The organism is Thermotoga sp. 2812B, assembly GCF_000789335.1.
Taxonomy (GTDB): Bacteria; Thermotogota; Thermotogae; order Thermotogales; family Thermotogaceae; genus Thermotoga; species Thermotoga maritima.
The window spans coordinates 1260679-1318094 of the sequence record NZ_CP003408.1 but is presented as its reverse complement, the minus strand read 5'-3'; the positions used below and the strand labels follow the sequence as shown (position 1 = coordinate 1318094).

Annotated in this window: 60 protein-coding genes and 5 tRNA genes (2 of these 65 only partly in view); 34 read left to right on the top strand and 31 right to left on the bottom strand. The window is 45.6% G+C overall.

Features of this window, described 5'->3' with window-relative positions; translation table 11 throughout:
* The 9 genes in view from gltA to tsaE are tightly spaced (at most 17 nt apart) and all read right to left on the bottom strand, a layout consistent with a single transcriptional unit that may run on beyond the window.
* Positions 1–1325: the 5' portion of an NADPH-dependent glutamate synthase gene (gene gltA / locus T2812B_RS06690; protein WP_008194940.1), read on the bottom strand. It extends 82 nt beyond the left edge of the window; 1325 of the gene's 1407 nt are visible here — the first part of the coding sequence; the start codon lies at positions 1323–1325; its stop codon lies beyond the left edge, outside the window.
* Positions 1322–2155 (bottom strand): sulfide/dihydroorotate dehydrogenase-like FAD/NAD-binding protein, encoded by an 834-nt coding sequence (locus T2812B_RS06685; protein ID WP_008194938.1) that lies wholly within the window; start codon positions 2153–2155, stop codon positions 1322–1324. The genes gltA and T2812B_RS06685 overlap by 4 nt, the downstream gene beginning before the upstream one ends.
* Positions 2139–2759 (bottom strand): ABC transporter ATP-binding protein, encoded by a 621-nt coding sequence (locus tag T2812B_RS06680; protein ID WP_008194936.1) that lies wholly within the window; start codon positions 2757–2759, stop codon positions 2139–2141. Before T2812B_RS06680 ends, T2812B_RS06685 begins: the two co-directional genes overlap by 17 nt.
* A 17-nt stretch (positions 2760–2776) precedes the next feature.
* Positions 2777–3397, bottom strand: coding sequence for a HEAT repeat domain-containing protein (locus T2812B_RS06675; RefSeq protein WP_008194934.1), 621 nt, complete (start codon positions 3395–3397; stop codon positions 2777–2779).
* Positions 3390–5948, bottom strand: coding sequence for an AAA family ATPase (locus T2812B_RS06670; protein WP_008194932.1), 2559 nt, complete (start codon positions 5946–5948; stop codon positions 3390–3392). Before T2812B_RS06670 ends, T2812B_RS06675 begins: the two co-directional genes overlap by 8 nt.
* A complete protein-coding gene (locus T2812B_RS06665; RefSeq protein ID WP_081501983.1) occupies positions 5938–7095 on the bottom strand; it encodes an exonuclease SbcCD subunit D in 1158 nt (385 codons plus the stop codon). Before T2812B_RS06665 ends, T2812B_RS06670 begins: the two co-directional genes overlap by 11 nt.
* Positions 7088–7474 carry a hypothetical protein gene (locus T2812B_RS06660; protein ID WP_008194927.1) on the bottom strand — a complete coding sequence of 129 codons (387 nt, stop codon included), beginning with the start codon at positions 7472–7474 and terminating at the stop codon, positions 7088–7090. Before T2812B_RS06660 ends, T2812B_RS06665 begins: the two co-directional genes overlap by 8 nt.
* Positions 7471–9834 (bottom strand): endopeptidase La, encoded by a 2364-nt coding sequence (lon, locus tag T2812B_RS06655; RefSeq protein WP_008194925.1) that lies wholly within the window; start codon positions 9832–9834, stop codon positions 7471–7473. Before lon ends, T2812B_RS06660 begins: the two co-directional genes overlap by 4 nt.
* Positions 9788–10273: a tRNA (adenosine(37)-N6)-threonylcarbamoyltransferase complex ATPase subunit type 1 TsaE gene (tsaE, locus tag T2812B_RS06650; protein WP_008194924.1), complete on the bottom strand. Its 486-nt coding sequence runs from the start codon at positions 10271–10273 to the stop codon at positions 9788–9790. Before tsaE ends, lon begins: the two co-directional genes overlap by 47 nt.
* 62 nt (positions 10274–10335) lie before the next feature.
* Here tsaE and T2812B_RS06645 point away from each other — a divergent pair, with 62 nt between their 5' ends.
* Genes T2812B_RS06645 through T2812B_RS06615 form a run of 7 tightly spaced genes read left to right on the top strand, consistent with a single transcriptional unit; the run spans position 10336 to position 15358 of the window.
* Entirely contained in the window at positions 10336–11121 is a 786-nt protein-coding gene (locus T2812B_RS06645) for a DUF72 domain-containing protein (protein ID WP_008194921.1), read from the top strand.
* On the top strand, positions 11118–11420 hold the full coding sequence (locus T2812B_RS06640) for a hypothetical protein (RefSeq protein ID WP_008194919.1): 303 nt from the start codon (positions 11118–11120) through the stop codon (positions 11418–11420). The genes T2812B_RS06645 and T2812B_RS06640 overlap by 4 nt, the downstream gene beginning before the upstream one ends.
* A gap of 11 nt (positions 11421–11431) precedes the next feature.
* A complete protein-coding gene (gene glmU, locus T2812B_RS06635) occupies positions 11432–12769 on the top strand; it encodes a bifunctional UDP-N-acetylglucosamine diphosphorylase/glucosamine-1-phosphate N-acetyltransferase GlmU (protein WP_008194917.1) in 1338 nt (445 codons plus the stop codon).
* Position 12770: 1 nt separating this feature from the next.
* A complete protein-coding gene (locus T2812B_RS06630) occupies positions 12771–13718 on the top strand; it encodes a ribose-phosphate pyrophosphokinase (RefSeq protein WP_008194916.1) in 948 nt (315 codons plus the stop codon).
* Positions 13719–13748: 30 nt separating this feature from the next.
* Positions 13749–14396, top strand: coding sequence for a 50S ribosomal protein L25 (locus T2812B_RS06625; protein ID WP_008194913.1), 648 nt, complete (start codon positions 13749–13751; stop codon positions 14394–14396).
* A gap of 3 nt (positions 14397–14399) precedes the next feature.
* A complete protein-coding gene (pth, locus tag T2812B_RS06620; RefSeq protein WP_008194911.1) occupies positions 14400–14960 on the top strand; it encodes an aminoacyl-tRNA hydrolase in 561 nt (186 codons plus the stop codon).
* Entirely contained in the window at positions 14957–15358 is a 402-nt protein-coding gene (locus T2812B_RS06615) for a UvrB/UvrC motif-containing protein (protein WP_008194909.1), read from the top strand. Before pth ends, T2812B_RS06615 begins: the two co-directional genes overlap by 4 nt.
* 22 nt (positions 15359–15380) lie before the next feature.
* Here the strand turns inward: T2812B_RS06615 and T2812B_RS06610 are convergent, their stop codons facing one another.
* Complete coding sequence (locus tag T2812B_RS06610; protein ID WP_008194907.1) at positions 15381–17738, bottom strand: glycoside hydrolase family 2 protein; 2358 nt, start codon at positions 17736–17738, stop codon at positions 15381–15383.
* Positions 17739–17835: 97 nt separating this feature from the next.
* On the opposite strand from T2812B_RS06610, the gene lepA reads away from it, so the two are divergent.
* From lepA to pyrH, 21 genes are all read left to right on the top strand, one after another.
* Entirely contained in the window at positions 17836–19653 is a 1818-nt protein-coding gene (gene lepA / locus T2812B_RS06605) for a translation elongation factor 4 (RefSeq protein ID WP_008194905.1), read from the top strand.
* On the top strand, positions 19650–20114 hold the full coding sequence (locus T2812B_RS06600; RefSeq protein WP_008194903.1) for a DUF3242 domain-containing protein: 465 nt from the start codon (positions 19650–19652) through the stop codon (positions 20112–20114). Before lepA ends, T2812B_RS06600 begins: the two co-directional genes overlap by 4 nt.
* Positions 20111–20779: a glycerophosphodiester phosphodiesterase family protein gene (locus T2812B_RS06595; protein ID WP_008194900.1), complete on the top strand. Its 669-nt coding sequence runs from the start codon at positions 20111–20113 to the stop codon at positions 20777–20779. The genes T2812B_RS06600 and T2812B_RS06595 overlap by 4 nt, the downstream gene beginning before the upstream one ends.
* A 6-nt stretch (positions 20780–20785) precedes the next feature.
* Positions 20786–21151, top strand: a complete 366-nt coding sequence (locus T2812B_RS06590) for a carboxymuconolactone decarboxylase family protein (protein WP_008194899.1) — start codon at positions 20786–20788, stop codon at positions 21149–21151.
* The gene (polA, locus tag T2812B_RS06585; protein ID WP_008194896.1) at positions 21129–23810 is read left to right on the top strand and encodes a DNA polymerase I; all 2682 of its coding nucleotides are present in this window, start codon (positions 21129–21131) and stop codon (positions 23808–23810) included. Before T2812B_RS06590 ends, polA begins: the two co-directional genes overlap by 23 nt.
* Before the next feature lie 13 nt (positions 23811–23823).
* On the top strand, positions 23824–24291 hold the full coding sequence (locus T2812B_RS06580) for a chemotaxis protein CheX (protein ID WP_004082082.1): 468 nt from the start codon (positions 23824–23826) through the stop codon (positions 24289–24291).
* A complete protein-coding gene (locus T2812B_RS06575; protein WP_008194894.1) occupies positions 24291–24578 on the top strand; it encodes an AtpZ/AtpI family protein in 288 nt (95 codons plus the stop codon). The genes T2812B_RS06580 and T2812B_RS06575 overlap by 1 nt, the downstream gene beginning before the upstream one ends.
* Complete coding sequence (locus T2812B_RS06570) at positions 24514–24864, top strand: ATP synthase subunit I (RefSeq protein ID WP_038051016.1); 351 nt, start codon at positions 24514–24516, stop codon at positions 24862–24864. Before T2812B_RS06575 ends, T2812B_RS06570 begins: the two co-directional genes overlap by 65 nt.
* Positions 24861–25703 (top strand): F0F1 ATP synthase subunit A, encoded by an 843-nt coding sequence (gene atpB / locus T2812B_RS06565; RefSeq protein WP_008194890.1) that lies wholly within the window; start codon positions 24861–24863, stop codon positions 25701–25703. Before T2812B_RS06570 ends, atpB begins: the two co-directional genes overlap by 4 nt.
* Before the next feature lie 13 nt (positions 25704–25716).
* Positions 25717–25974, top strand: coding sequence for a F0F1 ATP synthase subunit C (locus T2812B_RS06560; RefSeq protein WP_004082074.1), 258 nt, complete (start codon positions 25717–25719; stop codon positions 25972–25974).
* A 13-nt stretch (positions 25975–25987) separates the two neighbouring features.
* Positions 25988–26482 carry a F0F1 ATP synthase subunit B gene (atpF, locus tag T2812B_RS06555; protein ID WP_008194886.1) on the top strand — a complete coding sequence of 165 codons (495 nt, stop codon included), beginning with the start codon at positions 25988–25990 and terminating at the stop codon, positions 26480–26482.
* Positions 26479–27030, top strand: a complete 552-nt coding sequence (locus tag T2812B_RS06550) for a F0F1 ATP synthase subunit delta (RefSeq protein WP_008194884.1) — start codon at positions 26479–26481, stop codon at positions 27028–27030. Before atpF ends, T2812B_RS06550 begins: the two co-directional genes overlap by 4 nt.
* Entirely contained in the window at positions 27027–28538 is a 1512-nt protein-coding gene (gene atpA / locus T2812B_RS06545) for a F0F1 ATP synthase subunit alpha (protein ID WP_004082064.1), read from the top strand. Before T2812B_RS06550 ends, atpA begins: the two co-directional genes overlap by 4 nt.
* Positions 28539–28559: 21 nt before the next feature.
* Positions 28560–29381, top strand: a complete 822-nt coding sequence (atpG, locus tag T2812B_RS06540) for an ATP synthase F1 subunit gamma (RefSeq protein WP_008194881.1) — start codon at positions 28560–28562, stop codon at positions 29379–29381.
* 11 nt (positions 29382–29392) lie between these two features.
* Positions 29393–30799 carry a F0F1 ATP synthase subunit beta gene (gene atpD / locus T2812B_RS06535; RefSeq protein ID WP_004082059.1) on the top strand — a complete coding sequence of 469 codons (1407 nt, stop codon included), beginning with the start codon at positions 29393–29395 and terminating at the stop codon, positions 30797–30799.
* Positions 30800–30803: 4 nt separating this feature from the next.
* Positions 30804–31130: a F0F1 ATP synthase subunit epsilon gene (locus tag T2812B_RS06530; RefSeq protein WP_004082057.1), complete on the top strand. Its 327-nt coding sequence runs from the start codon at positions 30804–30806 to the stop codon at positions 31128–31130.
* Positions 31070–31945, top strand: a complete 876-nt coding sequence (locus tag T2812B_RS06525) for a DegV family protein (RefSeq protein WP_327084764.1) — start codon at positions 31070–31072, stop codon at positions 31943–31945. The genes T2812B_RS06530 and T2812B_RS06525 overlap by 61 nt, the downstream gene beginning before the upstream one ends.
* Before the next feature lie 13 nt (positions 31946–31958).
* The gene (hpf, locus tag T2812B_RS06520) at positions 31959–32495 is read left to right on the top strand and encodes a ribosome hibernation-promoting factor, HPF/YfiA family (protein ID WP_004082054.1); all 537 of its coding nucleotides are present in this window, start codon (positions 31959–31961) and stop codon (positions 32493–32495) included.
* A 54-nt stretch (positions 32496–32549) separates the two neighbouring features.
* Positions 32550–33929, top strand: a complete 1380-nt coding sequence (locus T2812B_RS06515) for a ribonuclease E/G (RefSeq protein ID WP_012311033.1) — start codon at positions 32550–32552, stop codon at positions 33927–33929.
* Between the two features lies 1 nt (position 33930).
* A complete protein-coding gene (gene tsf / locus T2812B_RS06510; protein ID WP_004082052.1) occupies positions 33931–34530 on the top strand; it encodes a translation elongation factor Ts in 600 nt (199 codons plus the stop codon).
* 61 nt (positions 34531–34591) lie between these two features.
* A complete protein-coding gene (gene pyrH / locus T2812B_RS06505; RefSeq protein WP_004082051.1) occupies positions 34592–35287 on the top strand; it encodes a UMP kinase in 696 nt (231 codons plus the stop codon).
* On the opposite strand, the gene T2812B_RS06500 is transcribed toward pyrH, so the two are convergent.
* Genes T2812B_RS06500 through T2812B_RS06470 form a run of 7 tightly spaced genes read right to left on the bottom strand, consistent with a single transcriptional unit; the run spans position 35284 to position 41531 of the window.
* Complete coding sequence (locus tag T2812B_RS06500; protein WP_004082050.1) at positions 35284–36552, bottom strand: MFS transporter; 1269 nt, start codon at positions 36550–36552, stop codon at positions 35284–35286. The two genes, pyrH and T2812B_RS06500, sit on opposite strands and share 4 nt — an antisense overlap.
* Before the next feature lie 3 nt (positions 36553–36555).
* A complete protein-coding gene (locus T2812B_RS06495) occupies positions 36556–37083 on the bottom strand; it encodes a transcription repressor NadR (protein WP_004082049.1) in 528 nt (175 codons plus the stop codon).
* 14 nt (positions 37084–37097) lie between these two features.
* Positions 37098–38753, bottom strand: a complete 1656-nt coding sequence (locus T2812B_RS06490; protein ID WP_008194869.1) for a radical SAM protein — start codon at positions 38751–38753, stop codon at positions 37098–37100.
* Positions 38750–39532: a hypothetical protein gene (locus T2812B_RS06485; protein ID WP_004082047.1), complete on the bottom strand. Its 783-nt coding sequence runs from the start codon at positions 39530–39532 to the stop codon at positions 38750–38752. The genes T2812B_RS06490 and T2812B_RS06485 overlap by 4 nt, the downstream gene beginning before the upstream one ends.
* Complete coding sequence (locus T2812B_RS06480; RefSeq protein WP_010865369.1) at positions 39522–39884, bottom strand: hypothetical protein; 363 nt, start codon at positions 39882–39884, stop codon at positions 39522–39524. Before T2812B_RS06480 ends, T2812B_RS06485 begins: the two co-directional genes overlap by 11 nt.
* A complete protein-coding gene (locus T2812B_RS06475) occupies positions 39865–40434 on the bottom strand; it encodes an RNA polymerase sigma factor (RefSeq protein WP_004082042.1) in 570 nt (189 codons plus the stop codon). Before T2812B_RS06475 ends, T2812B_RS06480 begins: the two co-directional genes overlap by 20 nt.
* A gap of 32 nt (positions 40435–40466) precedes the next feature.
* Positions 40467–41531 carry a lysine racemase gene (locus T2812B_RS06470; RefSeq protein WP_038051014.1) on the bottom strand — a complete coding sequence of 355 codons (1065 nt, stop codon included), beginning with the start codon at positions 41529–41531 and terminating at the stop codon, positions 40467–40469.
* Between the two features lie 49 nt (positions 41532–41580).
* Between T2812B_RS06470 and T2812B_RS06465 the strand changes: the two genes are divergently transcribed.
* From T2812B_RS06465 to T2812B_RS06455, 3 genes are read left to right on the top strand one after another with little or no spacing between them, the layout of a single operon-like run.
* On the top strand, positions 41581–42378 hold the full coding sequence (locus T2812B_RS06465; protein WP_008194862.1) for a purine nucleoside phosphorylase I, inosine and guanosine-specific: 798 nt from the start codon (positions 41581–41583) through the stop codon (positions 42376–42378).
* The gene (locus T2812B_RS06460; RefSeq protein WP_008194860.1) at positions 42379–43380 is read left to right on the top strand and encodes a bifunctional oligoribonuclease/PAP phosphatase NrnA; all 1002 of its coding nucleotides are present in this window, start codon (positions 42379–42381) and stop codon (positions 43378–43380) included.
* Positions 43337–46948, top strand: a complete 3612-nt coding sequence (locus T2812B_RS06455; protein ID WP_008194858.1) for a diguanylate cyclase — start codon at positions 43337–43339, stop codon at positions 46946–46948. Before T2812B_RS06460 ends, T2812B_RS06455 begins: the two co-directional genes overlap by 44 nt.
* Here T2812B_RS06455 and T2812B_RS06450 read toward each other — a convergent pair.
* The 7 genes from T2812B_RS06450 to T2812B_RS06420 all read right to left on the bottom strand — a co-directional run bounded on the left by T2812B_RS06450 (position 46914) and on the right by T2812B_RS06420 (position 49164).
* Positions 46914–47657: an Mrp/NBP35 family ATP-binding protein gene (locus tag T2812B_RS06450; protein ID WP_008194856.1), complete on the bottom strand. Its 744-nt coding sequence runs from the start codon at positions 47655–47657 to the stop codon at positions 46914–46916. The two genes, T2812B_RS06455 and T2812B_RS06450, sit on opposite strands and share 35 nt — an antisense overlap.
* A gap of 10 nt (positions 47658–47667) precedes the next feature.
* Positions 47668–48024: a 50S ribosomal protein L20 gene (gene rplT / locus T2812B_RS06445; RefSeq protein WP_004082031.1), complete on the bottom strand. Its 357-nt coding sequence runs from the start codon at positions 48022–48024 to the stop codon at positions 47668–47670.
* A gap of 13 nt (positions 48025–48037) precedes the next feature.
* Positions 48038–48235 (bottom strand): 50S ribosomal protein L35, encoded by a 198-nt coding sequence (rpmI, locus tag T2812B_RS06440; RefSeq protein WP_008194852.1) that lies wholly within the window; start codon positions 48233–48235, stop codon positions 48038–48040.
* A gap of 14 nt (positions 48236–48249) precedes the next feature.
* Positions 48250–48780 (bottom strand): translation initiation factor IF-3, encoded by a 531-nt coding sequence (infC, locus tag T2812B_RS06435; RefSeq protein WP_008194850.1) that lies wholly within the window; start codon positions 48778–48780, stop codon positions 48250–48252.
* A gap of 130 nt (positions 48781–48910) precedes the next feature.
* Positions 48911–48986, bottom strand: a tRNA-Lys gene (locus tag T2812B_RS06430).
* A 21-nt stretch (positions 48987–49007) separates the two neighbouring features.
* Positions 49008–49082: transfer RNA gene (locus T2812B_RS06425), tRNA-Arg, on the bottom strand.
* 6 nt (positions 49083–49088) lie between these two features.
* Positions 49089–49164: transfer RNA gene (locus T2812B_RS06420), tRNA-Ala, on the bottom strand.
* Positions 49165–49434: 270 nt separating this feature from the next.
* On the opposite strand from T2812B_RS06420, the gene T2812B_RS06415 reads away from it, so the two are divergent.
* Positions 49435–52377, top strand: coding sequence for a clostripain-related cysteine peptidase (locus T2812B_RS06415; RefSeq protein WP_008194848.1), 2943 nt, complete (start codon positions 49435–49437; stop codon positions 52375–52377).
* A gap of 85 nt (positions 52378–52462) precedes the next feature.
* Here the strand turns inward: T2812B_RS06415 and T2812B_RS06410 are convergent.
* The 4 genes from T2812B_RS06410 to T2812B_RS06395 all read right to left on the bottom strand — a co-directional run bounded on the left by T2812B_RS06410 (position 52463) and on the right by T2812B_RS06395 (position 53773).
* Positions 52463–52538 (bottom strand) — tRNA-Phe (locus tag T2812B_RS06410).
* A gap of 12 nt (positions 52539–52550) precedes the next feature.
* Positions 52551–52625: transfer RNA gene (locus T2812B_RS06405), tRNA-Val, on the bottom strand.
* A 33-nt stretch (positions 52626–52658) separates the two neighbouring features.
* Positions 52659–53381 carry a GGDEF domain-containing protein gene (locus tag T2812B_RS06400; RefSeq protein ID WP_038051058.1) on the bottom strand — a complete coding sequence of 241 codons (723 nt, stop codon included), beginning with the start codon at positions 53379–53381 and terminating at the stop codon, positions 52659–52661.
* Positions 53382–53386: 5 nt separating this feature from the next.
* Positions 53387–53773, bottom strand: a complete 387-nt coding sequence (locus tag T2812B_RS06395; protein WP_008194844.1) for a hypothetical protein — start codon at positions 53771–53773, stop codon at positions 53387–53389.
* A 26-nt stretch (positions 53774–53799) separates the two neighbouring features.
* Between T2812B_RS06395 and T2812B_RS06390 the strand changes: the two genes are divergently transcribed.
* Together T2812B_RS06390 and T2812B_RS06385 are read left to right on the top strand one after the other, a co-directional pair.
* Positions 53800–54420, top strand: coding sequence for a nitroreductase family protein (locus T2812B_RS06390; RefSeq protein WP_008194842.1), 621 nt, complete (start codon positions 53800–53802; stop codon positions 54418–54420).
* Complete coding sequence (locus T2812B_RS06385) at positions 54399–55652, top strand: glycerate kinase (protein WP_008194839.1); 1254 nt, start codon at positions 54399–54401, stop codon at positions 55650–55652. Before T2812B_RS06390 ends, T2812B_RS06385 begins: the two co-directional genes overlap by 22 nt.
* Here T2812B_RS06385 and T2812B_RS06380 read toward each other — a convergent pair.
* The 3 genes in view from T2812B_RS06380 to T2812B_RS06370 are tightly spaced (at most 12 nt apart) and all read right to left on the bottom strand, a layout consistent with a single transcriptional unit that may run on beyond the window.
* Entirely contained in the window at positions 55642–56250 is a 609-nt protein-coding gene (locus T2812B_RS06380; protein WP_008194838.1) for a ComF family protein, read from the bottom strand. The genes T2812B_RS06385 and T2812B_RS06380 overlap by 11 nt on opposite strands.
* Positions 56244–57326, bottom strand: coding sequence for a hypothetical protein (locus tag T2812B_RS06375; RefSeq protein WP_008194836.1), 1083 nt, complete (start codon positions 57324–57326; stop codon positions 56244–56246). Before T2812B_RS06375 ends, T2812B_RS06380 begins: the two co-directional genes overlap by 7 nt.
* Positions 57327–57338: 12 nt before the next feature.
* Positions 57339–57416, bottom strand: the final stretch of a protein-coding gene (locus T2812B_RS06370) for a ribonuclease H-like YkuK family protein (RefSeq protein ID WP_008194834.1). The gene runs 342 nt beyond the window's last position; only the last 78 of its 420 coding nucleotides appear in the window; its start codon lies beyond the right edge, outside the window; it ends in the stop codon at positions 57339–57341.

Genomic DNA, 57416 nt, shown 5'->3' with positions numbered 1-57416 from the left:
ATCACCGTCGCTGCACCCGTCACGATATCTCCACCTGCGAAGACGCCTTTCACACTCGTTGCTCCTGTGTCCTCGTCTGCTTTGATGTATCCACGTTCGTTCAGTTCCAAGCCTGGGAACTCAGAGAGAAGCACCCTGTTTGGACCCTGCCCTATAGCTTCTATCACCATGTCAACCTTGAGAACAAAATTGCTTCCCTCGATGGGAACGGGTCTTGGCCTTCCCGAACCGTCTGCTTCTTTCAGCTCCATCCTTACGCACTCCACGGCTTCCACGTTTCCGTTGGCGTCCCCGACGTATCGTATCGGGAGGGTGAGCCACAGAAACTCGATTCCTTCCTCAAGTGCGTGATGATATTCCTCTCTCCTGGCGGGCATCTCACGTTCCGTTCTCCTGTAGACAATGTACACCTTTTCGGCTCCCAATCTGAGAGCGCTTCTTGCTGCATCCATGGCCGTGTTTCCAGCTCCTATCACAGCTACCCTCTTTCCCACACGGATGGGTGTGTCGTACTCGGGGAAGAGATAGGCTTTCATGAGATTGACCCTCGTGAGAAATTCGTTGGCGGAGTACACCCCGTTCAGATTCGTTCCCGGAATTCCCATGAACTTCGGTGTCCCCGCACCGGTACCTATGAAGACGGCGTCGTACTCCGAAAGGAGCTCTTTCACTTTGACAGTCTTACCAACAACCGTGTTGAGATAGAAGTTAACCCCGAGTTTCTTTATGTAGTTGACTTCTCTTTCAACGATCCTCTTTGGAAGACGAAACTCCGGAATTCCATACACGAGAACACCACCCGGTTTGTGAAAAGCTTCAAAAACGTCAACGTGGTATCCCATCTTCGCGAGGTCTGCCGCAGCTGTCAGTCCCGCTGGACCTGAACCAACGACGGCGACTTTCTCCTTTTTCAAGCCAGCTAGAGGTTTCACATCTTCTTCGAGGTTCTCGGCCGCCCAGTCCGCGACGAATCGTTCCAGTCTTCCGATCGCAACGGATTCGCTGTCTTTCATTTTTCCCACGACACACCTCGACTCACACTGAACTTCCTGGGGACAGACTCTTCCACAGACCGCGGGAAGGTTGTTGTAGCTTTTGAGAATACTGTAAGATTCCTCGAGTTTTCCCTCTCTGAGTTTCCTTATGAAGCCGGGAATGTCGATTCCCACAGGACATCCGGAGACACACGGATGTGTGGGACACTGAAGACACCTCTGAGCCTCCGCCACAGCCTCTTCGAGCGTGTAACCGAGTGCCACTTCCTCGAAGTTCCTTCTCCTCGATTCCGGTGATTGTTCCTTCATCGGAGTTTTTCTGTTTTTCATTCTGATTCACCTGCCGTTTTCAAAAATCTTTCGTACGAGATCTTTTCCTGCTCTCTGTACTGTGCGAGTCTTTTCAGAAGTTCGTCCCAGTCCACTTCTTCTCCCCTGAACTCTGGGCCGTCCACACAGGCGAACTTGATCTGACCAGAAACCGTGACCCTGCAGGCACCGCACATCCCCGTTCCGTCCACCATTATCGGGTTTAGAGAGACCCATATCGGAACTCCGAATTCTCTCGCTTTCAACGTGCAGAATTTCATCATAATGGTGGGCCCAACAGCCCAGCAGATATCGAACTTTCTTTCCCTGAAGAGTTTATCCATCGCGTCCGTTACAACACCTTTCATTCCAGCGCTCCCGTCGTCTGTCACAAGCAGAACATCAGATATCTCTTTGAATTCATCCACCATGATCAGGTAGTCTTTTGTTCTTGCACCGAGAACGGTTGTGATGTTGTTCCCCGCTTCTTTCAGCGCTTTCGCTATGGGATAGAGCGTTGCTATTCCCACTCCTCCACCCACGAGCAGGACGTTCCCGTAGTTTTCGATCTCACTCGGATTCCCAAGAGGTCCCACCACATCGAGAATGGTGTCCCCTTCTTTTTTCAGAGAAAGCTCGTGAGTGGTTTTCCCGACGACTTTCACGACCATCCTGAACAGTCCTTCATCGGGCCTTGTGTCTGCCACCGTTAGAGGGATTCGCTCTCCCTTTTCGTGGAGCCTTATCACAACAAATTGCCCCGGTCCCGCTTCTTTTGAAACAGAGGGTGAGTGAATCCAGAAATCGAACACGTCTTCTGCGATTTTCGTCTTCTTAACGATCTCGTTCAAGATTGCTCCCCCCACTCTCACCGTTGATCACCAGAATTTCATCGCAGAGTTCTTCGATGTCCTCCCTTATGTGAGAAGATATTATCACCGTGATTCCTTCTTCTTTGAGCCGTTTGAGTTTACTCCTGACGATGCTGGCCGATTCAACATCGAGACCGCTGGTCGGCTCGTCGAGGATCAGAAGTTCAGGGTTTCCAAATAGAGCTACTGCGAGAGCCGTTCTCTGTTTCACGCCTTTTGATGCGTTTCGAACAAAGGTTTCCATGAAAGGCTCCAGCATGAGCTCAGAGACAATGAAGCTTTCCATCTTCACCCCTCTGAGTCTGGAGAAGAAGAGGAGATTCTCACGGACGGTGAGTTCTTCAAGCAGAGCAGGGAACTCGGGAACGAAGGCTATTCTCTTTCGAATGTACGACAAGTCCTTCAGCGCGTTTTTTTCGAAGAGAAAGAGTCTTCCTTCGTCCGGTTTCAGGATGGTGGCGAGTATCTTCAAAAGAGTGGTCTTCCCCGCAGAATTCTGTCCAACAATGCCAAGGGATTTACCTTTCTCGAGAGAAAAAGAAACTCCATCCAGAACCTTCTTCTTCCCGTAGGATTTTTTCAAGTTTTCCGCGACTACGACTATAATCCCAGCTCCTTTCTTTCCTCATCGGTCACATACTTAGAAAGCTCCGGTTTTCTGTACAGAATCATCTCCACTGCCCTTCTGAAAAACTCCTTCTGATCTTCCGAAAACTCTTTGTTCTTCAGAGCCTTCAGGAGGATTCTCAGGGATCTCTCCGTTGGAATGTTGGCAAGCACCATCGCCACTTGTTCGCAAAGTTCCTTTCTGTAGGCATCCTCGAACATCAGGTATTCCAACTCTGGCAGGAAGACTTCCCCTTCACCTATTTTAGCGAGCGCTTCGTATATGATGAGAAGTGCTTCTTCTGAGTCGTATTTTTCCATGAGTTCGTAGAGAACGTTTTTCATTCTTTTTTCACCTAGATCTCCGAGTATATCGATTATGTAGAGATTCGTGATGTCGTTCTTCTCGAAACCTCTTTCCCTTCTCTTTTGAATTTCGTTGAAGAGAAACTCCCTTGCCCGATCACCGAGTCTGTAGAACACTTCAGAGACGATTTCTTTCACTTCCGGGTCTTCGTCCTCCAGAAGCTCAAGCAGTTTCGGAAACGCTTCCTCTCCCTTTTCACTCACGATTCTCTCTATCAGTTCCTCTTTCTTTCTCCTTTCGTCACTCATTCACCACAACTCCTCCCATTATTCTCAGTTTCCTGTCGAAAGCCTCCGAGAACTCCTTGTCATGCGTGATGAAAACGATCACCTTGTTCAATCTTTCAAGTTCCTTCAAAACGGAAGCGATCTTCTCTTTGTTCTCCGTGTCGAGACTGGAAAATCCTTCATCGATGAAGAACGCGTCCAGTCTGCCGGAGGCTACCTCCGCAAGGGACATGGCAAGAGATATGGAAATGAGAGCTCTTTCTCCACCGGAAAGTCCCCTCGCTGGTCTTTCGATACCCCAATCTTTTATGATGAAACCACCTTTTTCGTCGTCAAAATCTATGTCGAACCTTCCGTTCGTCAGAATGTCGAGATATGCCCTCGTTCTTTTCAGGACCGCTTCGAGAACTCTCCCTGTGAAGTATCTCGAGAAGTTACTTTTATCGAACAGATACTTCCTCAGAAGATCCAGATTGTTGTATTCATCGCTCAGTTCTTCCAATTTCTTCTCCAGACTCTTCAACTCTTGCTCTCTTCTGAGTGTTTCTTCGATGAGATGATTGAGCCGTCCTTCTTTTCTCTCAAAATCCGATATTTCCTGTGAGAGAGCTTCCAGTTGATTTCGAACCCTTTCGTAATCTTCACTCACATCTCGAACATTCTCTGATTCGAGCTCTTTCAAGCTTTCCTCAAGAAGCCTGATCTCCGTCTCTACAATTCCCAATTCTTTTTCCGCGTCCTTTACTTCCTCTTTGACGAGGATTCTGAACTCTTCGAAGCCGATTCCTATCTCCCTTAAACGATCGAAGAAATCTCTTTTCAACTGGTCGATCTCTTCGCGCTGTTCCTTCAGAGTTTTCCTTTTGGCTTCGATCTCTTCTTTTATTTCTTCCATCTGGTTTTCGATCTGCGAGATCTGAACACCAGCCGCTGTGATCTTCTGGGAAATAGAATGCCTCTCTTCTTCTATTTTTCTGAGCTTTTTTCTTTTTTCATCCAGTTTTTCCTCCAGATCTTCCGAATAACCCAATCTGTGCAGTTCTTCGTCAATTTTTTCAATCTGATTTCGAATGCTCTTCAGATTTTTCTTCCCTTCTTCGATTTTCATCAGAAAATCCTCTATGAGGCTGGAAAGGCTTTTCTTTCTCTCTTTCAGAACGTTCAAGGTGTTTTCCAGTTCGCTTCTTTTTTGATCGAGCTTCTCGAATTCATCGACATTGAATTCGACGGCTTCCATTTTTCCATGGAACACTCCACCGCATACAGGGCAGGTGTCACCTTCGTTCAGACTGGAAGCTATCTGATAGGCCAGCCATTTCATGTGGTCTTTCTTCAAAACTGAGAGTTCACCGAGCAGTTTTTCCAGCTCATCCTTCGTTTCATTCTCTGTCTTTTCAATCGAAAGCAATTCTTTTTCTCTCTTTTCTTTTTCTCCAACGAGTCTTCTGATCTCTTCCTCGAGCCTCGTGAGATTTTCTTTCAATCTTATTCTTTGCTCAAGAAACGGCCGAGAGACCTTCAAGACCTTTTCAAGAAGATCCAGTTCTTCGTTAAGATTTTCTGCCATCTCCTCCAGCTTGGAAAGTCTTTCCCTGTGAACAGGGATTTCTTTTGAGATCGCTTCCTTTTTCTTTTCGAGTTCTTTGTATCTCTCTTCCCTGCTGTTCAGCTCCTGTGAGAGCCTCTCAAATTCCCTCTGTCTGAGGTAGAGTTCTCGAAAGAGCGGCTCCAGTTCTTTCGCTTTTTTCACCTTCTGTTCGTGGACCACTTCTTTTTGCAATTCGTTCTTTCTCAGAGAAAGCACCTTGAGCCTCTCTTTCTTTTTCACGAGTTCCCGATATTTTTCAAGAAGCCTCTTGAGCTGCTCTTCTTCTTTCTGGAGTTCTTCTCTTTTTTTGAGAAGTTCTTTCTTTTTCTCCGAGACGGTTTTCAGCTCGCTCTTCAGAACTTCCAGATCGTTCTCTTCCAGATACTTCCAGCTGGCGGCGTAGAGAGCTTGCAGGGAGGATATCCCGTTCTCCAACTTTTTCATCTTCTCTTTGAGGAGTTTTTCCAGCTTTTCAAGTGTTTCTTTACTTTGAAAAACATCGGAGATGATCTCGGTGATCTCCGATGGAGGAGAAGTCAAAAGCTTGTCTATTTCCCCCTGTGGGAGGAAAACCGTTCTTATGAAGGTTCTGTGTTCTATTCCCAGAATTTTTTCCACTTCCTGCTTAACACTGGTAGGTTTTGCAGCTATGGCCGCTTTTTTTCCATTTTCCAGTATCTCGGAGAGCTTCGCGTTGTGTTTTCTCTGCAGGGCATTTATCTCTCTTATGATTTCGTATCTTTTCCCTCCACGTTCGAATTGAAACACGAGGCGGGCAGTTCCATCGACGGCGTTCCTGTTCACGTAATCGTACGAGTTGGAATACCTTATCCCGTTCCCGAAAAGTGCGAAAGAAATGGCTTCGAAGAGGGACGATTTCCCGGCACCGTTCGGACCCTCTACAACCGTTATTCCGCTCTGGAATTCTATATCGACGTTTTTCAGTCCGAGAAAGTTTCTAACGGTAAGTCTTTCAGGCCTCACTCTTTTTCACCTCATCGAGAAGCTCATCCAGGATTTTCAACAGCTTTTCGTGGTTTTCTTCTCTCTTCTTCAAATACTCCTTGAAGAGTTCGAAATAATCAAGTTTGTCCAGCTCTTCTTTGAACTCTTCCGGGCTTTCTCGAAGCACCTCTTCTATCTCTCTTTTTGACTTTCTCTCTATTTTCACCAGATTATCTATCTCTCCCATCAGGTCGGGAAGAATACCGGAGTCTTCTTCATAAACCACCCTCACGTAACCAGGAAAATTCCTGCAGAAATCCCTTATGCTTTTCAAGGCAGAGGTGTCTATCTTTTTGTAGTAGAGAGTTTTCAACGGAAGAGGGACAACGTCTATTCTTTCATACCTGGGCGGTTCTCCTCTTTTCAGCTCAACAAAGACCGCTCCCTTTTCGTCCGCTTCTTCTCCGAAATCTATCCTTATGAGAGAGCCAGGATATATGGTGAGAGGTTGCTTCTGAATCTCTCGGAAACTATGAATGTGCCCGAGCGCAGCGTAATCAACCACCGACGGAATCAACGCTCTGTTTATGATGATCTCTCTTCCTTGCTCGATTCCAGCGTAACCCGCGAGCCCTTCAACAGTGAAGTGACCCATGAAGATAGCGAAATCTTCCTTCTTCAGCGCTTCTTCGTAAAGTTTATTGAGTCTGGATTCGAGGAAGAACCGGAAGTCTCCCTCGTTTTTTCTCAAAGCTTCCGACTCGTCAGGATATGGAAAGGGAAGAATTCTCACCTTCTGGCCCCGTTTGGCTTCTACATCCACAGGTTCGAAAGACATGACAAAGGTTATGTCGCTCGAGATCGATGTTACAAAGTTTCCAAAGAGTTTCAAACCCTTCCAATCGTGGTTTCCTGGAAGTACAACCACAGGCGCTGTTCTCATCATCCTCTTCAGATAATCCAGAAGATCGTGCAGAGCGACGACTGAGGGATTGTTCCTCGAGTGAAGAAGATCACCCGTTAAAAGAATCAGATCGACCTCTCTCTTTTCGGCTTCTTCGACCACTTTATCGAGCGCTTTCTTCAGTTCTTCACGTCTATCTACTGGTCGCGAGCTGGTCCACGAGGTGACACCGAGGTGCCAGTCGGATGTGTGGAGTATTTTGAGCTCCTTCAAATCAATCACCCACCAGCTTTTTCCTGCATTCTTCCAGATAAAAACTGGCTATTTTCTTTATCTCCTCGTTGTCAGAGAGATTCAAAGCTTTCTCAAAGAAAACAAGGGCTTCTCCATAGTTGGCAGTCTCGAACAGATCCTTTCCTTCAGCGATGAGAGACCGGGCCTTCTTCTCTTTCAGAAGTTCCATTCCTTCTATTTTCAATCCCTCTTTCTTCACGTAGTTTTCAAAATTCTCATAATCGGAGAAAATGTAAAGCTCGTATGCTTTCAACGTTTTTTCCATACGGGTGAGCTTCACGGCAAGATTCCTGTAGGAAAAATATGTGAGCATAAAAAGAACCGCGAAGACTGTCAGAATGATCACGTAGAATATGTCTCTCTTCACCTCACAATGGCCTCCTTGAGAACTTCCTGTATTTCACTACAGTAAACGATCTCCATTCCGTTCAGATATTCCTTCGGTATCTTTTCCACGTCTGGTCTGTTTCTCGAAGGAAGGATCACTTTCTTTATGCCGGCTCTCTTTGCCGCGAGCAATTTCTCTCTTATCCCTCCCACCGGGAGTATTTTACCTCTCAATGTGATCTCACCTGTCATGGCTACATCCCTTCTGACTTTCTTGCCGGTGACGGCAGAGTACAGGGCCACCGTGATCGTTATGCCAGCGGAGGGACCATCCTTTGGAACGGCTCCTTCTGGAACGTGGATGTGGATGTCGTTCTTCTCGAAGACCTCTCTGCATTCTTCTCCACACATCTTTCTGACCACACTGAGGGCTATTCTGGCAGATTCTTTCATCACGTCACCCATGTTTCCTGTTAAAATGAGGTTGCCTTTTCCGGGGACCAGCAGACTCTCTACGATGAGAACACTTCCACCAACTGGAGTCCAGGCAAGACCTGTGACCGCTCCCACTGTGTCTTCTTCCAAAATCTCCTCCTCCCTGAAAACAGGAGGCCCGAGCAGTTCTTCGACATCTTTAGTAGTTATTTTGAAAGACTTCTTCTCGCCCTTCACAAGACTTTTTCTTATCACCTTTTCTATGACTCTCTCGAGATTTCTCACACCCGCTTCTTTTGTGTACTCCCTGATGATCTTTTTGATCGCTCCAGGAGTAAACATCACCTTTGACAGACCATAAGCCTGTGCAATCTTCGGTATTATGTAGTCCCTGGCTATGTGGTACTTCTCTGGATCCGAGTACCCGGGTATCTCTATGATCTCCATTCTGTCCCTCAGTGCGGGAGGAATGGTGTGGAGCACGTTCGCGGTTGTGATGAACAGCACCTGAGAGAGATCGAAGGGTACTTCGAGATAGTGATCGACGAAATCCTTGTTCTGCTCGGGATCGAGAACTTCGAGCAGAGCAGACGCCGGATCGCCCTGAAAACTGATCCCCATCTTGTCCACTTCGTCGAGCAGAATAACAGGATTCTTCGTTCCCAGCCTTCTTATGATCTGTATGATCCTTCCCGGAAGCGCACCCACATAAGTACGCCTGTGTCCCTTTATTTCCGCCTCGTCTCTGAGGCCTCCAAGGGACATTCTTCCGAACTTCCTTCCCATCGCTTCCGCTATGGTTCTGCCGAGCGACGTCTTCCCCACTCCCGGAGGTCCCACAAGACAGAGAATGGGAGCCTTGAGATTCTTTGAAAACTTCCTGGCCACAAGATACTCCAGTATTCTCTCCTTGACCTCTTCGAGCCCGTAATGGTTCTTATCCAGGATCTTCCTCGCTTCTTTTATGTCGAGTCTATCCTCGGTGGCAGTGCTCCATGGAAGGTTCAGAAGCCAGTCAAGATAGGTCCTGACAACCGTCGCCTCGGCGCTGTAGGGCGACATCTTCTCGAGCCTCTGAATCTCTTTGTAGGCCTTTTCCTTCACGTAGTCCGGGTAATCACCTTTTTCTACCTTCTCGTAGAGCTCCTTGATCTCCAGCTCCTCTTCCACTCCGAGTTCTTCTTTTATAGCTCTGAGCTTTTCGCGGAGCACGTATTCTCTCTGGGTCTTCTCTATTCTGTCCTTCACCTTTTTCTCAATTTCTTCTTCTATCTCGAGAATCTCGATTTCCTTCACCAGTATTGAGAGTATCTTCTCGAGACGCTCAAGCGGATGAATCGTCTCGAGGAGTTCCTGCTTCGTCTCCAGAGGAACGGGAAGAATCGAAGCAACGAAGTCTGCGAGCTTGTCCGGATCCTGCATTTCTTTAAGGGTAACGAGCGTCTCCTGAGGAAACCTGTGGGTCAGATTGAAATATCTGACTGCCTTGTCTTTGACGCTTCTCATAAGTGCTTCGAGTTTCTTCGTTTTTCTGTATTTCACCTTCAGTATTTTTATCTTCGTGAGAAAGAAAGGATCAGTTGAGACGAATTCCTCGATTTGAGCTCTCTCCAGCCCTTCCACGAGCACCTTGAACGTGTCATCTGGAAGCTTCATTATCTGAAGCACCTTCACAACCGTTCCCACTTTGTAGAGATCTTCCGGTTCTGGTGTCTCAACGGATGGATCTTTCTGATTGACCACCAGAAGAAGTCTGTTGTACTTTTCCATGGCTTCTTCGAGCGCTATGAGAGATGCGGTTCTTCCCACGTAAAAAGGAACAACGGTGTTTGGAAAAACTCCCATCCCGTTTCTCAAAGGAATACACGGCAAGCTGTCAGGTATCTCCAGCTCTTTTTCCTGCTGACTGGCGTATTTCTCAAGTATTTTGAAGCTCTTTTCGGTATCTTTCGATTTTTTCGACAAGAAAGTTCACCTCCTCGGGTATAAGGATCTCCACGTTTCTGTGACTCTCGTCTGCTATCTCTATCTTCACCTTTATCGAGTCTTCAGGCCAGAATCCATCGAACAGATCTCCCCATTCTACCACCATGATTCCGTCTTCGTCCTCCAGTATATCTTCAACATCGAGACTGAGAAAGTCCGTGTCTTGAAGTCTGTAAAGATCGAGGTGGTATATTGTTTTCAAACCTGGATAAACATTCATGAGGGTGAAAGTTGGACTCTTCACCATTTTTTCATCGAGACCTATCGCTCCGATCATACCCTTCACAAACGTTGTTTTTCCAGCTCCGAGATTTCCGGAGAGTATCACCACCTCTCCGCCCTTGAGATTCTCAGTGAGAATTTTTGCGAGTCTTTTCAACTGTTCTTCGGTCAAATTTTCAAACCGTAAATGTCTCATTTTCTGTTCCTCCACAGTGTTGTACAATACATATTGAATCCCTCCGGAAGGAGACACAGCGAATGGTTTACGTGGGAACAAGCGGTTTTTCCTTTGAAGACTGGAAGGGAGTGGTGTACCCCGAACATTTGAAACCTTCCCAGTTCCTGAAGTACTACTGGGCGGTGCTTGGATTCAGAATCGTGGAACTCAATTTCACTTATTACACACAACCATCGTGGCGTTCCTTTGTTCAGATGTTGAGAAAGACCCCTCCCGATTTCTATTTTACCGTAAAGACCCCAGGAAGCGTCACACACGTTCTCTGGAAAGAGGGAAAAGATCCGAAAGAGGACATGGAAAATTTCACACGTCAAATAGAGCCTCTAATAGAAGAACAAAGACTAAAGATGACTTTAGCACAGTTCCCATTTTCTTTCAAATTCTCCAGAAAAAACGTGGAATATCTTGAAAAACTGAGAGAAAGCTACCCGCACGAACTCGCTGTGGAGTTCAGACACTACTCCTGGGACAGAGAAGAAACATATGAATTCTTGAGAAATCATGGTATAACCTTTGTAGTGGTGGACGAACCGAAGCTTCCCGGATTGTTCCCTTATCGACCCATAACAACAACTGATTACGCCTACTTCAGATTTCATGGAAGGAACGAAAGATGGTTCGAGGCTGAAGGGGAAGAAAGGTACGATTACCTCTACAGCGAGGAAGAACTGAAAACTCTTTTTGAAGATGTTGTAGAACTTTCACGAAGAGTGAAGGAAACTTATGTCTTCTTCAACAACTGTTACAAAGGTCAGGCGGCAATAAACGCCTTGCAGTTCAAGAAGATGCTGGAGGAGAGAGTGTGAGCGTTCTGGATGAGATTCTCAGTGTTCTCGAAGAAACCCAGGAAGATCTCTTTGATCTTGTCGGAAAACACATACACCAGCTCAGAAAGAAGTATTCAGACGCAGAAATAAACGAAGCGCTCCGGATGATACTGTTTGCCATGGAGATTTCTCAGAAACCCATAATCCACCGTGTTTTTGAAGATTATCCGAGAGAAAAAAGGATTTTCGTGGAGGAAGATCTGACCAGAGAGGAAATAGAACTCTTCCTGAAAGGGGAAATGAACGAGCTCGATCTTGAAAAGAGAAACTGGTTTTAAGAGGTGAAAGTATGAGAGCCCTCGTTCTCGCAGCGGGAAAGGGTACAAGGATGAAATCAAAGATTCCAAAAGTGTTACACCCACTCTCTGGAAGGCCCATGATAGAGTGGGTGATCGAAACAGCCGGGAAAGTGGCACAAAAGGTTGGTGTTGTCCTCGGTTTTGAAGCGGAATTGGTCAGAAAAGCTCTTCCGGAATGGGTAGATGTATTCGTTCAGGAGGAACAGCTGGGCACCGCACACGCCGTGATGTGTGCAAAAGATTTCATCGAACCGGGAGATGACGTTTTGATCCTCTACGGGGACGTTCCTCTCATAAGCGAAAACACCTTGAAAAGAATGATCGAAGAACACAGAAAAGGTGCAGATGTGACCATCTTGGTGGCTGACCTCGAAGACCCATCCGGGTACGGTAGAGTCATACAAGACGGGGACAAATACAGAATAATAGAAGACGCAGACCTGCCAGAAGAACTGAAAAGTGTAACAACAATCAACACCGGATTTTACGTGTTCTCCGGTGATTTTCTTTTAAGAGCACTCCCGGAGATAAAGAACGAGAACGCGAAAGGAGAGTACTATCTCACGGATGCGGTCAATTTCGCTGAAAAAGTGAGGGTTGTGAAAACTGATGATCTGCTCGAAATAACGGGAGTGAACACCAGAAAGACTCTTGTCTGGCTCGAGGAACAGCTCAGAATGAGAAAAATAGAAGAGCTTTTGGAAAACGGTGTTACCATCTTAGATCCAGCCACCACCTACATTCACTACTCTGTCGAAATCGGCATGGATACAGTCATTCATCCCATGACTTTCATAGAAGGCAGGACCCGCGTGGGAGAAAACTGTGAGATAGGACCCATGACGAGAATAGTCGACTGTGAGATAGGAAACAACGTGAAAATCACAAGATCCGAATGCTTCAAGAGTGTGATAGAAGACGATGTTTCCGTTGGTCCATTTGCGAGGCTGAGAGAAGGAACGATTTTGAAGAAATCTTCAAAAATTGGAAACTTCGTTGAAATCAAAAAAAGTACAATTGGAGAGGGAACCAAGGCTCAACACCTCAGTTACATAGGAGACGCGTTCGTCGGAAAAAATGTGAACGTAGGCGCAGGGACAATCACCTGTAATTACGATGGTAAGAAAAAGAATCCCACCTTCATTGAAGATGGAGCATTCATAGGAAGCAACTCATCTCTGGTGGCACCCGTTCGTATTGGAGAAGGAGCTCTGATAGGAGCGGGATCGGTAATAACAGAGGATGTTCCACCGTATTCCCTCGGTCTGGGTAGAGCGAGGCAGGTTGTGAAAGAAGGGTGGGTATTGAAAAAGCGAAAGGAGGAATGATATGTCTTTCTCAAACGAAATGAAAGTTTTTTCTGGGAACGCCAACAGACCTCTGGCTGAGAAGATAGCGAATTACCTCAACCTTCAACTCGGTGACTGTGAGGTCGGAAGATTCGCCGACGGAGAGATAAACGTCCGCATAAACGAAACAGTGAGGGGACACGATATCTTTCTCATTCAGCCCACCTCACCTCCGGTGAACGAAAACCTCATGGAACTTCTCATAATGATCGACGCGTTCAAGCGGGCATCAGCCAACACCATTGCCGTCGTGATTCCCTACTACGGATACGCGAGACAGGATAGGAAGGCAAAGGGAAGAGATCCCATCAGTGCCAAGCTGGTTGCAAACCTCATCACCGTGGCTGGAGCAACCCGCGTTCTGACGGTGGATCTCCACGCGGAACAGATACAGGGGTTCTTCGACATTCCCGTTGACAATCTCTGGAGCTACCCCGTCTTCGCGGAAGAACTTCTTAAAAGAGAAAACATCGTTCCTGAGGAAACAGTGGTTGTGTCACCAGATGTTGGTGGTGTGAGAAGGGCAAGAAGAATGGCTGAAAGGTTGAAAACTTCTCTTGCAATTCTCGATAAAAGAAGACCAAGCGACAACGTCGCGGAAGTGGTCAACATAATAGGAGAGGTTAAAGATAAAGTGGTTATTATGTTCGATGATATAATAGATACTGCTCACTCTATAGTGAAGGGTGCAGAAGCATTGAAAAACGCGGGTGCAAAGAAGATCATAGCCTGTGCAACGCACGGTGTCTTTTCCGATAGAGCTCTGGAAAGAATAGAAAACTCCTCGATAGACACTGTGTACATAACCGACACGATATATCACGAGAATCTTCCAGAAAAGGTTAAGGTGATCTCGGTAGCGAATCTCATAGGAGAAGCCATCATGCGAATAAGGAAACATCTGTCTGTGAGCACACTCTTCAGATGACAATGCGAAGACCTACGGGAGGGAGAAAAGATGGTAAGTCTGGAAGCAAGAGTGAGAGAAGTGAAGGGAAAAAGAGAAGCGAGGCGTCTTAGAAGAAGAGGAGAAGTACCAGCGGTAGTGTACGGACCAGCAACTGAACCTATACCAGTGAAAATCAAAAGATCGGTCCTCGAGAAGTTATTCCACACCATATCCGAAGCAACTCCAATTCAATTGATAATCAAAGACGATCAGGGAAACACGATGGCGGAAAAAACCGTGTTTCTCAAGATGGTTCAGAGGGACAAGGTCTCCGAAACGGTCGTTCACCTCGACTTCTATGAACCAACAAAGGGCCACAGAATGAGGATCAATGTGCCTCTCAAAGTTGTTGGAAAACCCGTCGGTGTTGAAAAGGGCGGATTCCTCGAAGTGTTCCATGAAGAGATACCTGTTGAAACCGATCCCGACAAAGTCCCACAGGAAATAGAAGTGGACGTCTCCTCTCTCGATCTCGGCGACGTGATTCATGCAAAAGATCTGAAACTCCCAGAAGGTGTCAAGTGCCTTCTCGAAGAAGAAGAGGCAGTTGTTTCCGTACTCGTTCCGAAAGAAGTGGCGATCGAAGAGGCCACGGAAGAAGAGGAAGAAGCTGCAGAACCTGAAGTTATAAAGAGAAAGGAAGAGGAAGAGGAATAACGCATGGTTGTTGTTGGTCTGGGGAATCCAGGCCCACGTTATGCCTTCACCCGGCATAACGTGGGTTTTCTGTTTCTAGACTTTTTGAAAAATAAAGACTGGAAAACTGAAAAATATTTTGCATGGAGCAGAATCAAGCTGGCCGGAAACGACGTGGCGTTGGTGAAACCATTGACCTATATGAACCTCAGCGGTTTGGCGATGCCCCACGTTTTGAAATTCTTCAATGCCAGTCTTGATGATATAATAGTGGTGTACGATGACGTGAGTTTGAAACTCGGAAAGATCCGCATCAGAAAGAAAGGTTCCGACGGTGGGCACAACGGTATGAAATCCATTATACAGGCGCTTGGAACACAGGAGATAAAACGTATAAGGGTAGGAATAGGCGATAAACCAGAAGGAATGGATCTTGTAGATTTCGTGCTGGGAGAATTCTCAGATGGGGAGTGGGTCATACTAAACAAAGTGTTTGAAATGATGAAAGAAGCCCTCGAGGTGATTCTCGTCGAAGGAATAGAAAAAGCAATGTCTATCTACAACTCTGTAGAGGTGAGAGTATGAAATGTTTGAAGTGCGGTCAGGAAACTTCAAAGTCATATAAAGTAGACTTTGACGGTGCGGAAAAAGAGATCTCATACTGTCAGAAGTGCCTGGTGGATGTTTTAAAAGAGAGTGTTCCCTTCAAAAACACTCCATTTCCTTCAGAGGATTCGATAAGAAGAAGCAAGAATCTTTCCTTGGACGGAGTGATGGTGGTTTTTGTGGAGACACCTTTGAAAATCCTTGAGAAAATGTTCGGAAAAATCTGGTCAGATCAGGAGAAAGAAAACTTTGAAAATGAAAGAAAAATCACTTTCCTCGAAAGAAAATTAAATGAGGCGATAAAGAACGAAGACTACAGGAAAGCCAATCGTTTGAAACAACTCATACTTCAAATCAAAAACAAAACAGTAAAATGAAAGCCCCCGAAGGGGCTTTTCGTCATCTCAGGTAATCGAACAGAGATTTCACTCCTCTCACTCCATCTGGTTTCTTTAGCGTGATGCTCCTTCCCGGTTCAAGGAACAGAAAATCGTCTTCAGGTACTTCATCAGAGAGAATCTTGACACCAAAAGCTGGCTTCTGCGCTGTCAGCTCTATGAGCTCTCCCATGTCCTCAAGTGAAATCTCCGGATCTGGGAGTTCCAGATCGCGCCACTTTCTGAAAACCCTGTAGTTCCTGTATTTAACCCCATCCGCTTCTGCCTCAACGAAGAAGAAAAGATCATCGGGTAGCTCTACTCTATCAACAGAACTCACGCCGTCTGCTGGGAGTACCGTTCTGTAAGTCTTTTCGAATACTTTTTCTCCCGTCTTCTCATAGGCCGCAAGCCTGAGAGAGACTTCTTTTGTCTCCCTCAGATCGCTCACCACCAGCAGTTCTATTTTGTTGTCTCTCCTTTTCAAAACGGGTAGAACTTCAGCGAAGAATCTCCTCGCATAGTAGTAGAGAGCTTTTGGCTTTTTGAAGTAATCAACTGCGGACCAGCTGAAGACCGGCCAGCTGTCGTTGAACTGCCAGAAGAGAGCGCCGGCCGTTTTGTACTTCCTGCTTCGCCAGTGTTCAACACCGAACTTGATCGCCTCCGCCTGGTTGAGCTGGGACAGATACACAAAACTGTCGAAATCTTTACACTTCCCAAAATTCCCGAATATGAACCTGATCAATCTTTCCTGTCCTTCCACCTGTTTGTTGTGCTTCAGCATGACGGGATGGAATATCTCTCTTTCCTCGGGTTTTGAAAAGAACTCTATCGTCTCTGGATGGGGAGCACCCTGAAATCCAAACTCACTGATGAACCTTCCGGTGTCTTTTTCGTAGTTTTCATAGTTCATCCAGCCACTCCACACGTACCAGACGTGCCTGTCTCCTTCCTTTTCGCTGTTCGCCTTTTCACCGCCGTATGGACTGGACGGCCAATAGGGAGTGGATGGGTCTTCTTCGGCACAGATCTCTGGAAAATCGAAGAGGTAGAGCCTGTTTCCGAGGTTGATACCATCCACTTTTCTGGCCATATTTCCCCATTCATCGAATCCCCAGTTGTTTTCGTTGTTTCCGCACCAGAGAACAATGGAAGGATGGTATCTGAGTTTTCTCACAATTTTTCTTGCCTCTTCGTTCGCGAGTTTTCTGAACCACGGAAGATGATCCGGATATTCAAGACACGCGTACATGAAATCCTGCCACACCATGATACCGAGTTCATCACAGAGTCTGTAGAAGATCTCTCTCTCGTAGATTCCTCCTCCCCATACCCTGAGCATGTTCATATTGGCACTCCTTGCCATTTTGACGAGCTTTTCGTAATCTTCGTCTTTCAACCACGTGAGGATGTTTTCTGAGGGAATCCAGTTGGCACCCTTCGCGAAGACTTTCTCACCGTTGATTTCGAATATGAAAGTTTTTCCTTCTTCATCGGGTTCCTGAACGATTCTGACTCTTCTCAAACCGATTTTCTTTTCTTCTCTGTAGATCTCTCCGTTTGAATCTTTCAATACGAAAACGAAATCGTACAGGTACGGTTCCCCCACGTTCCACGGATACCATAGTTTCACATCTTCCAGGTGGAACACTCCATCGAAGAGCTTTTCTCCGTTCTTTTCAAGAACAGGAAACTCCCCTATCTTTTCACCGTTCACATAAACTTCCACACTGAGATTTCCTTCCCCGTATACAAAGCCGTTCACCCTCACAAGAGCATCTTTCCCGTCAAGCTCCAGCAGACAAGCCGTTGAATCCTGAAGACGTGCCCTGTACACCTCGAGGTATACGGGTTTCCAGATACCGCTTGTAACGATTCTGGCACCCCAGTCCCATCCGTACGAATACTGGGCCTTTCTTATGTATCCTCTGATGGGATCTTCAGGACCGCCGAGGACCCCGTAGTTCTGCTCGAGAGTTTTCGGAACTCTGATGGGGGATTTTATGTACACCTTCAGGTGATTCTTTTCTTTCAACACGTTCGTGACATCGAAGCGATACTCGATGAACATGTCTTCGGTGCTTCCAAGATAAACACCGTTCAGATAAACATCCGACAGCGTGTCGACACCTTCAAAAACGAGATCGACACGTTCCCCCTCTTTCAAATCTTCTTTGAACGCGAACTCCCTCTCGTAGATCCACTCTCTGTCTTCTATTTCCTTGAAGAGATCTTCGTTCATCCCAACGTACGGGTGTGGAAGGAGACCTTCTCTGACCAGATCTGCCTGGACAACTCCTGGCACAGTCCCTTCAAACGAAAATTTCCCTTCGTTATCCCTAACACTCCAGAAACCGTTCAGGTCGATTCTTTTCACGTTATCACCTCCTCATGAATGTATATCACACTCTCTATGAAAAAACGAAATGGTAAAATTCAAAAGAGAGGTTAATTTTTCCGGAGGTGATCGAGGAGTGTACAGACCCGACCTGATCAGGAATATATGCATAATAGCGCATATCGATCATGGAAAGACAACCCTGGTGGACAGGATTCTTGAAATCACAAATACGGTGGACAGAAGAAAAATGAGAGAGCAGTACCTGGACATGATGGATATAGAGAGAGAAAGAGGAATTACCATAAAGGCCCAGCCGGTGAAAGTCATGTACACGGCAGAAGATGGAAACACCTATGAAATAAACATAATAGACACACCGGGACACGTGGATTTCTCTTACGAAGTGGGAAGGAGTATGGCGGCCTGTGAAGGTGCCATACTGCTCGTTGATGCAACGCAGGGAGTGGAAGCCCAGACGGTTGCCCACACCTACCTTGCCATAGAACATGATCTGGAGATAATTCCGGTGATCAACAAGATCGATCTTCCGAATGCAAACATAGAGGAAACTGCCCTTGAAATAAAGGACCTTCTCGGTGTAAGCGAAAACGAAATCTTGCTCGTCAGCGCCAAGGAAGGAACGGGTGTGAAAGAACTCCTCGAAGCCATCGTCAAAAGAGTTCCTCCTCCGAAGGGAGACATCAACGGCAAACTCAAGGCACTTATATTCGACGCAAAATACGACAACTACAAAGGTGTGATCGTACACGTTCGTCTCTTCGATGGTCAGGTGAAACCAGGTGATAAAATAATGACTTTCTCCAACAAAAAAGTCTACGAAGTCCAGGAAGTAGGAGTGTTTCTGCCGGAGATGGAACCGGTGGATTCACTCAGTGCGGGCGAAGTGGGATACATCATCGCAGGGATAAAAGAGGTGTCGGACGCGCGGGTGGGAGATACGATCACATCGGCGAACGATCCGGTAGATGAAGCTCTTCCGGGATACAGAGAGATAAAACCGATGGTCTTCGCCGGGATGTTTCCAGGGCTTCCCGAATACTACGAAGAACTCAGAAAAGCTCTCGAAAAGCTGAAACTCAACGATTCCGCACTGTATTTCGAACCCACGATGTCCCCAGCTATGGGTTTTGGCTTTCGATGTGGTTTTCTGGGACCTCTCCACATGGAAGTGGTGAGGGAAAGAATAGAGAGAGAGTTCGATCTCGCTGTCATTCTCACCGCACCGAACGTTAGATACAGGGTGAAGCTCAGAAACGGTGAGAAAATAGAGATCACGGATCCTTCCAAATTTCCCGATGAAGGCGAGATACTGGAAGCGTACGAACCGTACGTTGATCTTTCGATCATAACACCGAGCGAATACATCGGAGCGATAATAAATCTCGTTCAAAATGAAAAGAGAGGGGAACTCAGAATAACCGAGAATGCAGGAAAAAACCGCGTCATTCTAAAATTCGACGCTCCACTTGCCGAGATAATATACGATTTCTTCGATAAGATGAAAGCGGTGAGCAGAGGCTATGCCTCCATGGATTACGAGTTCAAAGAGTACAGAAAGAGCGATCTGGTGAAGGTTACCATACTCGTAAACAAAGAACCCGTCGACGCACTGTCGTTCATAGCACATCGCTCGAAAGCGTACCAGATAGCTCGAAAGATGGTGGATAAACTGAAAGATTTGATTCCACGACACCAGTTCCAGATTCCCATCCAAGCTAAGGCTGACGGCAGAATAATAGCAAGAGCGGACATAAAAGCCCTCAGAAAAGACGTTCTGGCAAAGTGTTACGGTGGAGATGTGACGAGGAAAATGAAACTTCTCGAAAAACAAAAGGAGGGTAAAAAGAAACTCAGGGAAATCGGACAGGTCACCATACCGCAGGAAGCGTTTCTTGCTCTTCTCAAAATAGGAGGGGAGGATGAAAAGTGAGGCGTTCTTTGTTTCTCGTTGTTGTACTCCTGATGCTTTCTTCATGCACGTTGATAAAAATAGTGGTACCACCGGAGGCCTATTCTCTGGATACAGCCATCTTCGTTCTGGAGACCAGAGATTACAGATTGTCGGATGTGAAGGAGATAGACAGTTATGGAGACGTGGAAATGAAGGGCAAAGTTGCGGTTTTTGAAACGGAGTATGGCCCTGTTTTCCTCTACGTCTACAAAGGCAAAGAAGCGAAGAAGATCTGGAAGAAATTGAACGGCAGAGCCGGGTTTGTGTCCATAAGAAGTGTTCTGGACCTGCCCAACATGGGAAAATTCTCCACAGTATCGAACGGAAAGAAGATCATCGCCTGGTGGAGAAAAAACTGGCTTTTCATCGTCGAAGGGAAAAACGGTGTAGAAGAATTTGTGAAGCACGTTTATAGAGTCTATGAGGAGATGAAACAGTGATCGTTCTGGGGCACAGGGGGTACTCTGCGAAATACCTTGAAAACACCCTCGAAGCGTTTATGAAAGCGGTGGAGGCAGGGGCAGATGGTGTGGAGCTGGACGTGAGACTGTCAAAAGATGGAGAAGTTGTTGTCTCACACGACGAAGATTTGAAAAGACTGTTTGGACTGGACGTGAAGATAAGAGATGCCACTGTGTCTGAGCTGAAAGAATTAACAGATGGAAAGATAACCACTTTGAAAGAAGTGTTCGAAAGCATTTCTGATGATAAAATAATTAACATCGAGATAAAAGAAAGGGAAGCGGCAGACGTCGTTCTGGAAATTTCGAAAAAAAGAAAGAATCTGATATTCTCTTCTTTCGATCTGGACCTGCTCGATGAGAAATTCAAGGGGACAAAATACGGCTATCTGATAGATGAAGAGAACTACGGAAGTATAGAAAACTTTGTCGAGAGAGTAGAAAAAGAACGTCCTTATTCGCTCCACGTACCGTACCAGGCGTTCGAATTAGAATACGCAGTAGAGGTTTTGAGAAGTTTCAGAAAAAAAGGAATCGTGATCTTTGTCTGGACGCTGAACGATCCGGAAATTTATCGAAAGATACGCAGAGAAATAGACGGGGTTATCACGGACGAAGTGGAACTCTTCGTGAAGTTGAGGTGAAAAGCCGTGGAGTACAAAAAGTTTGTGGAAACAAGAAGAGAGCTGAACGAGAAGGTGTTATCCCGTGGAACTCTGAACACGAAGAGATTCTTCAATCTCGACTCCGCCGTTTACAGGCCCGGGAAACTCGATGTAAAGACCAAAGAACTGATGGGGCTCGTAGCATCCACGGTTCTCAGGTGCGATGATTGTATAAGGTACCACCTTGTGAGATGTGTTCAGGAAGGAGCGAGCGACGAAGAGATCTTCGAAGCCCTTGACATCGCCCTCGTGGTTGGTGGCTCTATCGTGATACCGCACTTGAGAAGAGCTGTGGGATTCCTTGAAGAGCTGAGGGAGATGGAGAAAAATGGCGAGACTATTTCTCTTTGATGGAACTGCTCTGGCCTACAGAGCGTACTATGCGCTCGATAGATCGCTTTCTACTTCCACCGGCATTCCCACAAACGCCACATACGGTGTGGCGAGGATGCTGGTGAGATTCATCAAAGACCATATCATTGTCGGAAAAGACTACGTTGCTGTGGCTTTCGACAAAAAAGCTGCCACCTTCAGACACAAGCTCCTCGAGACTTACAAGGCTCAAAGACCAAAGACTCCGGATCTCCTGATTCAGCAGCTTCCGTACATAAAGAAGCTGGTCGAAGCCCTTGGAATGAAAGTGCTGGAGGTAGAAGGATACGAAGCGGACGATATAATTGCCACTCTGGCTGTGAAGGGGCTTCCGCTTTTTGATGAAATATTCATAGTGACCGGAGATAAAGACATGCTTCAGCTTGTGAACGAAAAGATCAAGGTGTGGCGAATCGTAAAAGGGATATCCGATCTGGAACTTTACGATGCGCAGAAGGTGAAGGAAAAATACGGTGTTGAACCCCAGCAGATCCCGGATCTTCTGGCTCTAACCGGAGATGAAATAGACAACATCCCCGGTGTAACTGGGATAGGTGAAAAGACTGCTGTTCAGCTTCTAGAGAAGTACAAAGACCTCGAAGACATACTGAATCATGTTCGCGAACTTCCTCAAAAGGTGAGAAAAGCCCTGCTTCGAGACAGAGAAAACGCCATTCTCAGCAAAAAGCTGGCGATTCTGGAAACAAACGTTCCCATTGAAATAAACTGGGAAGAACTCCGCTACCAGGGTTACGACAGAGAAAAACTCTTACCACTTTTGAAAGAACTGGAATTCGCATCCATCATGAAGGAACTTCAACTGTACGAGGAATCCGAACCCGTTGGATACAGAATAGTGAAAGACCTGGTGGAATTTGAAAAACTCATAGAGAAACTGAGAGAATCCCCTTCGTTCGCCATAGATCTTGAGACGTCTTCCCTCGATCCTTTCGACTGCGACATTGTCGGTATCTCTGTGTCTTTCAAACCAAAGGAAGCGTACTACATACCACTCCATCATAGAAACGCCCAGAACCTGGATGAAAAAGAAGTTCTGAAAAAGCTAAAAGAAATCCTGGAGGACCCCGGAGCAAAGATCGTTGGTCAGAATTTGAAATTCGATTACAAGGTGTTGATGGTAAAGGGTGTTGAACCTGTCCCTCCTCACTTCGACACGATGATAGCGGCTTACCTTCTTGAGCCGAACGAAAAGAAGTTCAATCTGGACGATCTCGCATTGAAATTTCTTGGATACAAAATGACCTCTTACCAGGAACTCATGTCCTTCTCTTCTCCGCTGTTTGGTTTCAGTTTTGCCGATGTTCCTGTAGAAAAAGCAGCGAACTATTCCTGTGAAGATGCAGACATCACCTACAGACTCTACAAGATCCTGAGCTTAAAACTCCACGAGGCAGATCTGGAGAACGTGTTCTACAAGATAGAAATGCCTCTTGTGAGCGTGCTTGCACGGATGGAACTGAACGGTGTGTACGTGGACACAGAGTTCCTGAAGAAACTCTCAGAAGAGTACGGAAAAAAACTCGAAGAACTGGCAGAGGAAATATACAGGATAGCTGGAGAGCCGTTCAACATAAACTCACCGAAGCAGGTTTCAAGGATCCTTTTTGAAAAACTCGGCATAAAACCACGTGGTAAAACGACGAAAACGGGAGACTACTCAACACGCATAGAAGTCCTCGAGGAACTTGCCGGTGAACACGAAATCATTCCTCTGATTCTCGAATACAGAAAGATACAGAAATTGAAATCAACCTACATAGACGCCCTCCCCAAGATGGTCAACCCAAAGACCGGAAGAATTCATGCTTCTTTCAATCAAACGGGGACTGCCACTGGAAGACTCAGCAGCAGCGATCCAAATCTTCAGAACCTCCCGACGAAAAGCGAAGAGGGAAAAGAAATCAGGAAAGCGATAGTTCCTCAGGATCCAAACTGGTGGATCGTCAGCGCCGACTACTCCCAGATAGAACTGAGGATTCTTACCCATCTCAGTGGTGATGAGAATCTTTTGAGGGCATTCGAAGAGGGCATCGACGTCCACACTCTAACAGCTTCCAGAATATTCAACGTGAAACCCGAAGAAGTAACCGAAGAAATGCGCCGCGCTGGTAAAATGGTTAATTTTTCCATCATATACGGTGTAACACCTTACGGTCTGTCTGTGAGGCTTGGAGTACCTGTGAAAGAAGCAGAAAAGATGATCGTCAACTACTTCGTCCTCTACCCAAAGGTGCGCGATTACATTCAGAGGGTCGTATCGGAAGCGAAAGAAAAAGGCTATGTTAGAACGCTGTTTGGAAGAAAAAGAGACATACCACAGCTCATGGCCCGGGACAGGAACACACAGGCTGAAGGAGAACGAATTGCCATAAACACTCCCATACAGGGTACAGCAGCGGATATAATAAAGCTGGCTATGATAGAAATAGACAGGGAACTGAAAGAAAGAAAAATGAGATCGAAGATGATCATACAGGTCCACGACGAACTGGTTTTTGAAGTGCCCAATGAGGAAAAGGACGCGCTCGTCGAGCTGGTGAAAGACAGAATGACGAATGTGGTAAAGCTTTCAGTGCCGCTCGAAGTGGATGTAACCATCGGCAAAACATGGTCGTGAGGAGGTGTTATCTGTGGATGCAAGAATCGTGAACGCCCTCATTGGATCGGTTTATGAAACCATCAGAGATGTTCTGGGGATAGAGCCGAAAACAGGAAAACCCAGCACCGTATCACACATAGAGATTCCCCACTCGCTGGTAACCGTCATTGGAATAACAGGTGGAATAGAAGGCAGTCTGATCTATTCTTTTTCGTCGGAGACGGCACTGAAAGTTGTTTCCGCTATGATGGGTGGAATGGAATACAATCAACTCGATGAACTCGCTCTGAGCGCGATAGGAGAACTTGGAAACATGACAGCCGGGAAGCTGGCGATGAAACTCGAACACTTGGGAAAACATGTGGATATCACCCCGCCAACTGTGGTGAGTGGAAGAGATCTCAAAATAAAGAGTTTTGGTGTTATTTTGAAACTTCCGATCTCTGTCTTTTCGGAAGAGGATTTCGATCTTCATCTTTCAGTGAAGAGCGGAGGGTGATGCCTATTTCCAGAAATCTTTTCAGGGACTTTGGAAAATACAACATAGTCGTTATGTTCATAACGACTCTGGCTTCGAACATCGTTGTCGGTGCTTTGATCGGGTATTATCTGGACAAATGGACCTTCAAAAATGGGATTTTACTGTTTATTTTCATAATTTTAGGAATTGTTTCAGGTTTCTATAACGGTTTCAAAATTCTTTTGAAAGAAACTGAGAGGTATGATAAAAGTGAAAAGGTTAACAAAAAAGATGGCAGTGACGATAATAATAATGGGAATGGTTGAAGCATTTGTTTTTGGCTTGATAAGCGGTTTCGAAAAGAGCTGGGGCCCACTCCTTGGAAGTGCAGGAGCTGTACTGAATCTCTTTTCTTTGAAAAACGACATAGAGAAGATGGCTTCCAGGAGAACCACGAAGGGATGGGTCTTTGGATACTTGGGAAGATACACCTTCAGCGCGGCGCTTCTTCTTCTGGGTGGTCTTGTGTCTTTTGAAACTCTTCTGGGAGTTTTCTTCGGTTTGATGAATTTGAAGATAGTCTCTTTCATAGCCTGGAGGTGGACGGATTGAAGATCACGTTCTCAAAAAAAGAGAAAATATTTCTCGTTGTCTTCATTTCCCTCTACGTTCTCGTTGCCATCTTGAACATCCAACAGCTGAAACGGACACCCATGGAAGAGATCTTCGGTGGTCTCGGTAAAAGATGGATTGTGGATATAAACGGATTCAGGATCAATCCCATGACCATCATCGTTGGAACGGCTATAGCGATCTTTCTAATAGTGCTCGCGTACAGACTGAGAAAGTTCGAAATGATTCCAAACAGAAAGCAGGCTTTCATGGAGTCGATCCTCGAGATGTTTTACGAGATCGTTGACGAATCGATCCCAGATAAGCGATTTGTGAAACCCACTTTTGTAGTTGCAACCACACTTTTCCTCTTTATCACCATCTCGAACATAATAGGTGGAGCGGTGCCGGGCGTGAGTGTGGTCGCCGATGAAACCGGTGCTGTTCAAAAGGTAGTACTCTTCAACGACACCTGGCCGGCACCAACAGGAGACCTGAACACCAATCTCACCTACGCCGTTATGGTTCTCATCATCAGCCATGCTTTCGCCATAAAGTCCAAGGGATTCAAAGAGTGGCTGAAGTCCTGGTTCTATCCAAATCCGGTTATGTTCCCTATAAACCTCATCGGCGAGCTGGCAAAACCCATCTCCCATTCTCTGAGGTTGTTTGGTAATATAGGAGGTGGAGCAATACTCGTTTACATCCTCTCTTACATGACAAAGTACTTCTTCGCTCCCATCATTTTCTGGGGATTCTTCGGCATCTTCGTTGGTTTGGTTCAGGCGTTCGTGTTCAGTATGCTCGCGGTCGCATACATCAGTTCACAACTTTCGTAAGGAGGGGTCAAAGATGGAAAATCTTGGAGATCTCGCTCAGGGACTGGCGCTTCTTGGAAAATATCTCGGAGCAGGACTCTGCATGGGAATAGGAGCCATCGGTCCTGGAATAGGAGAAGGTAACATAGGAGCTCACGCAATGGACGCCATGGCGAGACAACCTGAAATGGTCGGTACCATCACCACGAGGATGCTTCTTGCCGACGCCGTTGCCGAAACAACGGGTATATACTCTCTTCTCATAGCCTTCATGATCCTCCTCGTGGTGTGAGGAGGGGAGAACTTTGGGCTTTCTGGAGATAAACTGGACCTCAGCGGCAATGCTGATGCTCTTCGTTCTCATGGTGTATTTTCTAAACAAATTCCTCTACACACCGTTCATTGAAATGACAGAGAAGAGAAGAAAAAAGGTGGAAGAGGACCTGAAAAGCGCTGAGCAGTTGAAAGAAGAAGCCGAAAAGATGAGATCTGAAGCCGAGAGATTTCTCTCCGAAGCAAGGCAGAGAGCAGACGAAATCGTAGAAAGTGCCAGAAAAGAAGCCGAAGCGATCGTTGAAGAAGCTCGTGAAAAGGCAAAGAAAGAAGCGCAGAACATCGTAGAGTCCGCAAAAACACAGATAGAAGTTGAATACAAAAAGGCTCTGGAACAGGTTCAGGAAAGAGCAGCGGAACTCTCCGTGATACTCGCTACCAAGCTTCTCCAAAAGGTGTTTCAGGATGAAAGAGCAAAAAGAGAGTATCTCGTCAAAATCCTCAAAGAGGAGATAGAAAAGTCATGAGGTTCTCTGCGGTGGCGGGAAGGTACGCCAGAGCACTTTTAAACGTTGCAATAGAAAAAGAAAAAGAAGAGGAATACCTGAGATTCCTGGATCTTGTGTGCCAGATTTACGAATCAAGCAGGGAACTGTTTGACAATCCCATCTTGAAACCAGAAAAGAAGATTTCTCTCATAAAAGAGATAATGAAAAGTTTCGGCCAGGAAATGGATGAGTTTCAGGAACGATTTTTAACGCTCGTGTTTGAGAGAAAAAGACAGAAACTTCTGAGAAACATCAGGGATCTGTTCGAGTACGAGAAGATCCTGTCGGAACAGAAAGTTCCTGCGAGTTTATCGATAGCCCACAGTCCAGAAGATGAAGAACTTTCTCTCCTCAGAAAGTTCGTCAGAAAGTACGCTCTCAGGGATCCTGTTTTCGATATTTCCATCGACGAATCTCTCATAGCGGGTGCTCTCGTTGAATTCGAGGGATTCAGACTGGACACGACGGTTCAGGGCAGACTGAAAAGAATCGCCCGAGAAGCCCTCAAAAGGGGTGAGATGAGTTGAGGATAAATCCTGGAGAAATCACGAAGGTTCTCGAAGAGAAGATAAAAAGTTTCGAGGAGAAGATCGATCTCGAAGACACTGGTAAGGTCATCCAGGTTGGAGACGGTATAGCCCGTGCGTACGGGTTGAATAAAGTGATGGTGAGTGAGCTCGTGGAATTCGTCGAAACTGGAGTCAAAGGAGTCGCCTTCAATCTGGAAGAGGACAACGTTGGTATCATCATACTCGGTGAATACAAAGATATAAAAGAGGGTCACACCGTCAGAAGATTGAAAAGGATCATAGAAGTACCGGTTGGAGAAGAGCTCCTCGGTAGGGTGGTCAATCCGCTCGGAGAACCGCTCGATGGAAAGGGCCCAATAAACGCAAAGAACTTCAGACCGATAGAAATAAAAGCCCCCGGTGTCATCTACAGGAAACCCGTCGATACACCTCTCCAGACAGGAATAAAGGCGATCGACTCCATGATTCCCATCGGGAGAGGCCAAAGAGAGCTGATCATAGGAGATAGGCAGACGGGAAAAACGGCCATCGCTATAGACACCATCATCAATCAGAAGGGACAGGGTGTGTATTGTATCTATGTGGCGATAGGTCAGAAAAAGTCCGCTATTGCAAGGATCATCGATAAACTCAGACAGTACGGAGCCATGGAGTACACAACGGTGGTTGTGGCCTCCGCTTCCGACCCGGCATCTCTCCAGTACATAGCACCGTACGCGGGCTGTGCCATGGGAGAGTACTTCGCATATTCCGGAAGGGATGCCCTCGTGGTCTATGACGATCTTTCGAAGCACGCCGTCGCCTACAGACAGCTCTCACTTCTCATGAGAAGGCCCCCGGGAAGAGAGGCTTATCCTGGGGACATCTTCTATCTACACTCCAGACTCCTTGAGAGGGCCGTCAGACTGAACGACAAACTCGGTGGAGGATCCCTCACGGCTCTACCCATCGTTGAAACTCAGGCGAACGATATATCCGCCTACATTCCAACGAACGTGATATCCATCACTGACGGTCAGATATACCTCGAGCCCGGATTGTTCTACGCCGGTCAGAGACCCGCCATCAACGTTGGTCTGTCCGTTTCCAGGGTTGGAGGATCTGCGCAGATAAAAGCAATGAAGCAGGTCGCCGGTATGTTGAGAATTGATCTTGCACAGTACAGAGAACTCGAAACGTTCGCTCAGTTTGCCACAGAACTGGATCCAGCTACCAGAGCCCAGATCATAAGAGGACAGAGGCTCATGGAACTTCTGAAACAGGAACAGTACAGTCCTATGCCCGTTGAAGAGCAGGTCGTTGTTCTCTTCGCAGGTGTCAGGGGATACCTCGATGATCTCCCGGTGGAAGAAGTCAGAAGATTCGAGAAGGAATTTCTCAGATTTATGCACGAAAAGCACCAGGATATCCTCGACGACATAAAGACGAAGAAAGAACTGACTTCGGAAACGGAGGAAAAACTCAAGAAAGCCATTGAAGAATTCAAAACCACTTTCAGGGTGTGATGTGCAATGAGTAGAGGTCGAATGCTACAGATAAAGAGAAAGATAAACGCAACACAATCACTGATGAAGATCACGCGCGCTATGGAGATGGTAGCGCGCGCAAAGGTGAGAAAAATAGAGTCGGAGTATCAAAAATTCAAGCCCTTCTACGACGAAGTGAAAAGATTGTGGGCGCTGGTTCCAGCGGAATCTCTCGATCCGATCTTTTTTGAAGAAGGGAACAGAGACCTGATCGTGGTGATAACAAGCGATATGGGACTGTGTGGTTCCTTCAACAGTGAAATCTTGAGAGAGGCAGAAAGAGTGATCTCCGAATCCAGGGATCCACAACTCATACTCGTGGGCCTCAAAGCCATAAACCATTTCAAGGACGGAAAAGTGTTGAAAATGTACGACAGATTCTACGAAATACCCGACTTTAGAAACGGCTCTACGATCGTGGAAGATATTCTCAATTTTCTCGATGGGAAACCCGCGAGAGTTAGAGTGATTTTCAGCCGCTTCAAAAACGTTCTCATCCAGAAGCCAGAAGTGCACGAACTTCTTCCCATCAAAAAGGAAGAAAAAAAGAGAGAAGACTTCGAATACGAACCACGCCTAGAGCAAATTGCTCCGCTGATCTTTCATTACTATCTCTCGGCCACACTCATGGAACTCATGTTTCAGACGAAGATAGGAGAATACTACGCAAGACAGAACGCCATGAAGAACGCCACAGACAACGCCCAGGAAGTGATCAGGGAGCTGACACTGGCGTACAACAAAGCGCGTCAGGCTTCGATCACCCAGGAACTCATAGAGATCGTTACGGGAGCAGAAGCTCTGAAGGAAATAGAAAAATGAGGTGATATGGCATGGCAAAGGGTTCGAAAGGATTCATTGTGAGTATTATGGGACCTGTTGTGGACGTGAAATTTCCCGAAGAGGAACTCCCGGATATATACAACGCCCTCGAAGTTGTAAATCCCCAAACGGGGCAGAAGGTAGTGCTCGAGGTGGAGCAGCTCATCGGCGATGGAGTTGTTAGAACGGTGGCTATGGATTCAACAGACGGTTTAACCAAAGGTCTGGAAGTGGTAGATACAGGAGCTCCCATAACAGCACCTGTGGGGAAAGAAGTCCTTGGAAGGATCCTGAACGTGATAGGTGAACCTGTCGACGAAGCAGGAGAAATAAAAGCCAAAGAAAGATGGCCCATTCACAGACCAGCCCCTGAGCTTGTGGAACAATCCACAGAGATAGAAATCCTCGAGACCGGTATAAAGGTGATCGATCTTCTCGCTCCGTTCCCAAAGGGCGGAAAGATCGGTTTCTTCGGAGGAGCGGGCGTTGGAAAGACCGTGCTCGTTATGGAACTCATCAGAAACATCGCAATAGAACACAAGGGATTTTCAGTGTTCGCAGGTGTCGGGGAGAGAACAAGAGAAGGTAACGAACTCTGGCTCGAAATGCAGGAAAGCGGAGTTCTTGGAAACACCGTTCTCGTTTTTGGCCAGATGAACGAGCCCCCAGGAGCGAGATTCAGAGTGGCTCTTACCGCCCTCACCATCGCTGAGTACTTCAGAGACGTAGAAGGAAGAGACGTTCTTCTCTTCATTGACAACATATTCAGGTTTGTCCAAGCTGGAAGTGAAGTCTCGGCACTTCTCGGAAGAATGCCGTCTGCTGTGGGATATCAGCCCACCCTCGCAACCGATATGGGAGAACTTCAGGAGAGAATCACTTCGACGAGGAGAGGTTCCATCACATCCGTTCAGGCCATATACGTTCCTGCGGACGACATAACCGACCCGGCACCGGCAACCACCTTCGCCCACCTGGATGCCACGGTGGTTCTGTCACGAAGAATAGCAGAACTTGGACTTTACCCGGCGGTTGATCCTCTCGACTCCTCCTCGAAAATTCTGGATCCAGCGATCGTTGGAAGAGAGCATTACGAAGTGGCAAGAGGTGTTCAGGAAGTTCTTCAGAGATACAAGGACCTTCAGGATATTATCGCCATACTCGGTGTGGAGGAACTCTCTCCGGAAGACAAACTTGTGGTTCACCGTGCCAGAAGAATTCAAAGGTTCCTCAGCCAGCCGTTCCACGTAGCAGAAAGGTTTACAGGGCGTCCTGGAAGATACGTACCCATTGAAGAAACAATTAGAGGATTCAAGGAGATTCTCGACGGAAAACTCGACGATGTACCTGAACAGGCGTTTCTCATGGCCGGAAACATCGACGAAGTTAAAGAAAGAGCAAAAGAAATGAGGAGTTGAAAATGTGAAGGTAAAAATCGTTACACCCTATGGGATCGTGTACGACAGAGAAAGCGACTTCATTTCTTTCAGAACGGTGGAAGGATCCATGGGAATCCTCCCCAGGAGGGCTCCCATAGTAACCCAGCTCTCCGTGTGCGATGTAAAAATAAAATCGGGTGATGATGAATACCATCTGAAAGTTGCGGGTGGTTTTTTGCTCTGCGATGGAAAAGATGTGATCATAATCACGGAAGAAGCCGGAAGAGAAGAAGACATCTCCCCTGATAGATTCATGGAAGCAAGGGAAAGAGTGGAAAGGGTGAGACGATTCTTCCAGTCTTCGTTATAGACAGCGCTGTCACAGTTGGCAATTGGGAACTTCCGTTTCCTGTAAGAACGATCGGTATAAAGGTCTACATCGACGATAAAGAGTACACAGACGACGTAGACATCGATAAAGAAACTTTTTACAGTCTTTTTGGAAAGGCAAAAAACTTCAGAACAGCCGTCCCCTCTCCGCTTGAAATGGAGAGGGTGCTTCGTGATATAATTTCTGAAGGTTGTACCCGTATATACTGCGTTCACCTTTCTTCAAAGCTGAGTGCTTTCTATAACGTGATGAAGAGCGTAACCGAACGTCTAAAAGAAAAGTTCCCATCGGTGACATTCAGGGTTATTGACACCAGACAAGTTTCAATAGGTGCAGGATATGTTCTTCTAAAGTTGATGGAATCGGTGAAAGACGGCAGAGAGGATCTTGAAAGAGTTGTTCAGGAAGCAAACGAAAGAATAAAGATCCGCTTCTCAGTGCTGGAATTCGATTATCTCATGAAGAGTGGAAGGGTAAAAGCGATAACAGGAATGCTCGGGAATCTCATAAAGATACATCCCATTCTGAGCATTGAAGATGGAGAACTCAGAGTGGTAGCGAAAAAACGTGGTTTAAAGAATGTTGTAGAGAAAATTGTTCAGGACCTGAAAATAGACGGAAGAAAAATGCTGGGACTTGTTTATGCCGGGGAAGAAATGAAGGAGATCGTTCTTGAAATAGAAGAAAAACTGAAAGACGAACACATCGAAAGGGTGGACATCGTGAGATTGCCTCCCACCCTTGCTGTTCATTCTGGTCCCAAGATGTTCGGAGCAGGTGTATTCATACTGTAAGGGAGGTGCTTTTATGGAGTACAGGATAACGGGAAAGGGTGTAGAAATTTCCGAAGCCATCAAAAATTATCTGGAAAAAAGGCTCGATAAAATTGACAGGGTGATTTACGATGATGACCTCGTTTCCTTCAACGTTAGAATAGAAAAAGATGGTAAGAATCAATATGTGGTTAAGTTCAATATGAATCTGAAAGGGAACATCATCAATGTAGAAGAAAGACACCCGGATATTTACACCGCGATAGATTTTGCCTCGGATGCTCTAGAAAAACAGGTGAAAAGATTGAAAGAGAGGCTGAAGAACCACCCTCATAGAAGTTCTGCACTCGTTGAAACTCCTCTTGAAGAGCCAGGTGAATTTTCCCCATCTGACAAGGTCTCTTCTGTAAAAAGAGTTTCTCTTCTCAACCTCGATCTCGATGAAGCAGTTATGCAGATGGATGAGTTGAACCATCGATTCCTCGTTTTCAGAAACGTCAATACTGGCGAAATAAATCTCCTCTACAGGGACGAAAACGGAGACATTCATCTCATCGAGATGGCAGAGTAAACCGGAGGTGTCAAGGATATAAGAGAATTTCTCCTTAATGTTCAATCGGACAGCTTGTCTTACGCTGTAATGGACGATGGTGAACTCGAAGAGGTCTTTTTCGATGAAATAGAAACGATCGCAGGGAAAATTTACCTTGGAAGGATCGAAAAAATTGTACCAGGACTCGAAGCAGCCTTCGTGAAAATTGGAAAGGGCAGGAACGCCTTTTTGAAACTCAGCGAGATTAATGAAGCCTACAGGAAAACTGTTCTGAAAGGACAAGAAGTAAAAGAAGGCCAGAAGATACTCGTACAGGTGAAAAAGGATGCTTCGGGAAAAAAAGGACCTCAGGTAACACCCCAGATAGGGATAGCCGACAGATTCGTTGTCATATTTCCTTTCAAAAAAGTGATAGGTGTTTCAAGAAAGATAGAAGATGCTTCAGAAAGACGCAGATTGAGAACCATAGCCTTTTCTCTGAGAAAAAAATACGGTGTCGGTGTAATAATGAGGACAGCAGCGGAAGGTGTGGACGAAGAGGAGATCATAAAGAATTTCGAAAGGGCATTAGAAAAATGGAACCAGGTACTTCAAAAGTTCAGAAGATCGAGAAAACCGAAGTTGCTATACGAAGAAGATCCTGTAGAACAGATCATCAAAGAAAAGGTGAATTCGAAGATAGACAAATTGATTTACAACGACAGATCACTCCTTGAGACCTTACAGAAATATCTTCAAAATCTTCCGAAAAAACCGGAGATCGAGTACGTAGAAGGTGACCTGTTTGAAAAGTTTTCCGTTTACGAACGTTTGAAAAAACTTCTCTCCCGCACTGTTCCATTGAAAAGCGGAGGAAACATCGTCATAGATCGAACAGAAGCGCTCACCGTTATAGATGTAAACTCGGAAAGCTACACAGACGCTGAAAACCAGGAGGAACTCGCTTTGAAAACGAACATGGAGGCCATCGAAGAAATCGTTCGTCAGTTGATACTCAGAAACATTGGAGGAATCGTGGTAATAGATTTCATAAAGCAGAAAGATCCGAAGAGTTATGAAAAGCTTCTTTCACGATTCAAAGAGGTTGCAAAAAGAGACGGAACAAGAATCGAAATCTTTGGATTCACAAATCTTGGGCTTCTGGAAATAACAAGAAAAAGAACGACAAGACCTCTGGATACACTTCTTTTCACCCGGTGCCCCGTGTGTTCGGGAACGGGAAAAGTACTTTCTCAAAAGATTCTGCTTAAGAGAATCAGAGAAGATTTGAAAAAATTGAAAGATTTTGAGGAAGTAACATTGAAAGTTCATCCGAACATGTCTGGATACTTCAAAAGGGAAGATATAAAAAAGCTCCAGAAGGAATTCAAAGTAAAACTGAACCTGGATTACGGCTGGCACGATCCAAATTCTTACGAGATCAAGGCGAAGACCAAGAAAGGAGGAAAGTGACATGGAAATATCCATGGACCTAATCAAAAAGCTCAGAGAAATGACAGGTGCAGGTATTCTGGATTGTAAAAAAGCCCTCGAAGAAGCCAACGGTGATATGGAAAAAGCGGTGGAGATTCTCAGAAAAAAGGGTGCTGCAACAGCTGAAAAGAAAGCTGGAAGAACTACCAAAGAAGGAATCATCGTTGCATACGTTCACTTCAACGGAAGAATAGGTGTTCTGCTCGAGATGAACTGTGAAACGGACTTCGTGGCCAGAACCGATGAGTTCAAAGAACTCGCTTACAACCTCGCAAAACAGGTTGCTGCAATGAAACCTCTGTACGTCAGAAGAGAGGACGTCCCGGCAGAAGTCATAGAAAAAGAGAAAGAAATCTACAGAGCTCAGATCAAGGATAAACCTGAAAACATCGTGGAAAAGATCGTGGAAGGAAAGCTCGAGAAATTCTTCGAACAGGCGTGTCTCTACGAACAGACTTACATATTCGACGATACAAAAAAGGTGAAAGATCTCATAAACGAACTGATAGCGAAAACAGGTGAAAACATAAGAGTTTCAAGGTTCACAAGATACGAGATAGGAGAGGGTTACGAAGATTGATCAACGACACACATAAGCGAGGGTGAGCGAAAAGCTCACCCTTTTTTTGGAGGTATGGATCATGAGAGTACTGGTGAAGCTGAGTGGGGAAGCACTCTCGGGAGAAGGAGGCAGAGGGTTCGATCCAGAAAGAGTGAACTACATAGTCAACGAGATTAAAAGCGCCATTGAAGAAGGTTTCAAAATAGGTATCGTTGTGGGAGCAGGGAATCTCTTCAGGGGTGTCGAGCTGAAGAATCTCACCATGACAAGGGCCGATCAGATCGGTCTTCTCGGAACCGTGATGAATTCCGTATATTTGAAAGACATCTTCGAAAGATCCGGATTGAAAGCTCGAATTTATTCACAGATAGTGAATCTTCCGGATGTGGAAAGGGTGAACTACGATTCTATAGAATCTGCCCTAAGAGAAAACAGCATTCTGATCTTCGCTGGAGGCACGAGCAATCCATTTTTCACTACAGACACAGCAGCCGTTCTGAGAGCCCAGGAAATGAGAGCAAAATTGGTGGTGAAAGCCACAAAAGTGGATGGTGTGTACGATAAAGACCCAAAGAAATTTCCCGATGCGAAGAAGATCCCTCATCTCACGTTCTCAGAAGCGATGAAAATGGGGCTCAAGGTCATGGATGCCGAAGCCTTCGCTCTGTGTAAGAAGCTTGGAATTACAGTGAAGGTGATCAATTTCTTCGAACCAGGAACTCTTCTGAAAGCGCTGAAGGGAGAAGACGTGGGAAGCACCGTTGTTCCAGATTAATCCACGTATTTCCCCTTTGTTTCTCTTCCAAATATCAGAACGATCACACCGGCAAACATTGCCATCGCGGAGATCCATGCGAGGGTTTCCGCGATGCTTTTTCCTTTCTCCATCATGAAGCCTGTGTAGTAAGGAGCTATTATACCCGCTATCCTTGCCCATACTCCCGCTGCTCCGTTTCCAGTCCCCCTGAGCGACGTGGGATACAGCTCCGGTGTGTAAGCGTAGACCAGTCCCCACACTCCAAGACAGAAGAAAGAAAGGACCAAAGCAGCTGCAAGAAGCGAAGCATCTCCTCTCACGTTGGCCCACAGCAGAGCGGCAAGTCCTGTTCCTATGAAGTAAACACCAAGAGAAGCCTTTCTTCCCCATTTTTCTATGAAGTAGGCTGCCGAAAGGTACCCGGGAAGCTGTGCCACCATCATGTAGAATGTGAACCAGGAAGATTTGACAACACTCACACCCAGCGAGGAGAAGATCCTGGGAGCCCAGGTGAACAGAGCGTAATACACGAAGCTCACAACGAACCACGCTATCCAGATCACAACTGTGTCTTTCAAATGTTCCCTCTTCAAAAGAGCCAGGATGGGAACTTTCTCTTTTTTTGGAAGCTCCACCTCTTCCTCCACTCTTTTACCCAGAGACCTCTCCAGCGCTTCTTTTCCACCCTTCAAAAACGCGTACTTTGGGGTTTCGGGCATCCTAAGAAACACCGGAACAAAAAGGTACCCGATGGAGAAGATCCAGAAGACCCATCTCCAGTTCGGGAGAACATTCACTGCGAAGAGTCCTATCAGTATACTCCCAACCGCCCAGCTCGACTCCAGAAGCACAAGATACCTTCCCCTGAGTCTGATACTCGTGAATTCTGCAAGATACGCGTTGAACGAAGGCATCAAGCCTCCATACCCAAAACCCGAAAGGCCTCTCAGAACTAAAAGAGTTTCGAACGATGAGGAAAAGCCGGACAGAAAAGTGAAGGTGATCGTTACGATGAAAAAGAACAGATTGGAAACTTTCCTTCCAAGAAGGTCAGCCACGAACCCCACAGAAAGCGCTCCAAAAAGCATTCCAAGGAAGGTAGCACTTGCTATGGTAGCTCCCTGAGTAGAGGTGAGATTCCATTCCTTTATCACGTAAGGAAGCACAAAAGAAAGAAGCATAACACCGGCAGCATCGAACATCCAGGCGATAGAAGTGAGGATGAGAAACCTTCTCTGAGTTTTTCTGTCCACGTATTTTTCAACTATTTCGTCTATTCTCATCTTTTATCCCTCCTCTATCAGGAAACCTTTTTTCTTCAGCTCTCTCATGATTCTTTCCATTGTTTCTTCATCCGGTGCCTCTATGGTGTGAAGATGAACTCCTCCAGAGAGAGTTAAGAGAGGTTCTGTCTTTGCCATCTCCATCAAGTTTACAAATTTCAAGACCTCTTCCTCGGAGGAAACATCGATGATACCTCTTATTTCACCGTAAACCGGATGTTCCACAATCACATCGACTATTCTTCCACCGTTTCTCACCACACAGAGTAATTCTTCTTTTATCTCTTCTGGCGCGTGCTTCACAGCTACAAGCCTCGAGACTCCAGACTTTCCACCCGCAAGCACGTATCCCCTTGGCGTGGCCACGATGTTGTAACCAAGACTTCTCAAGTAGGCGATATCCTGAACGATCACCTGCCTGCTCACACTGAGTTCTTCTGCCAGCTGAGCTCCACTGACGGGTTCTTTTGATCTCTCGAGAATCCTTACGATGGACTTCAATCTTTCCTGTCTAACGGTTTTCATGTGCATCACCCGAGCATATTTTACACCTGCTGTAAAGAAATGCCAAGATTTCTGAGAAAGTTCGCTGTCTCGGCGGGAACTACTTTCTTGAGATCTTCCCAGCTTCTGAAGGGACGATTCAGAATGATCTTTCTGGCGAGGGCGTTTCCGATTCCGGGTATCGCTGTGAGTTCTTCCAGTGACATGGAGTTTATGAAGGAAGGGTAAGGCAGGGCAGTCACCGATCGTTCGCCGTGGGAAACCACAACCACGTCCAGCACACCACTGTGATTTCCTGGAATGCCGACGAGTATCGGATAACTCCCTAGCTGTCTTCCAAAAGAGATTTTTCCTTCTCTGTACTCAACTATCACCTTTTTTAGAACAGTGCCGGCAGGGAAGACTCTCTTCAGCATTTCACGATCTATCTCTTCCCTTATCCTTCTTTTCCACTGATCATGAAGATAACTTTTGATTCTGTGCTTTTTATTCTTTAAATACTCGTATACCGGAGTTCCCGGATAAGCGAGAAGTTTTCTGATGTTTATCCTTCTCAGAAGATAACCTTCATCGAGAATGCGCTTCAGATATGAATAATTCTTTTTGAGGGTTTCTTCCGTTTCCCCCGGAAGACCAAAGATCAGATTCACACCGGGAAGGAGTTTTGGTATTCCATCCACCCGCACTCCACCTATCTCGTTCACAACAGCGATGGCTTTCAAAAACTCTTCCGGCGAACCCTGAACGTTGTTCTTCTTCAGGACATTTTCGTCGAAGGACTCCACTCCAAAGGAGAACACATCGCCTGGTGTGTTGTATCTGACAATGGTTTCAACTATCTTTCTACATTCCTTTTCGTATGTAACAAGGTAGGATGGGTTGGCGTTATCCGTGTGGAGAACTTCCAGATGAGGAGCTACTTCTCTGGTACCCGAATACAACTCCTCCAGGATCTCCGGAGAGGGCTTCCCTCCGTTCCTGTCAGATCCAAACGCCAGAATATTCGCAGCCCTTCCGAAGCGAAATGCTCTGCATCCAGCTCTGTAGAGGGACTCTATCTCTTTCAGTATGGCCTGTACATCTCGAGATTTCAACCTTCCATGGAGAAGCGGTTCTGTGCAAAAAGAACAGAACGTTCTTCTTTCACAACCTCTCGAGACTTCTATTTCGCATATGACATGCGGAAAGTTCGGATGTTTCTCAAGGACAACGGCCCCATAAGGTGCCACCGCATCGATCAGCTCATAATCGCTTTTTGCCTCTGGATCGGGTACACCCTGAAAATAGGAGACTACAAAAGCCTCCATATCTCCACTCACCAGATAATCCGCCTGTATGTCAAATCGTCTTGCCACAGATCCCCCTCTGAGTGAATATCCCCCAACTATTGGACCACCCACTATTTTTATGGGTCTTCTTGCGATGCTGAGAATCCTCTGAAGCTCTGAAAGGGTGAGAGGTGTTCCGCCCTTGTATCGACCTGGCACGGTGATTCCACCAAAAACAAAAAGAAAATCGTATTCGTTCGCAATTTCCCAGAGTGATTCCTTTCTCATTTTGTCTATGGTGACATAATCGACTTCTACATCATGAACCACAAGTGCACCTGCGAGGTACCTGACGTACGGACTCACATAAGGTGGGACACCAAAGGCGGCGGGCTCGTCTATGTAACCGTCCACTATGAGCGCTCTCATTGTCCAAGAATCACCTTTATCTCCTCAAGAGTTTTTTCATCGGCAACGATGGCTATCTTGAGTCCGTTGATGTTGACTTGTAAACCACCCTTTGGAAGGTCGTTTCCTATGAATATCTCTACTTTTTGACCGTTTTTGTAGATACCCTCTATCTCGAGCCCCGATGTTCCTTCTCTGATTATGAGGAAACGAAAGTTACTCAGGATGTCAACCAGTTCTTTTGGAAATTCCACTCCAGAGTCCACAAGAGTGTAGTCTTTCAAAATTTCATTCTTATCGGCAGAAAGCGGTTTCACTTCTTCGTAGATCAGCTTGCTCTTCGTGTCCATGTAGTTTCTTTCGATCTCTTTTGGGAATCCATCGGATGAGAGAAGCACGCGGTATTCTCCCGTGTCATGAATGTATATCTCGTACCCTTCGTTTGTTTCTTCAATTTTCAGATCTCTTCCCTGCAGAATCTCCTTGAAGGCAAGATCCTCAAGATCGAGAATGAGCATGGGAGATCTCTTCAAGGTGGTACCGGATCCCATGTAACAGCTCTGACCCAGTCTCACCCAGTTCACACTGACGGGTTCGTGTACCAGAACCATCTTGTCCGCTCCCCACTTGTACACCTCTTCGTATCTGAAACGGCTTTTCAAACCAATTTCAACCATTATCCTCTTCGCGTAATAGTTCGCGTACATCCACTTTTCCACGATTTCAGGTAGTGCAAAAATCGTAGCTGCGAGGAAAAACAAAACTACCAGAACGTACTTTTTCACACTATCACCATCCATCGCTCACTACTTCCACTGTTTTTATGTAATCTATTAACTCTTTAACAACAGGATTTTGTTTTTGAACAACTTTTCGAGACGGAGAGACAGGGAAAATGTCGAGGACTACAGAAAGAAGCAGCAGGGAAACTGCGATCCCAGCGAAAACTGTTGAAAGGACGAGTTTCTTTCGCCTTTTTTTCAGGATCTTCCTCATCAGACGTTCACTTGGAACGTACTCGCATCGTATTCTGTAGAGAGTGATAGCCTCCCTGTAAACTCGGTAATCTCTGAGGAGTTCCTCAGGAAGCCCCTCTATGGGCTCTTCACCGTCAAGAATCCTGTTCAATCTGTCATCTTTCAACAGTTTCACCCTCTTTCAACAAGTTTCCCAGCCTCTTTCTTGCGTAGTGAAGACGGCTTTTTACAGTTCCAACAGGTTTTTGCAAAACGGACGCTATTTCTTCATAGCTCAACCCGTCTATATCCCTCAGTTTTATGAGCAGCCTGTCCTCCGGTGAGAGCTTTTCCAGAGCCTTTTGAACCCTCTCAGCGGTGATTGAGCGAAGCACTTCATCGAGTACGTTCTCTTTCGCTTCTGGCTGGATATAGATTTCTTCCTCGTTGTCTTTCTCCTGAAAATCTGTCAAAAACTCGTTTCTCTTCTTGTACTTCTGAAGGTAGTCCTTACAGACATTCACGGCTATCCTGTAGATCCACGTAGAGAGCTTCGAATCACCTCTGAATTTCTTTATCCCTTTGAAAATCCTCAAAAACACATCCTGAACGACATCATCCACATCGTCGGTGTTCAAAAAGCTCTTTGCTATACTCCCTATTTTTGGAGCGAATTCTCTGTATAGAACCTCGTATGCCCAGTCTTCTTTCCTTTTGAGGGCTTCGACGAGTTTTTTTTCGTTCAAAACCGTTTCCTCCTCGTATTAAGACTTTCCCCTCAGATTGAGGGTTCATACACCTTCTCCACGAATGGAGAAGTCATAGCCTTCAAAAGACAGGAGTAAGTCATTCTGAATCTGAACACGTCACCGACTTTCACATCTCCAAAATCCGTAACATCGAGGACGATATGATCGCTCGAAGCGTGCAGTACCTCAACTCCTTTGTCCACGGGAATGAGCCCTCTGCTGTCTATATCTTGCTCTCCAAGAGCGCAGATCGCTCTTTTCCTTATACCCCTGTCCACGAAGTCAACCTTCCTTCCAAAGACATCGAGTCCTCTCTTTCCCAGGGGGACGGAGGGTTTCTCCTTCACCTCTATCACTTCAGCCTCGATCAGAAAGGTGTTCTGAGAAAGCCAGTCTATGACTCGATTGTTCGTTATGTCCCTTCCCAGAACAATGGCCTCTCCTATCCTGAGCTGGTTTATTCCCTCAGGAATCTCTCCATTCTCCAGTGCGTAGAGCGCCGGAGTGTTTCCACCGGAGACTATCTCTATGTTGAATCCGTGATTTTTTTCCAGCTTTTCCTTTATATCGAGCAGGATTTCGAACTTTTCTCTCGTTGGTATGATACCACCGTAGCATCCAAAATTGGTGCCTATTCCCACAACGTTGGCTCCTTTGCATTGAGCTATTTCTTCAACGGCCTTCCCAAACCAAACACCTTCTCTGAGATCTCCCACATCTATCATGTATATGATCTTCACGTTTCTCTTCATCTCTCTGGAGAGCTCATCCACTTTTTTTGCCACATCAGGATCGGAGACCATGATGTAATCGAAGTGCTTCACATCTTCAACAAGTTCACTCATCATGGGAAGTCTCAGGAGCATGAACGGTCCTTCTATTCCTGCTTTTTTCATTCTGAGAACGTTCTTTATCCTGGACTCACCCAGTATCCCGATACCCGCTTTTCTGAGCGTTTCCGCAAAACGGGGATCACCAAGGGTTACCTTGGTAACACCGACTATTTCTATACCTCTTCTGGAGGCCATTTCGACTACTTTTCTTGCGTTTTCTTCTATCTCTTTTAGATTTATCAGAAGCCTGGGATACACCATCAACACCTCGCTTTATAGTAGAATAGTTACGTGGAGGTGATCACAAGTTATGATGAAAAAGATCGAAGAAGCAAGGACGTTTATAAGTGAAAGAACGAACCTTTCACCGGATATTTTGATCATCCTGGGATCCGGTTTTGGGCCTTTCATAGAAAAAGTGGAAGACCCTGTTATTATAGATTATAAAGATATTCCTCACTTCCCACAACCTACCGTGAAAGGTCACAGCGGGAAACTCGTTTTTGGAAGAATAAGCGAAAGGCCTGTTATGATCATGGCAGGAAGGTTTCACCTTTATGAGGGTCACGATCCAGCGACGGTGGCTTTTCCCGTGTATGTGGCAAAATACGTGGGAGTGAAAGGTGTCGTTGTAACCAACGCCGCCGGTGCGATAAACCCGGAGTTCAAACCTGGAGAAATCATTCTGGTGAGAGACATAATAAACTTCATGTTCAGAAATCCTCTCAGAGGCCCAAACGACGAAAGGATAGGTCCGAGGTTTCCCGATATGTCCTCGGTTGTTGCTCCTGAATGGGCGAGGAAAATCCAGGAAAGACTCAGCCTGAAGGAGGGAGTTTACATCGGTGTTCTTGGACCAAGTTACGAGACGCCAGCTGAAATACGCGCCTTTGAAAAGCTCGGGGCCGATCTTGTTGGGATGTCAACCGTTCCGGAAGTGATCGCTGCAAAACATTGCGGGCTCAAGGTGGTTGTATTCTCCTGTGTGACGAACATGGCAGCCGGTATCACCCACGGAAGACTGTCACACGAAGAAGTGGTGAGAACAACGAAAATGGCACAGGGTAAAATAGAAAAAGCTCTCACCACTGCAGTGGAGGTGTTCTAAGTGGACGAGATCGTCAAAGTGCTCTCTCAACACGATAGAATACTCGTTGTAGGACACATAATGCCCGATGGTGATTGTGTGAGTTCCGTTCTGAGCCTCACACTCGGACTGGAAAAATTAGGAAAAGAAGTGAAGGCTGCTGTAGATTACAAAATTCCTTACGTATTCGAGAAATTCCCTTACATAGATAAAATAGAAGAGAATCCGAATTTCGATCCGGAGCTTCTTGTGGTGGTCGATGCCTCCTCTCCCGACAGAATCGGAAAGTTTCAGGATCTCCTGGATAAGGTTCCTTCTGTTGTGATCGATCACCACTCAACGAACACGAATTTCGGAAACTGGAACTGGGTGGATCCGTCTTTTGCAGCCACCGCTCAGATGATATTCAGGATCAACGAAGCTCTCGGTGTAGAGTACGATTCGAACCTTGCCACTTTGAACTACCTTGGGATCGCAACCGACACAGGGTTCTTCAGGCACTCCAACGCAGATGTCAGAGTGTTCGAAGACGCTTACAAACTGGTGAAGATGGGAGCAGATGCACATTTCGTTGCCAAAGAGATCTTGGAGAACAAGAGATTCGAACAGTTCAAACTGTTTGCTGAAGTCCTCGAAAGACTCCAGCTGCTTGAAAATGGAAAGATCGCCTACTCCTACATCGATTACGACACCTATCTCAGACACAACTGCACCGATGAGGACAGCGCGGGATTCGTCGGTGAGCTTCGTTCCATAAGAGGTGTGGAAGTGGCTGTGCTCTTCATGGAGTTTCCACGTGGTAAAATACATGTCAGCATGAGATCAAAAGACTGGTTCAACGTCAACGAAGTTGCTTTTGAGCTTGGAGGAGGTGGGCACCCACGGGCAGCGGGTGTGACTTTCGAGGGGGAGAAAATAGAAGAAGTGATTCCCAGGGTTATAAATCATCTCTTGAAGAAGTTCAGAGAAGGTGTGGAAAATGAGAGTGAAAAAATTTCTGAGGGGGACGTACTGGGGAGATGAATTTCTCATAGAAGATGACGGTGAAGATCAAGTTTTGAAAATCGTAAGAGTTCCCGTGGATAGATCTTTCTTCTTCAACGAATACGCAAAATTGAAACGCCTCAATTTGCCAAACGTTCTTCTGCCTGAAAAGTTGAAAATCTCTGATGGAAAGTTCCTGCTGTTCTATCCCTACTACCACAACCTCGCACCTCTCGAAAATCTGAGCAAGCAGATCGCAAAGCAGCTTCTCAAGATGTTTCTTTTTCTCTCGAAAGTGGGCGTCACTATTCCCACGCTTGGGATGGACGACATACTGGTGAACGACGGAGTTTTTTTGATCCCTGCACTCATCTCGAACGTTTCAGACAACGTGAAGGGTGTTGTTTTTTCTCCAGAGAGATCTTCCCGGGCAACCGAAGAAGTGTGCAGGCGTTTTTTGAAAATCCACGGAATAGAACCTCACCTGGAGATCAGAGAGACCTCGTTCGACTCCAGAGAGATCAGAATTCCCTACATTCACAGGAAAGAAGAAGAATTGATAAAAAGAGACATAGAAACTTCCCAAAAATTTCCTCTCTTCATTCTGATCACAGGTGAACAGAGAGTGGGAAAAACAAAACTCGCGTCTGTTCTCGTCGATGAATTGAGAGAACAAGGATATATGATTCACCAGATCTCATCTCTTGAAGATCTCCGTGTATGGTACGATGCTTCAGACGAACTCGATCTTCTCACCAAACTCGACGACGGTCAAAAAAAGGTGATCTTGATCGACGACCTGTTCGAAGGCTCAGATTTGTTATCGTTTCTTGAGGAGTTTTCCGAACTCTTCACCAGCACCAGAATAATCGTTTTAGCAACTTCTACAAAGGTTTTTCAATTCTTCCACAAGGTGTACAGACTCTCTCCTTTCACAGTTGAGGAAACTCATATCTTTCTTGAGAGAGCGATTGGAAAAATCAGCGACGATCAAGTTAAGTTGATTCACAATCTCAGCAAGGGATTACCAGGATACATGGTAGAATTGTTGAAATTCTTCAACAAGTCCAATCTCAGAGAAAACATTGTTGGAATCTTCAAACCTCTTCTTCGAGAGCTGGATTCCTCAGAAATCAGAGAACTGAGCGTTTTGGGACAGAAGTTCACCGGAAGCGAATTGAGGGTTCTTGAAAAGATAACCGGAAAAGACTACCATGATACTTTGATGTCCGCATATGATTCTGGTGTGATAACGACAGAAGAAGGACTCTACAGATTCGCACTTAGAGAATTCTGGAAATACTACTACAACAAGCTTTCAGAGAACAAAAAGAAAAATCTCCACGAAAAACTGTTCGAAAATCTCCCGGACGACCTCGCAATAAAACACGCCCTATCTCTGGAAGATCCGAAATTAAGATTCTTCTACGTGTTGAGATACGTGAGAAAACACTTCTGGGATTACGAAAAAACCAGGTCACTCATTGAATATCTGAAAAGACTGGAAGAATCCTTCAAAAAGTCATATTATTCCATAGAAAGCCTGAAGATGAAGCTCGTTTTCAGGATAGATCCTCTGGGTACAGAAAAGGAGAACTTCCACTTTCGAAGGTTCAAAACTCTCGGAGAAGCAGATATCAACTCAATCTTGCAAAAAGACTCACTGTCTTATTATGATCTCTACAATCTCGTTGTTCTTTCCTGTCTTCACAGAAGAGCGGGAAAGAAAGCCCCTCAGGAAATTCTCAACACCATCAAAAGAGAGCTCAAAGAGAAAAATTTCTCCACAAAAGAAAGGCTTTATCTGAAAGCTCATCTTCTCTACGAGCTCTTCTCCTCAACTGAAGATCGAGAAACACTGAAAGAGATGATGAACATTGCCGCCTCGGAAGGTTTTCTCGATCTTCAAGTGATGGGTTACAGAGCTTTGGGAGTCCTTTCAAGAACGAGAGCGATGAGCAACTACTACTTCCATCACTCTTTAGAGCTTTCAAGAAAAATAGACCCATCGCTTTCCATCGTGGACGAAAGCAATTTGACATGGAGCTTGCTCTACGAGGGAAAAATAACGAACTTCCTCGTCCAGCTTGAAAGACTGAGAAAACAGGCAAGGCTCTTTGAAGACATGCCCATCCTTTCTTACACCTATTTTCTCGAAGGGCTCTACCACATTCACAGGAAAGACTTCCAGAAAGCTGAAGAAGTCTTCAGAACAGAACTCAAACTGGAAGAAAAACACGGAATAGAAAGAAGAGCACTCAGAGGACTGGTCATGAACTACCTGTTTTCTGGAGACGTTGAATCCGCTAAAAGTCTTCTGGAAAAGGATGAACCCGAGTTCGATAGATTCGGATTCGATTTTCTCAAGAGATTGGTTCTTGCAAAAGACGATTCAGAGCTCTTGAAAATCTGGAAAGAAAGGCTTGAAACTCCTCAGAAATTCTTCAACGAAGAAATCGCTTACGTTTTTGCGGAAAAGTTAGCAAAACTGGATCCAGAAGGCTTCGAAGAATTCCTCCTCGAACTTGAAAGGGAAAACGTCGAAAACTCTTCAAATCTCACACTCGCTCTAGTTTATGAGACCTTTTACAAATTCTACAGTGCCCTTGGAGAAAACTTCAAAGCCAAGCGTTATCTCAGAAAGGCGATTTTTGTTTACAACCTGATAGGCTTGAGAGAAGTTTCGGTCAAGCTGGAGCTGGACGAAAAAACTCAAATTGAAGAGAAAAAAGCACCGTTTTATCTATTGCTGGGTTTCATAGAAACAGAAAAGGAATTTTCTGATATGATGGAGTTTGTTGCAGCAAAACTCTCAGAGGTAATTCCATACGAAGTTTTTTCAATTCGAATAATTGAGAGAACAACGAAAAAGGTGATGGAAGAATATTCAACATCTCCCATCACTCCACCTATGGAGAAGGACTTCCTCGAAATTTCGCCCTTCAGAACGGTCATGTCCTTCCATCTCGATATGAAGCACGACATGATCGTTGGTGTCGAGACCAACCTTGAATGTGACGAAAAGACAGCCTGGGAGCTGGTGGAAACGCTCGAGCAATTTGGAAACATTCTCACCACCATTCTCAGAGAACGTCTCTATAGAGACAGGAGCATGAAGGATCCTCTCACAGGAGTCCTGTCCAGGTGGTACTTCATGGAACGTCTTGAGGAAGAGGCGTACAAATCTTCGAGGTATAAATCTCCCCTTTCCATCATCATGTGCGATGCCGATGACTTCAAAAAGATAAACGATCAATTTGGACACATGGCGGGTGACAAAACTCTCAGCTGGCTTGGAAGAAAGATGAAGTCCGTTTTGAGAAAGAGCGATCTTGTGGGGAGATACGGAGGGGAAGAGTTCATTATAGCTCTTCCAGGAACATCCCTGGAAGAGGCAAGAATCGCAGCAGAGAAGCTGAGAAAAGCCGTTATGGAAGATCCAGAGAACATCTATCACGTCACTCTGAGCTTTGGAGTGGCAGAATACAAAAACGACGAGGATCCCCTTGAAACAATAAAGAGGGCCGATGAGGCCCTCTACCTGGCAAAAACTCTTGGAAAGAACTCCGTGGTTACAGAGAAAGTACTTTCTCGACGATCTTCTTGAATTCTTCTTCTATTGCGGTTCCTCTCTTATAAACCACCGCGGGCTTTCCTTCGTCTGAGAGGGAAACCACCTCTGGATCCATGGGTATCCTGGCAAGAAGAGGGATACCAAATTCTTCTGCCAGTTTTTCCGTCTCTCCTTTTCCAAAAACGTATATCTTCTCACCGCAATTTGGACAGACCAGATAGGACATGTTTTCCACCAGCCCAAGTATTTTTCCACTCAATCTTTTGACGAAGTTTATCGCTCTTCTCACATCGTCTCCAGCCACTTTTTGAGGAGTGGAAACGATTATCACAGCATCGGGTTTTATTATTTGAAAGGTGGAAAGCGCTTCGTCTCCTGTTCCCGGTGGAAGGTCACAGATCAGGTAGTCAAGGTCTCCCCATTCCACGTCTCTTGTGAGCTGTTCAATTGCCTTGTGTTTGAGAGGACCTCTCCATATAACGGGAGCCCCTTCCTGGAGAATCATTGCCAGTGAAAACACCTTCAAAGAATCTCCATACTTCGCTGGAACGATTTTTTCACCTTCGGAAGGTGGCAGAGAAACACCGAGCATCCTTTGAACGTTGGGTCCGTGAAGATCGAGATCGAGAAGACCAACCTGGTAACCCTCAGCCGCCAGTGCAACAGCGAGGTTCACCGCTACAGTGGTTTTTCCAACACCACCTTTACCACTCATTATGGCTATCTTCTTCGTTTTTTCCATTCTCGACACCTCAGGATGCGAGAGCTTCTTTTGCTATCTTCACGTATTCTTTGAAAGCTTCAGGATCGTTCACCGCGAGTTCAGAGAGCATCTTTCTGTTTATGGAAACACCAGCAAGTTTTAAACCGTGAATGAGCTCACTGTATTTGAGCCCTTCGTTTCTCGCAGCAATGTTGATTCTTGTGATCCAGAGCTTTCTCATATCTCTTTTCTTCTGCTTTCTTCCAACATAGGAGTACCATTTCGATCTTACATACATCTGCTTGGCGAGTTTGTACCTTCTGCTGAGAGCACCTCTGTATCCCTTAGCGGCTTTCAAATATTTCTTTCTCTTCTTTTTCGCGTGCACAGCTCTTTTTACTCGCATGACTTATCCCTCCTCACTTTTTCCCAAGAAGTCTGAGAACTCTGTTCTTATCTGCACTGGAAACCACGTCTTTCTTTCTGAGCGCTCTGAGGGTATTTCTTCTCTTCTTGCCTGTTTTATGACCTTTGTAAGCATGATTTCTCATTATTTTACCGTTCTTTGTTATCCTGAATCTTTTTGCGGCACTCCTGTTTGTTTTCACCTTCGGCATATTCAGGACCTCCTTCACGAATTTTTGGGTTTCAGCACCATCCACATGTCTCTTCCTTCCATCTTGGGAGGACTTTCCACCGTAGCCAGATCTTCCGTGTCTTTGATAACCCTTTCCAGGATCTCTTTGCCCTTTTCCGCGAACATCATCTCTCTTCCTATAAACATCACAACCACCCTGACTTTGTGACCATCTTCCAGGAATCTCCTTATATGTTTCACCTTGGTTTGATAGTCGTGCTCGTCAATCTTCAAGCGAAACTTCATCTGTTTCATCTGAACAGGCTTCTTCTTGTTTTCTTTCTGTTTCTTTGTGAGCTGGTACTTGTACTTTCCGTAATCCATAATTTTGGCAACAGGCGGATTCTCGTTTGGAGCAACGAGAACAAGATCGAGTCCCTTCTCCCTCGCAAGTTCCAGAGCTTTTCTGGTTGGCATGACACCTATCATCTTTCCATTTTCGTCTACTACTCTGACTTTTGGAGCCTTTATCTGCTCGTTTCTCGGAAGATCCGTGTTTACACCGATACCTATCGCCTCCTTCATTCATAAAAAATAGCGGGCAAAAAGCCCGCTTCCCCTCGAAGCTGAATCTTTCAGGGATATTTACCCTGGTAGCCTCTTGCCCCAGGGTGGGAAGCCGGGCTGGCCTCCACTTGCTTTTTCTAAAAAAATCTGGTGGGCCGTGCAGGACTCGAACCTGCAACCCCCTGATTAAGAATCAGGTGCTCTACCTGTTGAGCTAACGGCCCACCTCATATTCCTTCCGGGAGTGGTGCCCCCGGGAGGAATCGAACCTCCATCTGCGGATTAGGAATCCGCCGTTCTATCCGTTGAACTACGGGGGCCCCCGCTGGTGGAGCCGATGGGACTTGAACCCACGACCTCTACCGTGCCATGGTAGCGCTCTCCCAGCTGAGCTACGGCCCCACCTCGTCTTTATATTATAACACAATCCCTTTCCTTTGAAAAGACCAGCTCAGACACGCCGAAGAAGATTATAGCATGAGCACAAAATGCGGTCAATCCCCCAGAAGGACTTTTTATTTTTAAGGACTTTTTATTTTTTCGGATTTTCTTTCTTAGATCAACACGCCTTCATTTTCCAAAACTTTGAACTACGAAACTTCTGTTTCTTGACTTTGTTGAAGTTGTTCTTATATAATAAAGTAACAAACTCTTTTTTGGGGGGTATAAACCATGAGGTTGAGAAAGTCTTTTTTCGTTTCCATTTTAGCAGCTTTCATGGTATTAGTCATTCTATCAGGATGTGCGCAGCCTTCTTTGGTACCATCCTCCGAAAAGATAACAGCGGAGATTCATCTTACATTGAACTTTCCTTTTACAAAAGCCTTCCAAGATGAACTTCCCATAAGCAAATTCCAAGTGAGAGTCCTGAACAGTTCAGGGACGGTGATTTATTCAGGGGAATTCACCTCCTCAGAAATTTCTATAACAGTTCAAACCTATCCCGGTGTGCATACGATAGAGGTAGAAGCTTATACGGACAATTCAGAACTCTATGATCAAGAAACAAAAATAATGGAAGGTTCCTCTCAGGTGAATCTTAGAGATGGAGCAAATGATGTTTTTATAGCTCTCGAGTTCCTTTCCGGTCAATTTAGTCTCAACGTGAGCTTGAATCCTGATGCTCCTTACATAATAGAAAGTTCTGAGATCCAAATGGTGCATTCCGCAAATAATTCTGAGTTGAACTTTGATCACACTGTAAATTCAACAGGGGATATTTATACAATCGTTGATCTAGAACCGGGAGTGTGGCACATCGTTTATTCAGCTACTTTAATCAACATTAACGATAATACTGTGACAAACCTACAGGAAGAGTTCGACGCCACAATCTATCCTGCAAGGATGAGTGAGATAAATTTTAGTGTAGGGGATGATCTTGTTTCAATAAATCCCCAAATAACGATAACAGCATCGCTTCCATACCTACCGCCTGTGAGCAATCTGACAGCGAGTTTGGAAAATGAGGAAATAGTCCTCAGCTGGGATTACGATATAGAGAATGCGGTGTTCATGGTGTATAAAAAGTACGTTTCGGAAAATTTCTGGAGATATGTAGGTGAGACAACAGAAAAATTCTTTTCCATTCCCCTCGTGCAGGGTGATGAAGAGATAGAGATGGTCGGTGTAAACGCTGTAGCAAACGGTATGGAAAGCGGCATAACTTACGTTGACCTTACTTACATTGTAGACTTTGAAGATGGAATTCCGGTCGATTGGATCCTAGGAGGAGATGCCTTACCATTTGTTCAGGATACTGTTTTCTATGAAGGGAACCATGCCCTTCAATTCGGGGACATAGAAGATGATCAACAAAGTTGGTTTGAATTCACAGTAAACTACAACACTCCTGTTACCTTGTCTTTCTGGGTGAAAGTGAGCAGTGAGGAAGACTACGACTATTTCAGGTTCTACGTTGACAATGAACCCTGGTATGCGCTTTCTGGAGAGGTGGACTGGACACCGCTGGCGTACCTTCTCCCACCCGGGGAGCACACGATAAGATTCGCGTACAAGAAAGATTCCAGCGTTTCCGAAGGATACGACACAGCCTGGGTGGATTACATCATTATACAACCTGAAGAACAAATTTCAGTAACTTCAGCGCAGATAATCGCAGATAACGAGACACACGTGGTCGGGAGAATCGGTTACATAGACGTTCAGGTGGTTGATGAATCGGGTGTACCTATTCCTGGGGTGAACGTCCAGTTATTATACCAAGAATCTGATGGAAACTGGTATCTACTTTCTGATGTTATCACAGGAGAGGACTCCTTCACCACAGATAGCAATGGAATTGCAAAGATAAGGATTTGTCCGGCTCAGAGCGGTACTGTTACATTCAAAGCTCGTCTTGTTGAAAATCCTTCAATCGAAACTCAATTCGACGTAACGTTTCAGGGTTTAAACTGGTTATTCCTCGTCTGGATGTGTGCTGACAACAATCTTGAATCATTTGCCTTGAACGATTTGAATGAAATGTTGAATTCAAATGAAAACGTTTCTGTTGTGGTAATTTTCGATGGTTCCTCCCAGAGTGATTGGATATACGTTCTAAACGAAGAAGGAGAATGGGAAGGAGTACCAATGGTTGCTGAAATCGATTCCGGAAATATATCAGAATTGATCACTTATATGGAATATGCAAGCAATCTGGAAGCCTCAAACCGCGCCATTATTCTTTGGGATCATGGAAGCGCATGGCTCTACGATGCGAAGGCCAGTTATTCACCGAGAGGTATATGCTTCGATGATACTTCAGGTAATTACATCACCACTCCGGAACTCCGACAGGCTTTGGAAGAATACAACAGCTACGGATTCCCACGTATCGATATCCTGGGAATGGACGCGTGTTTGATGGGATCCATAGAAGTTCTCTACGAATTGAGAGGTTTGGTTGACTACATTGTGGCCTCCAGTTTCACAGAACCTGGCGACGGGTGGAATTACAGCTTCCTGGCGAACATAATTTCTTCTGACGATGCTCTCGATGTTGGAATGAAGATAGTCGACGCTTACAGAAATTTCTATAATGAGACATTTTGGGAGGATTATGGTCTAAGTCTGGCAGTTTACGACGTCAACCAAGTTACCGGTGTAACCGATTCTTTGAACAGCTTAGCGAGCAGGCTTGTTTCCATCATGGATGATTCTCTGAGAAGCACAATAAACAGTTTCTATCCAGGTTTGATGCAGTACTATCCCGACTACAATCTGCTTGTAGATCTCAACGATTGTGCGATTTCTATGCAAGCTTACATAAACAACTCTGATGTTCAAACCTATGCTAACGAGGTATCACAATCTCTCGAACAGCTGGTTATTTACGAATATGCCGAAAAATCAGGTACCTCAATAGAAAATCCTGTGAGTATATTCATGCCAGACGATCCAAATTTCCTAACTTATCTGGGAATCGACTACAGTTCTCTTCTTTTCTCCCAGGAACTCTCGTGGTCCGATTTCCTTGAGTCCTGGCATCAGTCAGGTGACGTTTTGTCCTACAAATCAGAGTCAACAGTTTCCTTAGACAATTCTCTAAAGAAAAAGGAATTGAAATCTCCTTTTCTATCATTCAGAAAGTTGATACGAGATCTTTCGGAATAGTGAAAAGGTCCTATCTCAAAAACTTTAATCAATAACACAAAAAGCCCGGTCGTCTTGACCGGGCTGAATATCTTTTAAACAGAACTGGTGGCCAGGGGCGGAATCGAACCGCCGACACCTGGATTTTCAGTCCAGTGCTCTACCAACTGAGCTACCTGGCCACCTGACATCTCTGGTGGGAGCGGCAGGACTTGAACCTACGACCTCCTGCTTGTAAGGCAGGCGCTCTCCCCCTGAGCTACGCTCCCACCGCACTGAATATATTACCTTAAAATTTTGAGTTAGTCAACCTCTGGCTCTTCTGTCAGAACGCGCTTTTGCTTTTTCAGGTTCTTCAGAGCGTACATCTGAAGATCTGCGTTTTGAACAATTCCTTCCACGTTTTCACCGGGTTTCCAGGTCTCTATTCCATAAGAAAATTCTACCGGGAGTCCCACAGGGTTGAAAATTAATTTTTTCTTGAGTCTTTTCACGATGTTTTCGACTGTTTTTTTGTCAGCATCTGGGAAAGCGATGAGTATTTCGTCTCCTCCAAATCTAACCGCACAATCGGTTTTCCTGATATTTTTGATGATCTCACTTGCAACGTACTTCAAAAGTTTGTCGCCCATTCTGTGAGAATACTTATCGTTGATGGTTTTGAAATCGTCCAGATCGATGATGAGAAAAGAGATGCCTTTTCCATTCTTTCTTTTTTGCCTTTCCATTTCCCTTGGGAGCCACTCCTCAAAGAAGTAGTACCTCGTGTAAAGTCCTGTGAGATAGTCTTTTATGGCTATTTCTTTTAATCTCTTGAAGATTTTTGTTACACCAAAAAAAGTAATTACTATCCCAACAAGTATGATATTATATCCAAATGTTCCGTTGATCTCTGTAAGTAAAAGTCCCCCTGTTATGATTGAAACTCCAAGTTCCAGAAAATAACTCCCCAGGTTCCTCGCATACTTTTTCACGATAACGACGAAGAAAAAAAGTAGCGCAGCAGCCGTTAAATGGGTAATCATCTCTATCAACGAGGCTCACCCCCCACTTCGTATTTTCCAATGAAAACCTTCAAATCCTTTGGAAACACCAGAAAATGTGGAGGAATCACAAGGTAAAAACCCTTCCGCTTCGCTTCCACAGAGAAGCTGTGCTGCTCTTTTTCACCTTCGAGCTTCACTTCCACGGTGGCTGTGGCTTGATCACTGGGTGAAAAGATCCATCCAGAAAAAACGATTCCCTTTTGGAATTCATCCTCGAAGAGAGTAAAATATTTCACAAGGAACGACCTGGTTCCAGTACTCTCGTAGAATTCCTCGGGAAAATCCACCGAGAGCGGCACAAGATACAGGAAAGAACCAAAAGATATTGAAAGCAGAACAGAAACAATCAAAAAAGCCAGTGATTTTCTCACGTCACTCACCCCCGGAGGTGGTAGAGGTGGACATTTTTGAAGCGATCGAGAATAGGCACTCAGTGCGGGATTTTTTGGAAAAGAAAGTGCCGGAGAGAGTAAAAGATGATATTGAAAATCTTTTAGTAAAGTTTATCACAAAGAAACTGGACTGGAAAATAGATCTTTCTTCATTTCCAAGTTACATTTACGCAAAAGCTGGAAAACATTTTGACGAACTCGTCGAATACGGTTTTCAGGGAGAACAAATAGTCCTTTTTCTCACAGCGCAGGGTTTTGGAACGTGCTGGATGGCTCGCTCACCCTATCCTGATGTTCCTTACATCATCGTCTTCGGATACCCCAGGACCAGAAATTTCACCAGAAAGAGAAGACCCATCACCTCCTTTCTCGAAAACGACCTGGAAGAACTTCCACCCGAGGTCGTAAAAATCGTTGAGATGACGATCCTGGCACCGTCTGCTCTGAACAGACAGCCGTGGAAGATCAAATACACCGGTGGTGAACTCTGCATCTCTTCGGAAAAGCCTGTAGACCTGGGAATAGCTCTGTCACACGCGTACCTCACAGCCCGGGAGATATTCAAAAGAGAACCGGTGATACAAAAAAGAGGGGAGGATACGTATTGTTTGATCCTGAATCCTTGAAGAAAGCGGCATTGGAAATAGTCAAAAAATCCATAGAAGCTGTTCTTCCCGACAGAGCGGTGAAAGAAACGCTGCCAAAGTTGAACCTCGATCGAGTAACTCTCGTTGCCGTTGGGAAAGCAGCGTGGCGAATGGCAAAAGCTGCTTATGAAGTTCTTGGGAAGAAAATAAAAAAAGGTGTGGTTGTAACAAAGTACGGCCACAGCGAAGGACCGATAGATGATTTTGAAATCTACGAGGCAGGCCATCCGATTCCCGATGAAAACACCATAAAAGCTACCAGTAGAGTACTAGAACTTGTTGATCGACTGAATGAGAACGACACAGTCCTTTTTCTTATTTCTGGAGGAGGTTCTTCCCTTTTCGAGTTGCCTTTAGAAGGAGTGTCTCTCGAAGAAATTCAAAAGCTAACCAGCGCTCTCTTGAAAAGTGGTGCAAGCATAGAAGAGATAAACACCGTGAGGAAACACCTGTCGCAGGTGAAAGGTGGTCGATTCGCGGAGAGGGTGTTTCCCGCCAAAATCGTAGCACTCGTCCTTTCCGATGTGCTCGGTGATAGACTGGACGTGATAGCATCCGGTCCTGCCTGGCCTGATAGCTCCACCTCTGAAGACGCTCTGAAAGTTCTGGAAAAGTACGGAATAAAAACCAGCGAATCGGTGAAAAGAGCGATCCTTCAAGAAACACCAAAACATCTATCGAACGTGGAGATACACCTGATAGGAAACGTTCAGAAGGTGTGTGACGAAGCGAAGAGTTTGGCAAAAGAAAAAGGATTCAACGCGGAGATAATAACCACTTCTCTGGACTGCGAGGCCAGAGAAGCGGGAAGATTCATAGCGAGCATCATGAAGGAGGTCAAGTTCAAAGACAGGCCTTTGAAAAAACCAGCCGCGTTGATCTTCGGTGGAGAAACGGTCGTTCATGTGAAAGGAAACGGCATCGGAGGAAGAAACCAAGAACTTGCCCTCTCAGCAGCGATAGCCCTTGAAGGGATAGAAGGAGTGATTCTGTGTTCAGCAGGAACAGATGGAACGGACGGCCCCACAGACGCAGCTGGAGGAATCGTGGATGGAAACACGGCAAAAACGCTGAAAGCAATGGGAGAAGACCCCTACCAGTATCTGGAGAACAACGATTCTTACAACGCTCTGAAAAAATCTGGAGCGCTCTTGATAACAGGGCCTACGGGAACGAACGTCAACGACTTGATAATAGGCCTCATCGTTTAGTTTTCGCCAGAACATAAACGAAAACTTTGCTGGCTCCGTTCTTGAAAAGGGTTTCCACACAGTCTTTCACACTGGTTCCCGTCGTCAAAACATCGTCTATCAGTATCACGTTCTGAGGAGAATCCTTCTTACAGATGAATCTTCCGGTTCTTTTCCTCACTTCTTTGCTCTTTTCCACCTGTCTTCCTTCTGACACGTTTTCCAGAACAGCGTCAAACGGTATGTTCAATTCTTTGCTCATTCTCTTCGCTAGAAGCCTCATGTGATCGAAGCCTCTCTGCTCGAGAGAATCAAAAGAAGAAGGAACCCATGTGATGAGGTTGGCTTCTCTGGGAAAATAACTGTAAAGTTTCAGAAAAAGCTTCACCAATGTTCTGGAAAGAGAAACTTCATCATGATATTTGTAAAGCCTTATGATGCGTTCAATTTCATCCGTGTAGTCAGAGTACACAAAGAGCTCGTATTTTCTGTGAACTTCGCGATAAAAAGAAGGTCCCTTTCTGAGGACCTTCTCTTCACAATTCTCACACAAAGATCTGAGTGGTGACACTTCCTTGCCACAGAGAAGACAGTTATTCTCAAAAAGATAGTTCAGCACCTTCTCCAGATTCTTCTCGAGTCTATCCAGGATACCTTCTTTACCCCCTTCTGTTTCAGTTCGGCTTTCGCTTCGTTGGAAATGGGAAAGTTGAACGCCACCTCCGTGCCCGAAAGGTCAATTTTCTCAAGGGCATTCAGGACATTATTTCTGTTCAGTTCCACAACGTGAAGGACGAGTTTTCCTTCTTTCGTCACAGCGCAGCTGTCGAAAACCGGGTGCATAGAGAGCACCTCTGTGAAGTTGTTCGTTGGAACGGGTTCTCTCAGGTATCCAGACGCTCCCAAAAGAACGAGGCCCTCTTCTTGAGGGGGCAGGTCTTTTACTCTCAAACCTTCCACATCACCTTCGAAATCCTCTGCCACGATGAAGTCAAATTTCTTCTCTCCTCTGAACACACCTTTGAGTGCGAAAACACCGCCTTCGATTTCTGGAAGATCACCCGTCAATGAAGCGTAAACGATCTTCCCATTTTTAACCAGAACGCACGCTTTCTGGGGCAGGAACCTTATTAGATGCGAAGCGAGACCGATATCCTCAACCAGTTCTGGAGGAACACTCACTGGCAGGAGACTGACAGGCGCTTTGATACCTTCCTGTAATCTTTCCAAGACAATCGCTTTCCAATCCTTTATGAAAAACAGATTAGACAGGTGCTCAAGAACTTCGGAATGAACTTTCAAAAAATATGCCAGCCCTTTGAGAAGAAGGTACCTCCTAGTTTGAAGGGAAACGTCCCCCGCTCTTTCTATCTCAGAGAAGGTGAGTTTCAAATCTTCCAAGGTGGTCACCACAAGCTTTTCACGATAATTCTTGATCGCCTTTAGGAAAAGGAGAGTTCTGTTCTCATCGACGGCCGAAAGAATCTTTTCCTCTCGTTTCTCAGAAGGCAAATCTTTCCAGTTCAAGTAAAGAAGATCGAAGTCGTCTCTTTCGAACGGTCTTATCCTAGGGATTCTATCTTTGAGAATCTCGAAACAATCGTTATCAGCGAAGATTTCGTATGTTTCATCGAGTGTATCGAGAATTTCGATCAGTTCGTCTTCGAATCTGGAGACACTTAGAAGAATTCTCACAGCTATACCTCCCTATTTGGTGTGTTTATGTGCAATTTTCGTGGCAGCGAATGAATCGGGTTTTATCTGATAGGGGTACCCAACCCCCTT

What these genes read in the sequence shown, in the direction of transcription:
- atpD (WP_004082059.1), top strand. Translation starts at nt 29,393, where the DNA reads ATGGCAAAGGGTTCGAAAGGATTCATTGTGAGTATTATGGGACCTGTT.
- rpmI (WP_008194852.1), bottom strand. Translation starts at nt 48,235, where the DNA reads ATGCCGAAGGTGAAAACAAACAGGAGTGCCGCAAAAAGATTCAGGATA.
- T2812B_RS06615 (WP_008194909.1), top strand. Translation starts at nt 14,957, where the DNA reads ATGAAATGTTTGAAGTGCGGTCAGGAAACTTCAAAGTCATATAAAGTA.
- T2812B_RS06465 (WP_008194862.1), top strand. Translation starts at nt 41,581, where the DNA reads ATGATGAAAAAGATCGAAGAAGCAAGGACGTTTATAAGTGAAAGAACG.
- atpG (WP_008194881.1), top strand. Translation starts at nt 28,560, where the DNA reads ATGCTACAGATAAAGAGAAAGATAAACGCAACACAATCACTGATGAAG.
- T2812B_RS06450 (WP_008194856.1), bottom strand. Translation starts at nt 47,657, where the DNA reads ATGGAAAAAACGAAGAAGATAGCCATAATGAGTGGTAAAGGTGGTGTT.
- T2812B_RS06455 (WP_008194858.1), top strand. Translation starts at nt 43,337, where the DNA reads ATGAGAGTGAAAAAATTTCTGAGGGGGACGTACTGGGGAGATGAATTT.
- T2812B_RS06495 (WP_004082049.1), bottom strand. Translation starts at nt 37,083, where the DNA reads ATGCACATGAAAACCGTTAGACAGGAAAGATTGAAGTCCATCGTAAGG.
- rplT (WP_004082031.1), bottom strand. Translation starts at nt 48,024, where the DNA reads ATGCGAGTAAAAAGAGCTGTGCACGCGAAAAAGAAGAGAAAGAAATAT.
- T2812B_RS06400 (WP_038051058.1), bottom strand. Translation starts at nt 53,381, where the DNA reads ATGATTACCCATTTAACGGCTGCTGCGCTACTTTTTTTCTTCGTCGTT.
- polA (WP_008194896.1), top strand. Translation starts at nt 21,129, where the DNA reads ATGGCGAGACTATTTCTCTTTGATGGAACTGCTCTGGCCTACAGAGCG.
- glmU (WP_008194917.1), top strand. Translation starts at nt 11,432, where the DNA reads ATGAGAGCCCTCGTTCTCGCAGCGGGAAAGGGTACAAGGATGAAATCA.
- T2812B_RS06575 (WP_008194894.1), top strand. Translation starts at nt 24,291, where the DNA reads ATGCCTATTTCCAGAAATCTTTTCAGGGACTTTGGAAAATACAACATA.
- pyrH (WP_004082051.1), top strand. Translation starts at nt 34,592, where the DNA reads ATGAGAGTACTGGTGAAGCTGAGTGGGGAAGCACTCTCGGGAGAAGGA.
- T2812B_RS06500 (WP_004082050.1), bottom strand. Translation starts at nt 36,552, where the DNA reads ATGAGAATAGACGAAATAGTTGAAAAATACGTGGACAGAAAAACTCAG.
- T2812B_RS06490 (WP_008194869.1), bottom strand. Translation starts at nt 38,753, where the DNA reads ATGAGAGCGCTCATAGTGGACGGTTACATAGACGAGCCCGCCGCCTTT.
- pth (WP_008194911.1), top strand. Translation starts at nt 14,400, where the DNA reads ATGGTTGTTGTTGGTCTGGGGAATCCAGGCCCACGTTATGCCTTCACC.
- hpf (WP_004082054.1), top strand. Translation starts at nt 31,959, where the DNA reads ATGGAGTACAGGATAACGGGAAAGGGTGTAGAAATTTCCGAAGCCATC.
- infC (WP_008194850.1), bottom strand. Translation starts at nt 48,780, where the DNA reads ATGAAGGAGGCGATAGGTATCGGTGTAAACACGGATCTTCCGAGAAAC.
- T2812B_RS06560 (WP_004082074.1), top strand. Translation starts at nt 25,717, where the DNA reads ATGGAAAATCTTGGAGATCTCGCTCAGGGACTGGCGCTTCTTGGAAAA.
- T2812B_RS06630 (WP_008194916.1), top strand. Translation starts at nt 12,771, where the DNA reads ATGTCTTTCTCAAACGAAATGAAAGTTTTTTCTGGGAACGCCAACAGA.
- tsf (WP_004082052.1), top strand. Translation starts at nt 33,931, where the DNA reads ATGGAAATATCCATGGACCTAATCAAAAAGCTCAGAGAAATGACAGGT.
- T2812B_RS06415 (WP_008194848.1), top strand. Translation starts at nt 49,435, where the DNA reads ATGAGGTTGAGAAAGTCTTTTTTCGTTTCCATTTTAGCAGCTTTCATG.
- tsaE (WP_008194924.1), bottom strand. Translation starts at nt 10,273, where the DNA reads ATGAGACATTTACGGTTTGAAAATTTGACCGAAGAACAGTTGAAAAGA.
- T2812B_RS06470 (WP_038051014.1), bottom strand. Translation starts at nt 41,531, where the DNA reads ATGGTGTATCCCAGGCTTCTGATAAATCTAAAAGAGATAGAAGAAAAC.
- T2812B_RS06570 (WP_038051016.1), top strand. Translation starts at nt 24,514, where the DNA reads ATGATAAAAGTGAAAAGGTTAACAAAAAAGATGGCAGTGACGATAATA.
- T2812B_RS06550 (WP_008194884.1), top strand. Translation starts at nt 26,479, where the DNA reads ATGAGGTTCTCTGCGGTGGCGGGAAGGTACGCCAGAGCACTTTTAAAC.
- T2812B_RS06675 (WP_008194934.1), bottom strand. Translation starts at nt 3,397, where the DNA reads ATGAGTGACGAAAGGAGAAAGAAAGAGGAACTGATAGAGAGAATCGTG.
- T2812B_RS06485 (WP_004082047.1), bottom strand. Translation starts at nt 39,532, where the DNA reads ATGGATGGTGATAGTGTGAAAAAGTACGTTCTGGTAGTTTTGTTTTTC.
- T2812B_RS06645 (WP_008194921.1), top strand. Translation starts at nt 10,336, where the DNA reads ATGGTTTACGTGGGAACAAGCGGTTTTTCCTTTGAAGACTGGAAGGGA.
- T2812B_RS06625 (WP_008194913.1), top strand. Translation starts at nt 13,749, where the DNA reads ATGGTAAGTCTGGAAGCAAGAGTGAGAGAAGTGAAGGGAAAAAGAGAA.